51 protein-coding genes (2 of these 51 only partly in view) are annotated in these 57,076 nt (G+C 70.9%); 19 read left to right on the forward strand and 32 right to left on the reverse strand.

From position 1 onward, the window contains the following. Positions 1-648: the 3' portion of an adenosine deaminase gene (locus LCN96_RS47920; RefSeq protein WP_225269052.1), read on the forward strand. 282 nt of this gene lie to the left of the window's left edge; 648 of the gene's 930 nt are visible here — the last part of the coding sequence; its start codon lies off the left edge, out of view; it ends in the stop codon at positions 646-648. Between the two features lie 51 nt (positions 649-699). Here LCN96_RS47920 and LCN96_RS47925 read toward each other — a convergent pair whose 3' ends face one another. Beyond that, positions 700-939, reverse strand: coding sequence for a hypothetical protein (locus LCN96_RS47925; RefSeq protein ID WP_148436893.1), 240 nt, complete (start codon positions 937-939; stop codon positions 700-702). Positions 940-1,201: 262 nt separating this feature from the next. Here LCN96_RS47925 and LCN96_RS47930 point away from each other — a divergent pair, with 262 nt between their 5' ends. Beyond that, positions 1,202-2,416, forward strand: a complete 1,215-nt coding sequence (locus tag LCN96_RS47930) for an acyltransferase family protein (protein ID WP_225269053.1) — start codon at positions 1,202-1,204, stop codon at positions 2,414-2,416. Here the strand turns inward: LCN96_RS47930 and map are convergent. The 7 genes from map to LCN96_RS47965 all read right to left on the reverse strand — a co-directional run bounded on the left by map (position 2,397) and on the right by LCN96_RS47965 (position 11,332). Continuing rightward, complete coding sequence (gene map, locus LCN96_RS47935; protein WP_225269054.1) at positions 2,397-3,164, reverse strand: type I methionyl aminopeptidase; 768 nt, start codon at positions 3,162-3,164, stop codon at positions 2,397-2,399. The genes LCN96_RS47930 and map overlap by 20 nt on opposite strands. Positions 3,165-3,440: 276 nt before the next feature. Continuing rightward, complete coding sequence (locus LCN96_RS47940) at positions 3,441-4,016, reverse strand: PadR family transcriptional regulator (RefSeq protein ID WP_225269055.1); 576 nt, start codon at positions 4,014-4,016, stop codon at positions 3,441-3,443. A gap of 72 nt (positions 4,017-4,088) precedes the next feature. Beyond that, positions 4,089-5,072 carry a ketol-acid reductoisomerase gene (gene ilvC, locus LCN96_RS47945; RefSeq protein WP_225276219.1) on the reverse strand — a complete coding sequence of 328 codons (984 nt, stop codon included), beginning with the start codon at positions 5,070-5,072 and terminating at the stop codon, positions 4,089-4,091. Positions 5,073-5,095: 23 nt separating this feature from the next. After that, positions 5,096-5,620 carry an acetolactate synthase small subunit gene (ilvN, locus tag LCN96_RS47950; protein WP_225269056.1) on the reverse strand — a complete coding sequence of 175 codons (525 nt, stop codon included), beginning with the start codon at positions 5,618-5,620 and terminating at the stop codon, positions 5,096-5,098. Further along, a complete protein-coding gene (locus LCN96_RS47955) occupies positions 5,613-7,352 on the reverse strand; it encodes an acetolactate synthase large subunit (RefSeq protein ID WP_225269057.1) in 1,740 nt (579 codons plus the stop codon). The genes ilvN and LCN96_RS47955 overlap by 8 nt, the downstream gene beginning before the upstream one ends. Before the next feature lie 204 nt (positions 7,353-7,556). After that, positions 7,557-10,187, reverse strand: coding sequence for a putative bifunctional diguanylate cyclase/phosphodiesterase (locus tag LCN96_RS47960; protein WP_225269058.1), 2,631 nt, complete (start codon positions 10,185-10,187; stop codon positions 7,557-7,559). 236 nt (positions 10,188-10,423) lie between these two features. Then, entirely contained in the window at positions 10,424-11,332 is a 909-nt protein-coding gene (locus tag LCN96_RS47965) for a 2-hydroxyacid dehydrogenase (RefSeq protein WP_225269059.1), read from the reverse strand. A gap of 38 nt (positions 11,333-11,370) precedes the next feature. Here LCN96_RS47965 and LCN96_RS47970 point away from each other — a divergent pair, with 38 nt between their 5' ends. Further along, entirely contained in the window at positions 11,371-12,438 is a 1,068-nt protein-coding gene (locus tag LCN96_RS47970; protein WP_225269060.1) for a PQQ-dependent sugar dehydrogenase, read from the forward strand. Between the two features lie 66 nt (positions 12,439-12,504). On the opposite strand, the gene LCN96_RS47975 is transcribed toward LCN96_RS47970, so the two are convergent. The 3 genes from LCN96_RS47975 to LCN96_RS47985 all read right to left on the reverse strand — a co-directional run bounded on the left by LCN96_RS47975 (position 12,505) and on the right by LCN96_RS47985 (position 16,819). Continuing rightward, the gene (locus LCN96_RS47975) at positions 12,505-14,499 is read right to left on the reverse strand and encodes a VanW family protein (protein ID WP_225269061.1); all 1,995 of its coding nucleotides are present in this window, start codon (positions 14,497-14,499) and stop codon (positions 12,505-12,507) included. Positions 14,500-14,591: 92 nt separating this feature from the next. Next, positions 14,592-15,248, reverse strand: a complete 657-nt coding sequence (locus LCN96_RS47980; RefSeq protein ID WP_225269062.1) for a response regulator — start codon at positions 15,246-15,248, stop codon at positions 14,592-14,594. Next, complete coding sequence (locus LCN96_RS47985; RefSeq protein ID WP_225269063.1) at positions 15,245-16,819, reverse strand: ATP-binding protein; 1,575 nt, start codon at positions 16,817-16,819, stop codon at positions 15,245-15,247. The genes LCN96_RS47980 and LCN96_RS47985 overlap by 4 nt, the downstream gene beginning before the upstream one ends. A gap of 136 nt (positions 16,820-16,955) precedes the next feature. On the opposite strand from LCN96_RS47985, the gene LCN96_RS47990 reads away from it, so the two are divergent. Genes LCN96_RS47990 through LCN96_RS48000 form a run of 3 tightly spaced genes read left to right on the forward strand, consistent with a single transcriptional unit; the run spans position 16,956 to position 19,920 of the window. Beyond that, positions 16,956-17,924: a Bug family tripartite tricarboxylate transporter substrate binding protein gene (locus tag LCN96_RS47990; RefSeq protein ID WP_225269064.1), complete on the forward strand. Its 969-nt coding sequence runs from the start codon at positions 16,956-16,958 to the stop codon at positions 17,922-17,924. Continuing rightward, positions 17,924-18,406, forward strand: a complete 483-nt coding sequence (locus LCN96_RS47995) for a tripartite tricarboxylate transporter TctB family protein (RefSeq protein WP_225269065.1) — start codon at positions 17,924-17,926, stop codon at positions 18,404-18,406. Before LCN96_RS47990 ends, LCN96_RS47995 begins: the two co-directional genes overlap by 1 nt. After that, a complete protein-coding gene (locus LCN96_RS48000; protein ID WP_225269066.1) occupies positions 18,403-19,920 on the forward strand; it encodes a tripartite tricarboxylate transporter permease in 1,518 nt (505 codons plus the stop codon). The genes LCN96_RS47995 and LCN96_RS48000 overlap by 4 nt, the downstream gene beginning before the upstream one ends. Positions 19,921-20,005: 85 nt before the next feature. On the opposite strand, the gene gatB is transcribed toward LCN96_RS48000, so the two are convergent. From gatB to LCN96_RS48045, 9 genes are all read right to left on the reverse strand, one after another. After that, positions 20,006-21,493 carry an Asp-tRNA(Asn)/Glu-tRNA(Gln) amidotransferase subunit GatB gene (gene gatB / locus LCN96_RS48005; RefSeq protein WP_225269067.1) on the reverse strand — a complete coding sequence of 496 codons (1,488 nt, stop codon included), beginning with the start codon at positions 21,491-21,493 and terminating at the stop codon, positions 20,006-20,008. Positions 21,494-21,506: 13 nt separating this feature from the next. Then, a complete protein-coding gene (locus LCN96_RS48010; RefSeq protein ID WP_225269068.1) occupies positions 21,507-22,157 on the reverse strand; it encodes a DUF4276 family protein in 651 nt (216 codons plus the stop codon). Further along, positions 22,154-23,560 carry an AAA family ATPase gene (locus LCN96_RS48015; protein WP_225269069.1) on the reverse strand — a complete coding sequence of 469 codons (1,407 nt, stop codon included), beginning with the start codon at positions 23,558-23,560 and terminating at the stop codon, positions 22,154-22,156. Before LCN96_RS48015 ends, LCN96_RS48010 begins: the two co-directional genes overlap by 4 nt. 13 nt (positions 23,561-23,573) lie before the next feature. Continuing rightward, positions 23,574-25,064 (reverse strand): Asp-tRNA(Asn)/Glu-tRNA(Gln) amidotransferase subunit GatA, encoded by a 1,491-nt coding sequence (gene gatA, locus LCN96_RS48020; protein WP_225269070.1) that lies wholly within the window; start codon positions 25,062-25,064, stop codon positions 23,574-23,576. Then, a complete protein-coding gene (gene gatC / locus LCN96_RS48025; protein ID WP_043618492.1) occupies positions 25,061-25,360 on the reverse strand; it encodes an Asp-tRNA(Asn)/Glu-tRNA(Gln) amidotransferase subunit GatC in 300 nt (99 codons plus the stop codon). Before gatC ends, gatA begins: the two co-directional genes overlap by 4 nt. Positions 25,361-25,458: 98 nt before the next feature. Next, positions 25,459-26,526: an AAA family ATPase gene (locus tag LCN96_RS48030; protein ID WP_225269071.1), complete on the reverse strand. Its 1,068-nt coding sequence runs from the start codon at positions 26,524-26,526 to the stop codon at positions 25,459-25,461. 81 nt (positions 26,527-26,607) lie between these two features. Beyond that, positions 26,608-28,674 carry a putative bifunctional diguanylate cyclase/phosphodiesterase gene (locus LCN96_RS48035; RefSeq protein WP_225269072.1) on the reverse strand — a complete coding sequence of 689 codons (2,067 nt, stop codon included), beginning with the start codon at positions 28,672-28,674 and terminating at the stop codon, positions 26,608-26,610. Between the two features lie 253 nt (positions 28,675-28,927). After that, complete coding sequence (gene ligA / locus LCN96_RS48040) at positions 28,928-31,105, reverse strand: NAD-dependent DNA ligase LigA (RefSeq protein ID WP_225269073.1); 2,178 nt, start codon at positions 31,103-31,105, stop codon at positions 28,928-28,930. A gap of 64 nt (positions 31,106-31,169) precedes the next feature. Continuing rightward, on the reverse strand, positions 31,170-32,150 hold the full coding sequence (locus tag LCN96_RS48045) for a methionine synthase (protein ID WP_225269074.1): 981 nt from the start codon (positions 32,148-32,150) through the stop codon (positions 31,170-31,172). 24 nt (positions 32,151-32,174) lie between these two features. On the opposite strand from LCN96_RS48045, the gene LCN96_RS48050 reads away from it, so the two are divergent. Then, positions 32,175-32,807, forward strand: coding sequence for an MBL fold metallo-hydrolase (locus tag LCN96_RS48050; RefSeq protein ID WP_225269075.1), 633 nt, complete (start codon positions 32,175-32,177; stop codon positions 32,805-32,807). Positions 32,808-32,862: 55 nt separating this feature from the next. Here LCN96_RS48050 and mnmA read toward each other — a convergent pair whose 3' ends face one another. Beyond that, a complete protein-coding gene (gene mnmA / locus LCN96_RS48055) occupies positions 32,863-33,921 on the reverse strand; it encodes a tRNA 2-thiouridine(34) synthase MnmA (protein WP_225269076.1) in 1,059 nt (352 codons plus the stop codon). A 66-nt stretch (positions 33,922-33,987) separates the two neighbouring features. On the opposite strand from mnmA, the gene LCN96_RS48060 reads away from it, so the two are divergent. Beyond that, positions 33,988-35,040, forward strand: a complete 1,053-nt coding sequence (locus tag LCN96_RS48060) for a DUF695 domain-containing protein (RefSeq protein ID WP_225269077.1) — start codon at positions 33,988-33,990, stop codon at positions 35,038-35,040. A 61-nt stretch (positions 35,041-35,101) separates the two neighbouring features. On the opposite strand, the gene LCN96_RS48065 is transcribed toward LCN96_RS48060, so the two are convergent. After that, on the reverse strand, positions 35,102-36,265 hold the full coding sequence (locus LCN96_RS48065; RefSeq protein ID WP_225269078.1) for a cysteine desulfurase family protein: 1,164 nt from the start codon (positions 36,263-36,265) through the stop codon (positions 35,102-35,104). Between the two features lie 53 nt (positions 36,266-36,318). Between LCN96_RS48065 and LCN96_RS48070 the strand changes: the two genes are divergently transcribed. From LCN96_RS48070 to LCN96_RS48100, 7 genes are all read left to right on the forward strand, one after another. Next, positions 36,319-36,834, forward strand: coding sequence for a TetR/AcrR family transcriptional regulator (locus tag LCN96_RS48070; protein ID WP_225269079.1), 516 nt, complete (start codon positions 36,319-36,321; stop codon positions 36,832-36,834). Positions 36,835-37,086: 252 nt separating this feature from the next. Then, positions 37,087-38,274 (forward strand): MFS transporter, encoded by a 1,188-nt coding sequence (locus LCN96_RS48075; RefSeq protein ID WP_225269080.1) that lies wholly within the window; start codon positions 37,087-37,089, stop codon positions 38,272-38,274. Beyond that, entirely contained in the window at positions 38,271-38,651 is a 381-nt protein-coding gene (locus LCN96_RS48080) for an HIT family protein (RefSeq protein ID WP_225276220.1), read from the forward strand. Before LCN96_RS48075 ends, LCN96_RS48080 begins: the two co-directional genes overlap by 4 nt. A gap of 120 nt (positions 38,652-38,771) precedes the next feature. Continuing rightward, complete coding sequence (locus tag LCN96_RS48085; protein ID WP_225269081.1) at positions 38,772-39,671, forward strand: ABC transporter ATP-binding protein; 900 nt, start codon at positions 38,772-38,774, stop codon at positions 39,669-39,671. Then, positions 39,668-40,432 carry a hypothetical protein gene (locus tag LCN96_RS48090; protein WP_225269082.1) on the forward strand — a complete coding sequence of 255 codons (765 nt, stop codon included), beginning with the start codon at positions 39,668-39,670 and terminating at the stop codon, positions 40,430-40,432. Before LCN96_RS48085 ends, LCN96_RS48090 begins: the two co-directional genes overlap by 4 nt. A gap of 28 nt (positions 40,433-40,460) precedes the next feature. Beyond that, positions 40,461-41,162 (forward strand): response regulator transcription factor, encoded by a 702-nt coding sequence (locus tag LCN96_RS48095; protein ID WP_225269083.1) that lies wholly within the window; start codon positions 40,461-40,463, stop codon positions 41,160-41,162. After that, positions 41,159-42,583: a sensor histidine kinase gene (locus LCN96_RS48100; RefSeq protein ID WP_225269084.1), complete on the forward strand. Its 1,425-nt coding sequence runs from the start codon at positions 41,159-41,161 to the stop codon at positions 42,581-42,583. The genes LCN96_RS48095 and LCN96_RS48100 overlap by 4 nt, the downstream gene beginning before the upstream one ends. A 26-nt stretch (positions 42,584-42,609) precedes the next feature. On the opposite strand, the gene LCN96_RS48105 is transcribed toward LCN96_RS48100, so the two are convergent. Together LCN96_RS48105 and LCN96_RS48110 are read right to left on the reverse strand one after the other, a co-directional pair. Beyond that, positions 42,610-43,227, reverse strand: coding sequence for a dihydrofolate reductase family protein (locus LCN96_RS48105; protein ID WP_225269085.1), 618 nt, complete (start codon positions 43,225-43,227; stop codon positions 42,610-42,612). Positions 43,228-43,307: 80 nt separating this feature from the next. Continuing rightward, positions 43,308-44,117, reverse strand: coding sequence for an SDR family oxidoreductase (locus LCN96_RS48110; RefSeq protein ID WP_225269086.1), 810 nt, complete (start codon positions 44,115-44,117; stop codon positions 43,308-43,310). Between the two features lie 131 nt (positions 44,118-44,248). Between LCN96_RS48110 and LCN96_RS48115 the strand changes: the two genes are divergently transcribed. Next, entirely contained in the window at positions 44,249-45,091 is an 843-nt protein-coding gene (locus tag LCN96_RS48115; RefSeq protein WP_225269087.1) for a helix-turn-helix transcriptional regulator, read from the forward strand. A gap of 18 nt (positions 45,092-45,109) precedes the next feature. On the opposite strand, the gene LCN96_RS48120 is transcribed toward LCN96_RS48115, so the two are convergent. The 3 genes from LCN96_RS48120 to LCN96_RS48130 all read right to left on the reverse strand — a co-directional run bounded on the left by LCN96_RS48120 (position 45,110) and on the right by LCN96_RS48130 (position 47,582). Then, on the reverse strand, positions 45,110-46,210 hold the full coding sequence (locus tag LCN96_RS48120; RefSeq protein ID WP_225269088.1) for a hypothetical protein: 1,101 nt from the start codon (positions 46,208-46,210) through the stop codon (positions 45,110-45,112). Positions 46,211-46,328: 118 nt separating this feature from the next. After that, positions 46,329-46,718, reverse strand: coding sequence for a hypothetical protein (locus tag LCN96_RS48125; RefSeq protein WP_225269089.1), 390 nt, complete (start codon positions 46,716-46,718; stop codon positions 46,329-46,331). 81 nt (positions 46,719-46,799) lie between these two features. Then, entirely contained in the window at positions 46,800-47,582 is a 783-nt protein-coding gene (locus LCN96_RS48130; protein WP_225269090.1) for a helix-turn-helix domain-containing protein, read from the reverse strand. Between the two features lie 86 nt (positions 47,583-47,668). Between LCN96_RS48130 and LCN96_RS48135 the strand changes: the two genes are divergently transcribed. The 3 genes from LCN96_RS48135 (at position 47,669) to LCN96_RS48145 (ending at position 50,217) form a co-directional block, all read left to right on the forward strand. After that, on the forward strand, positions 47,669-48,097 hold the full coding sequence (locus LCN96_RS48135) for a hypothetical protein (protein WP_225269091.1): 429 nt from the start codon (positions 47,669-47,671) through the stop codon (positions 48,095-48,097). Positions 48,098-48,250: 153 nt separating this feature from the next. Next, entirely contained in the window at positions 48,251-49,603 is a 1,353-nt protein-coding gene (locus LCN96_RS48140) for an AAA family ATPase (protein ID WP_225269092.1), read from the forward strand. Beyond that, the gene (locus tag LCN96_RS48145) at positions 49,600-50,217 is read left to right on the forward strand and encodes an RloB family protein (RefSeq protein ID WP_225269093.1); all 618 of its coding nucleotides are present in this window, start codon (positions 49,600-49,602) and stop codon (positions 50,215-50,217) included. The genes LCN96_RS48140 and LCN96_RS48145 overlap by 4 nt, the downstream gene beginning before the upstream one ends. 184 nt (positions 50,218-50,401) lie before the next feature. Here the strand turns inward: LCN96_RS48145 and LCN96_RS48150 are convergent, their stop codons facing one another. The 5 genes from LCN96_RS48150 to LCN96_RS48170 form a co-directional block, all read right to left on the reverse strand. Next, on the reverse strand, positions 50,402-51,355 hold the full coding sequence (locus LCN96_RS48150; RefSeq protein WP_225269094.1) for an electron transfer flavoprotein subunit alpha/FixB family protein: 954 nt from the start codon (positions 51,353-51,355) through the stop codon (positions 50,402-50,404). 20 nt (positions 51,356-51,375) lie between these two features. Further along, entirely contained in the window at positions 51,376-52,155 is a 780-nt protein-coding gene (locus tag LCN96_RS48155) for an electron transfer flavoprotein subunit beta/FixA family protein (RefSeq protein WP_225269095.1), read from the reverse strand. Positions 52,156-52,386: 231 nt separating this feature from the next. Beyond that, the gene (locus LCN96_RS48160; RefSeq protein WP_225269096.1) at positions 52,387-53,607 is read right to left on the reverse strand and encodes a serine/threonine-protein kinase; all 1,221 of its coding nucleotides are present in this window, start codon (positions 53,605-53,607) and stop codon (positions 52,387-52,389) included. Between the two features lie 35 nt (positions 53,608-53,642). Further along, on the reverse strand, positions 53,643-55,436 hold the full coding sequence (locus tag LCN96_RS48165; RefSeq protein WP_225269097.1) for a serine/threonine-protein kinase: 1,794 nt from the start codon (positions 55,434-55,436) through the stop codon (positions 53,643-53,645). Between the two features lie 16 nt (positions 55,437-55,452). Then, positions 55,453-57,076, reverse strand: the 3' portion of a protein-coding gene (locus LCN96_RS48170) for a serine/threonine protein kinase (protein ID WP_225269098.1). The gene runs 332 nt beyond the window's last position; only the last 1,624 of its 1,956 coding nucleotides appear in the window; its start codon lies off the right edge, out of view; it ends in the stop codon at positions 55,453-55,455.

Genomic DNA, 57,076 nt, shown 5'->3' on the forward strand with positions numbered 1-57,076 from the left:
GCGCATCTGAGCAGGGGCGTGCCGCTGCAGGTGGTGTTCGACGGGCTGTCGGCGGCGCTGAAGGAGAGCGAGCTGTCGGCCGCGCTGATCCTGTGCTTCCTCCGGGACCGGGGCGCCGAGGAGGCCGAGCAGGTGCTGCGGGCGGCGCTGCCGTACCGGGACCGGTTCATCGGGGTGGGGCTGGACTCGGCGGAGGTGGGGTATCCGCCGTCGCTGTTCCGCCGCGTCTTCGAGATGGCCGCCGCCGAGGGGCTGCACCGGGTGGCGCACGCCGGCGAGGAGGGCGGGCCCGACTACGTGTGGGAGGCGCTGGACATCCTGCGCGTCGAGCGGGTGGACCACGGCATCAGGGCGATGGAGGACCCGCAGCTCGTGGCCCGGCTGCGGGCCGAGCGCATCCCGCTGACCGTGTGCCCGCTGTCGAACGTGCGGCTGCGCGCGGTGCCGTCCCTGCGTGACCACATCCTGCCCGCGATGCTGGACGAGGGCCTGGTCGTGACCGTCAACTCCGACGACCCCGCCTACTTCGGCGGCTACGTGGACGACAACTACGAGGCGCTGCGGCGGGAACTGGGGATGACCGGCGAGCAGCTCGACCGGATCGCCCGCAACTCCTTCGAGGCGTCCTTCGCCTACGACCTGCCCTGAACGCGCGGATGGGGCCCGCCGTCACCGGGCGGGCCCCATCGAGGCGTCTCGTCAGCCGCTCAGGACACTGCTGAGCAGCTCGTTGAGGAGGTCCAGGTCGAGGATGTCGTTGTCCTCACCGAAGTTGTTCCACTCCCCGAAGTCCCACTTGGTCTCGTCGTCCTTGCCGTGGTTGGGGCCGGGAAGGATGTGCGATTCGGCGGTGACACTGGGTGCCGCGGCGAGAGCGGTGCCACCGAACATGACCATCCCGCCGACGAGCCCGGCGAGGACGAGTCCGTTTCTGTACATTGTGTTTCTCCCTGATACCTCTCGACTACTCTCCGTAGCTATCGGTGGGAAATCTCCCCCTCGCCCCAGTTAGACAAACCCCGACATTTTCGCTGTTGACCTGCAAAAATGCCGCGTCTAGCCAAACAGTGACGGAGATCGTGCTACTTGACGCACAGGTGTGCGTGAATGCACCACAACCGACCTTTTCCTGGACGACCCATGACTATGGCGCCCAGCCTGCCCCGAGTACACACTGGGGCGTGTCACGGGGAGGCAGATCATGACCGCACAGGCAGGGCCGTCACTGGCGACGGCGTCCGGGCGACGCCCCGAGCTGGACGCGATGCGCGCCCTCGTGGTCGTCGGGCTGGTGTTCTTCCACGCGTCGCTGGTCTTCGACTCGCGCGACGACTTCTACGTCAAGAACGCGGAGACGACCGACATCACGTTCATCATCGCGGGGCTCTGCGTGATCTGGGCGATGCCGCTGCTGTTCCTCATCGCCGGGCTGGGCTCCTGGCACTCGATGCGGCGCAGGGGCCCCGGCGGGTTCGCCGGGGAACGGCTGCTGCGGCTCGGCGTGCCGCTGGTCTTCGCCCTGGTGGTCCTGCTGCCGCTGCCCCAGTGGCTGCGGGCGCGGGGGGAGGGCTACACCGGGTCCTACGGGGAGTTCTGGCCGCGCTTCTTCTCGGTGCGGCTCGACCTGGCCGACTTCCCGTTCATCCTCGAAGGCGAGCACTTCGAGACCGGGCACCTGTGGTTCGTCGTGCTGCTGCTGACGTTCTCGCTGCTGCTGGCGCCGCTGGTGCGCTGGGTGCCGCGCGGCTGGGCCGGGCGCGCCCGCGCGCGGCTGGTCGCCGTCTCGCGGCCCAGGGGCGCGTTACTGCTGCTCGGGCTGCCCGTCGCGGCGGTCTGCGCGGTGATCGGGCTGGCCGAGGAGTTCGGCGGCTGGGACCGCTGGGCGTACCTCGTGTTCTTCCTGTACGGCTTCCTGCTCGTGACCGATCGCGACTTCCGCACGGCCATGCGGCGCGACCGGGTGCCCGCAGCGGTGGCGGCCGTGGCGCTGCTGGCGGTGGGCATGCCCGGCTTCATCCTGGTCGGCCAGGACCCGGGCACCGACCCGTTCAGGGACCTGACCCCGCTCGCGGTCGGGGTCCGGACGCTGTACGGCCTGGCCGGCTGGTGCGCGCTGGTGGCGATCCTCGGCGCCCTCGACCGCCCGCGCACCGGGCCGCCGTCACCCGGGCGGCGCCGCGGCTGGTACGCCTACCTCGCGCCCGCCGTGCTGCCGCTCTACATCCTGCACCAGCCGATCGTCGTGGCCGTGGCCTACTTCGTGGTCGGCTGGCGGGCGCCCATCCTGGCGGAGTACCTGGTCATCGTGGCGATCTCACTCGCGCTGACCGTGCTGGCCTACGACCTGCTGGTGCGGCGGACCAGGGTGACCAGGTTCCTGTTCGGGATGCGGGAGCCTACGGCAGGGTCAGGATGACCGGGCCGTCCTCGGTGATGGCCACCGTGTGCTCGACGTGCACGCTCCTGCTGCCGTCGCCCGTGCACACCGACCACCCGTCGGAGGACATGTAGTAGCGGTCGCCGCCGCCGGCCATCAGGCTGGGCTCGATCGCGATCACCAGCCCGGGCCGCAGCCGCAGCCCCCGCCCGGCGCGGGCCTCGTTGGGCACGAACGGCTCCTCGTGCATGGCCCGGCCGATGCCGTGGCCGCCGAAGTCGTTCTGCATGCCGTAACCGGCGCCGCGCCCGACGGTGGACATCGCGTGCCCGATGTCGCCCATCCGGCCGCCGGGCCTGGCCGCCTCGATGCCCGCCGCGAGCGTCTCCTCGGCGACCCTGATCAGTTTGAGGTCCTCCGCGCGCTGCTCGCCGACGGCGAAGCTGACCGTCCCGTCGGCGTGCCACCCGTCGATGTACGCGGCGCAGTCGACGCTGATCAGATCACCGTCCTTCAGCCGGTACGGCGACGGCAGCCCGTGCAGCATGACACCGTTGACGGAGGTGCAGATCACGCCCGGATACGGCATGGCCCCGAACGACGGGTGATACCCGAGGAACGACGCCTTCGCCCTGGCCTCCGCGATGACGGTCCTGGCCACCTCGTCCAGCTCCTTGAGCGAGACCCCCACCGCCGCCTGCTCCCGCACGGCGGCATGGACGGCGGCGACGACCTTGCCGGACTCCCGCATCGCGGCGATCTCACCGGCCGACTTGTACTCGATCACAGCCCCTCCTTGCCGATAACTATACCGGTATTATTATCACGCTTCTCGGGGCGATATGGAGAGCCTCTACCCGGGCCGGCCCACCCCTCTCCTTCCCGGGCGGACGGACCGGTCTCATACCGTGATCACAGCCTTGCCCTTCGTGTGCCCCCGCTCCACGCGCGCGATGGCCGCCGGCACCTCGATGACGTCAGGCGAGCCGTTAGCGGATGGCATTCATCGCAGCTCCTCTTACGCCCGAAAGAAGACGCTGACACGTGAAAGCCATCCCTCTCGTCACTCTTCGGCGAGCACCCCCGCGAAGGGATCTCCGCCCTCACCCGCGAAGCTGTGCGCGCCGCCCTCGATGCGCTCGATGAGCCCCAGCGTCCACGCCTCGCCCGCCTCGGCCGAGTGCACCCACAGGCGGGTGATCTCGCCGATGTGCCCCTCGGGGGCGGGGTAGGCGGTCACGGACCCGCGCCAGGCGCGCAGGTGCTCGACGCGCTGCCGCAGCAGGGCCAGCGCCTCCTCACGGGGCAGATCCGCCATGAAGCCGAGCCCGGCCGACAGCAGGTCCAGCCGGTCGTGCGTGGTGAGCGCGCCGCGCAGCAGCGAGAAGTACTCGGCCACGCCCTTGTCGGTGAGCTCGTACTCCGTGCGCGGCGGCCCGCCGACCGTGCTCGGCGCGATGTCGTAGGCGTGCAGGAAACCCTGCTTGGCCAGCTGCTTCAACGCGTGGTAGATCGACCCTGGCTTGGTGTTCGACCACTCGTCCGCGCCCCAGAACTGCAGGTCGTTGCGTACCTGATAACCGTGGGCGCGCCCGTGCCGCCGTACCGCGCCCAGGACCAGCAATCGAATCGCCGACACTCTATTCAACCTTGACTAGATGGGAAGAGGAACGGCGGGCGGGGAGCAGGCCCCGCCCGCCGCGTTCGATGCTCAGGCCTTGAGCCAGCTCATCATCGGGCGGAGCTTGGCGCCGGTCTTCTCGATCGGGTTCTCGGCCAGCTCGTCACGGTAGCGCTGGAACTCCTTCTGCCCGCTGTCGAACTCCTCGACGAGCTGACGGGCGAAGGTGCCGTCCTGCACCTCGGCCAGGATGCGGCGCATCTCCTGGCGCGACTCCTCGTTGATCACGCGCGGGCCGCGCGTGTAACCGCCGTACTCGGCCGTGTCGGAGACCGACCAGTACATCTTCGAGATGCCGCCCTCGTACATGAGGTCGACGATCAGCTTCATCTCGTGCAGGCACTCGAAGTAGGCCACCTCGGGCTGGTAGCCGGCCTCGATCAGCGTCTCGAAGCCCGCCTTGATCAGCTCGGAGACACCGCCGCACAGCACGGCCTGCTCACCGAACAGGTCGGTCTCCGTCTCCTCCTTGAACGTGGTGCGCAGCGCGCCGGCGCGGGTGCCGCCGATGCCCTTGGCGTAGGACAGCGCGAGGTCGAGCGCCTTGCCCGAGGCGTCCTTCTCCACGGCCACCAGACACGGCACGCCGCGCCCGGCCTCGAACTGACGGCGCACGAGGTGGCCGGGGCCCTTGGGGGCCACCATGCACACGTCCACACCCTCCGGGGCCTCGATGAGGCCGTAGCGGATGTTCAGGCCGTGGCCGAAGAACAGCGCGTCGCCCTCCACCAGGTTCGGGGCCACGGCCTCGGCGTACAGGTGGCGCTGGATGTGGTCCGGCGCCAGGATCATCGTGAGGTTGGCCTCCTCGACCGCCTCGGCCGGGGTGACCACGCGCAGGCCGTCGTTCTCGGCCTTCTCGCGGCTCTTGGAGCCCTCGGGCAGGCCGACGCGCACGTCCACGCCGGAGTCACGCAGGGAGAGCGCGTGGGCGTGGCCCTGGCTGCCGTACCCCAGCACGGCCACGTGGCGTCCCTGAATGATCGACAGGTCGGCCTGGTCGTCGTAGTAGATCTCGGTCACTTGCTCAAAACCTTTCAGGCGGTACGGTCCAGTGCCCTGAGGGACCGGTCGGTGATGGAGCGGGCACCGCGGCCGATGGCCACCATGCCCGATTGGACGAGTTCCTTGATCCCGAACGGCTCGAGGACCTTGACGAAGGCCTCCAGCTTGTCGGGAGTGCCGGTGACCTCGATGGTCACGGCGTCGGCCGCCACGTCGACGCAGCGGGCGCGGAAGAGGTTGACGAGCTCCAGCACGTGGGAGCGGCTCTCGGCGTCGGCCTTGACCTTGATCAGCATCAGCTCGCGCTGCACCGACTGGGTCGGGTCGAGCTCGACGATCTTGAGCACGTTCACCAGCTTGTTGAGCTGCTTGGTGACCTGCTCCAGCGGCAGCTCCTCGACGCTCACCACGATCGTCATGCGGGAGATGTCGTCGTGCTCGGTGGGCCCGACGGCCAGGGAGTCGATGTTGAACCCCCTGCGGCTGAACAGTGCCGACACGCGCGCGAGGACACCCGGCTTGTTCTCGACAAGCACGGACAGCGTGTGTCTACTCATCGTCGTTCTCCCACTTCGGAGCCATGTCACGGGCGATCTGGATGGTGTCGTTGCTGGTGCCCGCCGGGACCATGGGCCAGACCATGGCGTCCTGGTGGACGACGAAGTCGACGACGACGGGCACGTCGTTGATCTCCATGGCCTTCTTGATCACGGCGTCCACGTCCTCGGGACGCTCGCACCGCAGGCCCACACAACCATAGGCCTCCGCGAGCTTGACGAAGTCGGGGATGCGGCGGGGGGCCTGCAGGTCGGTGTTGGAGTAGCGCTGGTCGTAGAAGAGTGTCTGCCACTGGCGGACCATGCCGAGGTTACCGTTGTTGATGACCGCGATCTTGATCGGCACGCCCTCAAGGGCACAGGTGGCCAGCTCCTGGTTGGTCATCTGGAAGCAGCCGTCGCCGTCGATGGCCCACACGGTGGCGTCCGGGCAGCCCATCTTGGCGCCCATCGCGGCCGGCACGGCGAAGCCCATCGTGCCCGCGCCGCCGGAGTTGATGAACGTGCCCGGGTTCTCGTAGTCGATGAACTGCGAGGCCCACATCTGGTGCTGGCCCACCCCGGCCACGTAGTAGGCGTCGGGCCCGGCGATGGCGCTCAGCCGCTCCATGACGTACTGGGGGGCCAGCGAGCCGTCGTCGTACGTCTCGTACCCCAGCGGGTAGGTCTGCTTGTAACCGTTGAGGATCGTCCACCACTCGTCGTAGTCGCCCTTCTGGCCGGAGGCCTGGACGGCGGCGATGAGGTCGGTGAGAACCTCCTTGCAGTCGCCCACGATCGGCACGTCGGCGTGGCGGTTCTTGGAGATCTCGGCCGGGTCGATGTCGGCGTGCACGACCTTCGCGTACGGGGCGAAGGACGGCAGGTGGCCGGTCACCCGGTCGTCGAAGCGCACGCCCAGGCCGATGATCAGGTCGGACTTCTGCAGCGCGCCCACGGCGGAGACGCTGCCGTGCATGCCGGGCATGCCCATGTGCTGCGGGTGGCTGTCGGGGAACGTGCCGCGGGCCATCAGGGTGGTGATGACCGGGATGTTCGTCAGCTCGGCGAGCTGCAGCAGCTCCGCCGAGGCGCGGGCCTTGTGGACGCCGCCGCCGACGTACAGGACCGGCCGCTTGGACTCCGCGATCAGCTTGGCGGCCTCGCGGATCTGCTTGGAGTGCGGCCTGGTGACCGGGCGGTAGCCCGGCAACTGCATGGTGGGCGGCCAGCTGAACGTGGTCTCCGCCTGCAGCGCGTCCTTCGAGATGTCCACCAGGACCGGCCCTGGACGGCCGGTGGCGGCGATGTGGAAGGCCTCCGCGATCGTACGGGCGATGTCGCCGGCATCGGTGACCAGGAAGTTGTGCTTCGTGATCGGCATGGTGATGCCGGAGATGTCGGCCTCCTGGAAGGCGTCCGTGCCGATCATCGGGGAGGCCACCTGACCGGTGATCGCCACGATCGGCACCGAGTCCATGAAGGCGTCGGCAATCGGGGTCACCAGGTTGGTGGCGCCGGGGCCGCTCGTCGCCATGCACACCCCGACCTTGCCCGTGGCCTGCGCGTAGCCCTCGGCCGCGTGACCGGCGCCCTGCTCGTGCCGTACGAGCACGTGCCGGACCTTGGTCGAGTCGTAGAGAGGATCGTAGGCCGGCAGAATGGCACCGCCCGGGATCCCGAACACTGTGTCGACTCCAACGTGCTCCAGCGCCCTGACCAGGGCCTGTGCACCTGTCATCCGTTCGGTCATCGGCTCGTTCCTTGCGTGGCTACTCGCTTAAGGACATAAAAAATGCCCCTTCCCACCAGGCGGCGGGTCTGGGGCGGCGCGCAGGTCGTCGTGCTTCGCTATCGGCCTGCGCGCCGGCGAAGTACTACGAGAATCTCACTGCGAAGCATGGCCTACACCATAGCCGCTCCGAACGCCATCGCGCCAACTTCGTGGACACAAGTCTCAAACCGTGAGACTCGTGCGCATCAGCGAGTCGACCCCGCGCGCCGCCATCGGCCGCGCCACCAGGAAGCCCTGCCCCCTGGTGCAGCCCATCTGCTTCAGCAGTTCGAGCTGCTCAGGACGCTCGATCCCCTCGGCCACCACGATAAGCCCGAGGTCGTGCCCGAGACGCACGATCGTGCGCGTGAGCAGGGTCAGCGTGTCGTCCTTGCCGAGCCCCGAGACGAAGGACGGATCAATCTTGATCATGTCGACGGGCAGCTGCCTGAGGAAGGCCAGCGAGGCGTAGCCGGTGCCGAAGTCGTCGATCGCCAGCCGCACGCCGAGGGCCCGCAGCTCCGACAGCCGCTTGATCGTCTCCTCGGCGTCCTCGACGAGCATCTCCTCGATCACTTCGAGGGTGAGCACGGAGGCGGGCAGCCCGCTCTCGGTCAGCGCCTCCTCGACGGTCTCGACGAACCTGGGCGCCATGATCTGGCGTGCCGACAGGTTCACCGACAGCCCGATGTCCCACGACGAGGCCCGCCAGGCGGCCACCTCGCGGCACGCCTCGCGCAGGATCCACTCGCTCAGCGGCACGATCAGCCCGGTGTCCTCGGCCGCGCCGAGGAACTGCTCCGGCGGCACGAACACCGACCCGCGCCACCACCGCACCAGCGCCTCCACCGCGGTCACCCGCGAGGTGGCCAGGTCCACCACCGGCTGGTACTCGATCGCGAACTGCTGCTCGATCAACGCCCGCTGCAGGTCGGCGGCCAGCTCCAGGCGGCGCATGACGTCGGCGTGCATCTGCGCGGCGAACACCTCCACGCGCCGCCCGCCCAGCTCCTTGGAGCGCGCCATGGCCACGTCGGCGTTGCGGATGAGGTCGCCCGCCGGCAGGTCGTCCTCGGCGAAGGCGACGCCCACGCTCGCGGTCAGCGCCACGTCGCGGTCGGCGACCCGGAACGGCTCCTGCGAGACCGCGCGGACCAGCCGCTCGGCCATGTCGACCGCGACCTGCGCGTCACCGCCGGTCTCCACCAGCACCGCGAACTCGTCGCCGCCCCACCGGGCCAGCGTGTCGTCGGAGCGCACGGCGCCGCGCAGCCTGCGGGCCGCCTGGCCGAGCAGGTAGTCGCCGCTGGCGTGGCCGACCGAGTCGTTGACCGAGGTGAACCCGTCGAGGTCGAGGAAGATCACCGCGACGTTGGCCGTGCCGGGGCCTGCCGTGCGCCCCGACAGCACCTCGCGGGTGCGCTCCTCGAAGTAGGCGCGGTTGGGCAGGCCGGTGACGCCGTCGTGGAAGGTCAGGTGGGCGACCTGGTTGCGCAGCGCCTCCTCGTCGCTGACGTCGCGGGTCGTCACGAGCAGCAGGTCTTCGCCGCCGGCGTGGCGGGTGGCCACGGACTCGGTGGGGCGCCAGGTGCCGTCGGCCGCGCGCACCCGGCAGGCGATCAGGCAGGCGCCGGGCGCGGCGTTGTCCTCGTCGAGGTTCATCGCGCGCATGGCGACCTGGATGCCCGGCACGTCCTCGGGGTGGATGTAGTCGAAGATCGACCCGCCGACCAGCTCGTCGGGGCCGTAGCCGTAGGTGACCTCGACGCCCGCGCCGATCTCGCGTACGACACCCTCGTAGTCGCAGGTGAACACCACGTCGCCGGTGCTCTCCGCCAGCTCCCTGAGCTGGCGGTCGCTCAGCTTGACCAGGCCGCGCAGGCGCACGTTGGTCGCCGAGACCACGAACAGGCGCACCAGCAGGAGCAGCACCACCGAGACCGCGACCACCACGACGCCGGTGACCGGCGGCCCGGTGCGCCCGCCCGCCTGGTGCACGAGCAGCGTGCCCGCGGCCACGGCCACCAGCGCCAGCGGCACGAGCGCGACCGCGTGGCCGAGCGCGGGCCGCCGCGCCTGCCCGGCCTGCGGCCCCCAGGGGAGGACCGCCAGCAGCAGGAACGCGACGGGCGCGAGCATGACGCCCCACAGCTGCGGGTCGGCGTCCATGAGCCGGGCCACCGCCGCCGACATCCCGGCCACGGTCATCGTGGCCAGCACGCCCACGCCGGCCAGGCCCAGCAGCCAGGACGACGACCTGCTGGTCAGCACCGAGGGCACCACGGCGAACGTCACCAGCAGCCCCACCAGCGGCGGCAGCATGACCAGCGTGAACGCCGCCGCGTCGGCGGTCTCGGCGTACACGTGCCGCAGCGCCACCATCCAGCCGATCAGGAAGAGCGAGGCCGTGCACAGGTAGGCATCGGTGAGATGCCGTAAAGCGACCCTGGCCGGGAACTTGCGGTCGGCGGCGACCAGCGCGCCGCTCGCCATGACCACCGTGCCGAGCAGCATGAACAGGTCCGCGAAGCTGTTGAACAAGCTCTCGGTGAACGGCCGCAGCGCCACCCCGGCCGCCCAGATGACGGCGCCGCCGCCCATCCAGCGGGCACCCATGGCCGTCGGGCGGTGCTTGGCTGCCTGCCGCACCGAGGCGATCAGCAAGGAGGCGGCGGCGACCAGCGCCGCGAACGCTCCGGCGACCGCTCCGGTGACCAAGGCCGGGCTCTCCGTCAGGAGGACGGCGGCGAAGGCCACCGCGCCGGCCGCCGCGGCGGCGGCCGGCGGCACCCGGGGATCACGCCAGCGGATCACAGTCGTTGCCCATCCCGTCTAGAACTCTGCACCGATGATCGCCGAAGCCCGGTCGATCACTTCGCCAGTGTGTGCTGTCGTGGGTGCGCGGGTGGTGACAACGCCGATGTCGTCACCGATCTGATAACCAGACAGACCAATTGCCGCCAAGAGCTCCTTGACAGTGAGTCAGGAACTCCCTGCAAACGTAACCGTACGCACCGAAGGTCACGGACCAGCCACGTTCCGGGATCCTCTCAGTACGAGTCGGTGATGACATTCACCAACGGCTCGCCTGCCAGGTATCTCTCCACCTGAGCGCGTACGAGCCGGAGCGTGCGCCGCACCGAGGCGGGGGTGCTGCCGGCCACGTGCGGGGTGATCAGCACGCCCGGCGCGCTCCACAGAGCGTGACCTTCGGGCAGCGGCTCCGGCGCGGTCACGTCCAGCGCGGCGCGCAGCCGGCCGGTCTTGAGCTCGGCGACCAGCGCGTCGGTGTCGACGACCCCGCCCCTGGCGGCGTTCACCAGCACCGCGCCGTCCTTCATCCGGGCCAGGAACGCGGCGTCCACCATCCCGGCCGTGGCGGCGGTGGCGGGCACGAGCAGCACCACCACGTCGGCCTCCGGCAGCAGCGCGGGCAGCTCGTCCATGCCGTGCACGCCGTCGCGGGCGCTCCTCGCCACGCGGACGATCTCCACCTCGAACCCGTCGAGGCGCCGCTCCAGCGCCGCGCCGATGGAGCCGTAGCCGACGATCAGCACGGTGGAGTCGGCCAGCACTCCGGTGTGGTGGTAGGTCCACTCACCCCTGCGCTGCGCGTCCACGAAGCCGGGGAAGTCCCTGAGCACCGCGATCATGGCCCCGACCGCCCATTCGGCCGTCCCCGCCTCGTGCACGCCGCGCGCGTTGCACAGCACCGCGCCCTCCGGCAGGTGCGGCCGGTACGGCTCCACCCCGGCCGTCACGGTCTGCAGCAGCCGCAGCGAGCGCATCCTGGCCAGGGTCCCCGGCACGTCGGGGACGGTCACCAGAGGAGGGATCCACACCTCCACCTCTTCCACCCCTTCCGGCATCGGGGACGTGCCGTCATAGACGGCACATTCGACGCCGGGAAGCTCGGACAGTTCGTCGGCCACCAAGTCGGACGGAACCCAGGTCTTCATGCCGAGAACCTTACGACTACGGGGGAAGTATGGAACACATGAGGAAGCTCTGGACGATCATGCTACTGACCGCACTCACGGCATGCTCCGGGCTCACGGCCTGCTCGAACCGCGGCGGAGAGGTCCTCCCCACGGCGGCCGTGTCGGCGGGGGCCGCCCCGAGTGCTCCCGAGGACGTGGTGACCGGTCTGGCCGTGCCGTGGGGCATCGCGTTCCTGCCCGGCGGGGACGCCGTCGTCACCGAACGCGACACCGCCCGGGTGCTGCGGATCACCCGTACCGGCCAGGTGAGCGAGCTGGCCAAGATCGAGGACGCCCGGCCCGACGGCGAGGGCGGCCTCATGGGCGTCGCGGTCAAGGGGGACCAGGTCTTCCTCTACTACACCGCCGAGCTGGACAACCGCATCGTCCGCTACCGCCTCACCGGCGGCGGCCTCACCGACCAGCAGCTCCTCGTCCAGGGCATCCCGAAGGGCGGCATCCACAACGGCGGCAGGCTCGCCTTCGGCCCCGACCAGTTCCTGTACGCCACCACCGGCGAGACCGGCGACCGCGACCTGGCCCAGCAGCGCGACTCCCTGGGCGGCAAGATCCTGCGCATGACCGTGGACGGCGCCCCCGCCCCCGGCAACCCGTTCGGGACGCTGGTCTACAGCTACGGCCACCGCAACGTCCAGGGGCTGGCCTGGGACGGCTCGGGGCGCCTGTACGCCTCGGAGTTCGGCGCGAACAGCTACGACGAGGTGAACCGGATCGAGCCGGGCGCCAACTACGGCTGGCCCGAGGTCGAGGGCCGCGGCACCGACCAGCGCTACGTCAACCCGATCCTCACCTGGACCACGGAGGAGGCCTCGCCGTCGGGGATGGCCTACGCGAACGGGTCGCTGTGGGTGGGCGCCCTGCGCGGCGCGCGCCTGTGGCAGATCCCGCTGGGCGAGGACGGCTCCGCCGGCGCCCCGGTGGCCCACTTCACCGAGCGGTACGGCCGGCTGCGCGCGGTCGCGGCCACCACGGACGGCACGCTGTGGGTCGGCACCAGCAACAAGGACGGCCGCGGCTCCCCCAGGGACGGCGACGACCGCATCATGGCCGTGACCCGGTCCTGACCTCCGCCCGCGCGGGCGGCGTCACGGCGCCGCCCGCCTGCTTGCACCTCAGCGCGTCACGGCGCCTCAGCGGGTCACGGCGGTGCAGGTGATCTGAGTCTGCGGCCGGTACTTGGTGGTCAGCTTCTTGTCCTTCTTGACCACCTTGCCGTCCTTGTGGAACACCCGGGTCACGTCGATCGTGAACCCCTGCTCCCCCACGGTCGGCAGGCAGTCGGCCGCCGCGCTGCTCTCCCGCCGGAACGGCGTGAAGTCCCGCCGCTCCGACTCCACGGCCTCGACCCGGTCGTAGCGCTTGGTGCTCCACAGCGACACCGTCACCGAGGTGTCGGTGAAGGCCGTCTTGACCAGCACCCCGAACTCGGACTCGTTGCGCCACTTCAGGTCCAGGTCCGGATACAGCAGCGCCACGTCCCGCCCGGCCGGGTAGCGCGGCGCGTAGTAGTCCATCGGCTGGTGCTCCACGTCGTCGAAGCCGCCGAAGAACGCCGCGTTGTACATGGTGGTGGCGAACTGCGAGCCGCCGCCGCCGACGATGTTCACCATCCGTCCGCCGACGATCTGGCCGGCCTCGACGTACCCGTCCTCGACCGTCGGCTCCCCCACCACGTCGTTCAGTGAGAACGTCTGCCCAGGCCTGACCAGGTGGCCGTCGACCTCCTGCGCCATCCGCTGGATGTTCCTGCCCCGGGGCTGGCAGCAGTCGAACGTGGTGGTGAACTCGCCCACCAGCTCCTTGATCCCGAGCCCCTGGATCTGCGTGGTGTCCACGGCGGGGGTGACGGTGCCGAGCCGGACCGCGATCGTGCGCTCCCCGCCCTCGGCGAACACCTTCTCCGCGTCCCTGGCCAGCAGCTTGTCGTTGACGCCCCGGCCCGCGCGGGCGGGCACCAGGACGGGCTTGCCGTCCACGATCTGGTACGCGGCGTCCCGCGGCTGCTGCGCCGCGTCCACCAGGTTGCTCTCGACGGAGGCCAGCACCTGCTCGGCGTCGAACTCGGGCACCAGCCCGCCGTCACCGTCGGCGATGAAGGCGAGGTTCGCGGCGATCACGGCCGGCGGCACCTGCACCTGCTTGTCGTCGAGCGTCAGCGTCAGCGGCGCGGCCACGGCGGCCTTGGCCTTGGCCACCGCCGCGGTGACGGCCTCGGGGGTGGTGGCGGGCTTGGCCGGCCTGAGCGTGAGGACGACGGTGCCGCCGCCGTTCAGGAAGGCCTCGCTGACCCTGCGGACGGCGTCGTCGCGGTCGAGCAGCACGCCGTCCTCGGGCCTGCGGGCCCTGGGCTGCAGCCCCGTGAACGTCACCCGGCCCTCGACGGCGGGCTTGTCGATGCTCTCCGCCAGCCCCTCGACGGTCCTGGTGAGCTGGGAGGAGTCGACGGTGATCCTGGGCTGGAGCTCGGTCGTGCCGACCAGCCCCCGCCACACCTCCTCCGGGCTGGGGAACCCGCTGGGCGCCTGCCCGATGGTGGCGACCACGTCGAGCTCCAGGCCGGCCTCGTCGGGCTGGATGGTGTCCTTCTTGCCGCCGATGTCGGCCACGACGGGCTTGGCGAGCTTGGCGCCCAGCTCGGTGCGGAGCTTGTCGGCCGCCTGCGTCACGGTCAGGCCGCCGATGTCCACCCCGGCCACGCGCGTGCCGCGCAGGACGGAGCCGGACATGAGCACGGCGGGCACCACGTACGCCAGCGCGGCCAGCACCAGCACCAGCACGATGAGGCCCGGCAGCAGCCGGCGGCGCCTGGGCGGCTCCGGCTCGAACGGCGAGGGCCGTTCCGGCATGCCGAACGCGGTGGACTGGGCCTGCTGCTTGTCGGCGGCCATGGGCCAGGGCTGCGCGGGCGGCGCCACCGGTGGCAGGGCGCCCTTGCCCGGCTGACCGCCCGGGGCGCTCGGGCCTTGGTCCGGCCGGGGCTCCTGTCTCTCCGGCGGTCCGAAGATGTCCCGGGAGACCCCCGGGGGCAGTCCTTCGATCCGCGGCTTCCTGGAGACGGCCGACGTGGGTAAGGGCACCGAGGCGAACGGGTCGGTCGGTGATTCGATCGGTCCGGCGTTACGCACGCCTCAATCTCCTCCCGGTCCGCAGCCAAGTCTCAGGCAACAGTAAGGCACGCGGATCCGCATATGTCACGGGAAATGGCTACGGAAGTGTGTCAACCTAGCCACCGGTAGCGATGTTCAGGGCGGCCGGCCGTGCCGTAACGCGGCCGAAACTCGGCCTGCCCCGCCGCGCACAGGTGTTCCAGGTAACGGCGGGCGCTGACCCGCGACAGGCCGGTGAGCTCGGCAGCCTCGGCGGCTGACAGGTCGCGGCCCGCGTCCCGCAGCGTATCGGCGACCAGCGCGCAGGTGGCCGCCGACAACCCTTTCGGCATGGGGCCCGCGCTCTTGGGCGTGCCGAAGAGCCGGTCCACGTCGTCCTGGCGGGCCTCGGGGCCGATGGCGGTCAGGCGGTGGCGGGTGTCGGCGTACTGCTGGAGGCGCTCGGCCAGGGCGGCGGCGGTGAACGGCTTGATGAGGTAGTTGACGGCGCCGCCGCGCATGGCCTCCCTGACGGTGGGCACGTCGCGGGCGGCGCTGATCATGAGGACGTCCACGTCGCTCAGCGCCTTGAGCACCTCCAGGCCCGACATGTCGGGCAGGTAGATGTCGAGCAGCACGAGATCGGGCCGCAGCTCGGCCGCCGCCGCGAGCGCGTCGGCGCCGCTGTGCGCGACCGAGACGACGCTGAAGCCCGGCATCCGGCTCACGTAGCCGCTGTGGATGCGGGCGACCATGAAGTCGTCGTCGACGACCAGCACGTTGATCATGAGCCTGTCCTCGCCGGCAGCAGCGCGGTGAAGACCGCTCCGCCCGCGTTGCGCACGCGTACCCAACCACCTCTGCGCAGGCACGCCTGCCGGGTCAGCGCCAGGCCCAGCCCGCGCGGCCCCGCCTCGGCGGCCTTCGTCGTGAAGCCCTCCCTGAAGACCTCCTCCACCAGGTCGGGCGCGATGCCGGGGCCGGAGTCGCCGACCCGCACGCGCAGCCCGCTCGCGTCGGCCTGCACCGAGACCTCGATCGTGCCCTGCGCGCCGTCAAGCGCGTCGATGGCGTTGGCCACCAGGTTGCCGACCACCAGCACCGCGTCGCGGGGGTCGCCGAGCAGGCCCTCCGGCACCGAGGAGTCCTCGGCCAGCACCAGCTCCGCCCCGCGCTCGGCCGCCTCCGCCGACTTGGCCAGCAGCAGGGCGGCCAGCGTGGGATCCTGGATGCGCTCGCGCAGGCCGGTGGCGTAGGCGCCGTGGGTGGTGCGGGTGATGAAGCCGATGGCGGCCTCGTGCTCGCCCAGCTCCAGCAGGCCGACCACGGTGTGCATGCGGTTGGCGAACTCGTGGGCCTGGGCCCGCAGCGCGTCGGTGGCGCTGCTGGCGTCGTCCAGCTCGCGGGCCAGGCGGATCAGCTCGGTGCGGTCGCGCAGGGTGACCACCCAGCCGCGGTGACGCCCGCGCACCCAGACGGGGGTGCGGTTGAGCACGAGCACCCGGTCGCCGTGCAGCACGATGCGGTCCTCGCCGGGGTCGGCGCCGCCGAGCACGTCGCGCATGCGCTCGGAGACCGGCATCCGCGTCAGGTCCTCGCCGACGTCCCCGAGCAGCTCGCGGGCGGCGTCGTTGACCAGCGTCACCCTGCCTGCCAGGTCGAGCGCGAGCACCCCCTCCTTGACTCCGTGCAGCACGCCCTCGCGCTGCTCCAGCAGCGCCGCGATCTCGCGCGGCTCCAGGCCGAACGTCTGCCTGCGCACCCTCGCGGTGATCAGCGCGGCCAGCGCGAGCCCGGCCAGCAGCACGGCCAGCGCCGTCCAGAGCAACGGCGGCAGGGCCTGGAAGACCTGGCTGATGACCGTGGTCTCCAGCACGCCGACCGAGACGAGGCCGATGACCGTGCCGTACTCGTCGCGGATGGGCGCCTTGCCCCTGACCGTGGTGCCGATGGTGCCGGTCTCGGTGCCGACCCAGCTACGGCCCGTACGCAGGACCGGGCTGCCGTCGGTGGACAACCGCTTGCCGATCAGCGAGGCGTTGGGATGGGCGTACCGCTCCTGCTCGACGTTGGCGATCACCACGTAGTCGGCGCCGGTCTCGTGCTGCACGCTCATGGCCAGCGGCTGCAGCACCGACTCCGGGCTCTCCAGCGCGAACGCCCTCCTGACCTCGGGCAGCCCCGCCACCGACTGGGCGATCGCCAGCGCCCGCTGCTGGTGCAGCTCGTCGAGCTGGTCACGCGTGTGCTCGGCCCACACGCCACCGGTGCCCCCGACGGCGAGCAGCACGATCACCATCTGGAGCACGAACAGCTGGGTGCCCAGGGAGGCGTCCCGAACCCGTCTCACCCGGCCCATGGAAACACTCCCAGGTCACGTCCGGGTCGCGACCAATACGACCACTATGACGCCAAGCGCGCAAAGGCTCGACGCGACGCGGCGGGGACTTCACCATGCCAGTTCCATAACAGTGAAAATCCCCCCTGGAGTGATCATGCGCTTGCGCGTACTCGCCGCTCTCGCGGCACTCTCCCTCGGCGCCCTGACGGCGTGCGGCCAGTCGGGCGGCACCGCCGCCGCCGGGCCGCTGCGGATCATGGCCCCCGCCGCCCCCGGCGGCGGCTGGGACCAGACGTCCCGGACGGCGGAGCAGGCGTTCAAGGCGGCCGACCCGCAGCGCAAGGTCGAGGTGTACAACGTGCCCGGCGCCGGCGGCACGATCGGCCTGGCGCAGCTCGCCGGCGAGAAGGGCAACGGCAACCTGCTGATGACCATGGGCCTGGTCATGGTGGGCGCCATCGAGCAGAACAAGTCGAAGGTCACGCTCGCCGAGACCACGCCCATCGCCAAGCTGACCGAGGAGTACGAGCTGGTCGTGGTGCCGGCGGCGTCCCCGTTCACGTCGCTGGCCGACCTGGTGGCGGCCTGGAAGGCCGACCCGGCGAAGGTGTCGATCTCGGGCGGCTCCGCGGGCGGCACCGACCACATCGTGGCCGGGCTGATGGCCAAGGCCGCCGGCGTGGACCCCAAGCAGGTCAACTACATCGCCCACTCGGGCGGCGGCGAGGCGCTGAACGAGCTGCTCGGCAACAAGGTCAGCGCGGGCATCTCGGGCGTGGCCGAGTTCGCCGAGCACGTCAAGTCCGGCAAGCTGCGCGCCCTGGGCGTGACCTCCGCCGAGCGGGTGCCCGGCCTGGACGCCCCCACCCTCAAGGAGGGCGGGCTGGACGTCGAGCTGGCCAACTGGCGCGGCTTCGTCGCCCCCGGCGGGCTGTCCGAGGCCGACAAGAAGACCCTGACGGACGCGGTCACCAAGATGCACGGCGCGCAGCCGTGGAAGGACGCGGTGGCCAAGAACGGCTGGATCGACTCCTTCCAGACCGGCCAGCAGTTCGCCGACTTCCTGGCCGCCGAGCAGACCCGGGTCAAGGCCATCATCGCCGAGATGGGGCTCGTCTCCTGATGCTCAGGTCCCGGTGGCGGCCCGAGCTCGGGCTGGCGGTCGTGGTGCTGGTGCTGGGCGTGCTCGTCGTGGTCGGCACGCTGGACGTGTCGGCCGCGGCCTCCCAGCTCGGCATCGGGCCGCGCTTCTTCCCCATGCTGGTGGGCGGCGCCATGGTGATCGTCGGCCTGTTCTACGTGGCCGACGTGCTGCGCGGCGGGCACGGCGACCCCGAGGAGAGCGAGGACGTGGACGCCAGCGCGCCCACCGACTGGCGCAGCCTGGCCCTGGTCAGCGGCATCTTCCTGGCCTTCGCCGCGCTCCTCGACCTGCTCGGCTGGATCGTCGGCGCCAGCCTGCTGTTCTTCGGCCTGTCGGTGGCGCTGGGCGCCGAGCACAAGCTGCGCGCCGCCGTCATCGCCGTGGTGCTGGGCGTGACGACGTACCTGCTGTTCGTCAACGGCCTGGGCGTCAACCTGCCGAACGGGGTGTTCGCGCCGTGACCTCACTCCAGCTCCTGCTCGACGGCTTCGCCGCCGCGCTCACCCCGGTCAACCTGCTGTACGCGCTCGTCGGCGTCACGCTCGGCACCCTCGTCGGCGTGCTGCCCGGCATCGGGCCCGCGATGACCGTGGCGCTGCTGCTGCCGATCACCTTCACGGTGCCGCCCGCCAGCGCGTTCATCATGTTCGCCGGCATCTACTACGGCGGCATGTACGGCGGCTCCACCACCTCCATCCTGCTCAACACGCCGGGCGAGTCCGCGTCGATGATCACGGCGCTGGAGGGCAACAAGATGGCCAGGCGCGGGCGGGCCGCCCAGGCGCTGGCCACGGCCGCCATCGGCTCGTTCGTGGCCGGCACCATCGCCACGGCGTTGCTGGTCGTGGCGGCGCCCGCGGTGGTCAGCTTCGCGATCGCATTCGGCCCCGAGGACTACTTCGCCCTGGCGATCCTCGCCTTCACCGCCGTGTCGTCGGTGTTGTCCCGCTCGATCGTGCGCGGCCTGGCCTCGCTCGGCCTCGGCCTGGTGATCGGCCTGATCGGCATCGACCAGCAGACCGGCCAGGCCCGGCTCACGCTGGGCATCCCGCAGCTCCTCGACGGCATCGACGTGGTGATCGTCGCGGTCGGCCTCTTCGCCCTGGGCGAGGCCCTGTACGTGGCCTCCCGCCTGCGGCACGCGCCACCCGAGGTGGTGCCGGTGGGCCGGGCGTGGATGGGCCGCTCCGACTGGCGCCGCTCCTGGCTGCCGTGGCTGCGCGGCACCGCCCTGGGCTTCCCGTTCGGCGCGCTGCCGGGCGGCGGGGCAGAGATCCCCACGTTCCTGTCGTACGCGGCGGAGAAGCGGCTGGCCCGCGGGGTCGCCCGCGAGGAGTACGGCCAGGGCGCCATCGAGGGCGTCGCGGGCCCCGAGGCGGCCAACAACGCCTCCGCGGCCGGCACCCTGGTCCCGCTGCTCACGCTGGGCCTGCCCACCTCGGCCACGGCCGCGATCCTGCTGGCCGCCTTCCAGCAGTACGGCCTCCAGCCGGGCCCGCAGCTCTTCGACCACAACCCGGCGCTGGTGTGGGGCATGATCGCGTCGCTGTTCATCGGCAACGCGATGCTGCTGGTGCTGAACCTGCCCATGGCCCCGCTCTGGGCCCGAGTCCTGCGCGTCCCCCGGCCCTACCTCTACGCCGGGATCGTGCTCTTCGCCGCCCTCGGCGTCTACGCGCTGAACGGCACCGTGGTGGACCTGTTCGTGCTGTACGTGCTCGGCCTGCTCGGCTACGCCATGCGGCGCTTCGGCCTGCCCGTCGCGCCCGCCGTGATCGGCATGATCCTCGGCCCGATGGCGGAGATCCAGCTGCGCCGGGCGCTGGCCATCGGCGCGGGCGACGTGAGCGTGCTCGTCCGCAGCCCGATCGCGGCCGTGCTGCTGGTGCTGTCGGCCCTGGCGCTGCTGACGCCGCTGTTCAGAAAGCTCCTGGCCCGGCGCGGCTTGGCTCCCGCGCCCCGCAACGAGGAGTAGCGGGGGCCCGGGCCGGGAACCTCTCCTCGTGGTTCTTGGAGCGGCCCCGCCGATCTGTCCGGATCGACGGGGCCGGCCGGTCTCGCTACTCGGAGACGCCCAGCTTCTCCAGGATCAGCTGCCGGGCGCGGGCCGCGTCGGCCTTGCCCTTGCTGGCCCGCATGACGCCGCCGACGAGCGCGCCCGCCGCGGCGATCTTCCCGGACCGCACCTTCTCGGCCGCGTCGGCGTTGTCGGCCAGCACCTGGTCGATGATCGCCGACAGCTCGCCCTCGTCGTTGACGATCTTCAGGCCGCGCCGCTCGACCACCTCGTCCGGCGTGCCCTCACCGGCCAGCACGCCTTCGAGCACCTCGCGCGCCAGCTTGTCGTTGAGCGCGCCCGAGGCCACCAGCTCGGTCACCCGGGCGATCTGCTCGGGCGTGATCGGCAGGTCGGCCAGCGGCGTGCCCGTCTCGTTGGACTTGCGCGCCAGCTCGCCCATCCACCACTTGCGCGCGTCGGCCGCCGGCGCCCCGGCCGCGACCGTGGCCTCGACCAGGTCGATGGCGTCGGCGTTGTGCATGGCCTGCATGTCGAGGTCGGACAGGCCCCACTCGGCCTGCAACCGCTTGCGCTTGACCGACGGCAGCTCGGGCAGGGCCGCCTTCAGCTCGGCCACCCACGCCGTATCGGGCGCGATCGGCACGAGGTCGGGCTCGGGGAAGTAGCGGTAGTCCTGCGCCTCCTCCTTGGACCGGCCGGAGGTGGACCTGCCGGTGTCCTCGTGGAAGTGGCGGGTCTCCTGCACGACCCTGCCGCCCTCGGCCAGGACCGCCGCCTGCCGCTCGATCTCACTGCGCACGGCCCGCTCGACGCTGCGCAGCGAGTTGACGTTCTTGGTCTCCGTACGGGTGCCCCACTCGGAGGAGCCGCGCGGCATCAGCGAGACGTTGACGTCACACCGCAGCGAGCCCTCCTCCATGCGCACGTCGGAGACTCCCAGCGAGCGCATGATCTCGCGCAGCTCCGTGACGTACGCCCTGGCCACCTCGGGCGCGAGCCGGTCGGTGCCCGGGATGGGCTTGGTCACGATCTCGACCAGCGGGATGCCCGCGCGGTTGTAGTCGACGATCGAGTAGTCGGCCCCGTGGATGCGCCCGGTCGAGCCGCCCACGTGGGTGGACTTGCCGGTGTCCTCCTCCAGGTGCACCCGCTCGATCTCGATCCGCACGGTCTCGCCGTCGACCTCGACGTCGATGTAGCCGTCGAAGCACAGCGGCTCGTCGTACTGCGAGATCTGGTAGTTCTTCGGCATGTCCGGATAGAAGTAGTTCTTCCTGGCCATGCGGCACCACTCGGCGATCGAGCAGTTGAGCGCCAGGCCGATGCGGATCGTCGACTCGATGGCCTGGGCGTTGGCCACCGGCAGTGCGCCGGGGAAGGCCAGGCAGGTCGGGCAGACCTGCGTGTTGGGCGGGGCGCCGAAGGTCGTCTTGCAACCGCAGAACATCTTCGACTTGGTGCCCAGCTCGACATGCGTCTCGAGGCCGAGCACCGGCTCGAACCGCTCGAGCGCTTCGTCGTACGGCATGATTCCTGCTGTGTCAATCACGGATCAACCTCAGTTCTTTCAAAGCCTCGCACGTCTCGGCCTGCCAGAGACGGTATGAGGGCACGCCTTTCAGGTGGTCCAGGTTCATCAGCTCGGCGATGCGAGTCAGGTAATCGCCGGCTTCCCTGCCCGCTCGTCGCCGACGCCTGCCGCTCGCCACGATGTCCTTCAATGTCCGTTTGGGGTTCGAGAGAGCCTCCACGCGCGAGAGCCGGTCGCCTTCGAAGACGTCTTTCGGGTCCCACGACGATCCCGCGACACGACGCAGGACATCCAGGTCACCCAGCGCCCAGCTTTCCATCTCGCGAACGGGTACCACTCGCACCACCGGTCGTTCCAGCCCGCGCTTCTCCCACAGCTCTCGCAACGGTGTCCAGTATTTGCGCTCTTCACGGCCAGGCGCCGCCGAACCGTCATAGTGGTAGAAGAGCAACGTCATGCCGGCCACCGCCGTCTGTGCCGCCCTGCACACTGCGTCGTGCCGGGACTCCTCGTCCTGCACGGACACACGCAGCACTTGAACCGGCGCGACGCCGAGACCATGCCGAAAGCAGATGTCGTTCAGCGCCCGCTCGAGCAGCACGGGCAGAAAGTCGTAGTCGGAATTCCCCTCGGCAGTCAGGAAGGCGTTGACCTCGATCACGAGACCTCTTCCAGAAGCTGCCGCGCCTCTGCCTCGGAGATGGCGGCGAATGCCCGCCGCTCAGACTCCGAGACGACCAGCCCTACCTCATCCAGCGGCGGCGTGCCGTCCGGCAAGGTCGGGGCCAGGTGCCGGGCACGGGACACGCGGCTTCCGACGCCGCACTCGTCGGCTTCCGGAACCGTGACCCAGTCCATCACCAGCAGATCTTCGCGGTCCAAGGCCACCAGCATCAGCGGTGAGTGGCTGCTCATGATGAGCTGAGCTAGAGGCTCTTCCTCCTCAACGACCCGGGCCGGATCCGTGACGAGCTTGCGAAGATGCTTGACGAGCTCCCGCAACCGCTGGGGGTAGATGCCGTTCTCCGGCTCCTCGAAGCAGATGAGACCGCGATAAGCCGGGTCGTACAGCGCCGCCAGCAGAGCCAGAACCCTCAAGGTGCCGTCCGAGGCGACGCGGGCGCTCACTCTTCCCTCGTCCCGCGTGCGGAGATAGATCTCCCACTGCTCCTTGGCGAGGTTCTCCTCCACCTCGATATCGGCGAAACCGCGTACGACACGCGCCATGTCAGCGGCGATCTCGTCCAGTGAGCTACCGAACTCGTCCGCGGTCGTCTGCTCGATCCGGCGTAGCACCTTGGCGAGGTTCGCGCCACTCGGATCGAGTTGCTCGCCGCGCTGGTGGCGGGAACTGGGCATCCGCAGTGCTGCCGGATCAAGCTGGAGGAAACGCCAGGACGCGATCTCCTTCCGCAACGCGTACAGAAGCGGAAACTCGCCTGCCGACGTAATGCTGGAGAGGACAGTTGCCTCGGCGGCATGCGCCGCGAGCTCTCTCTTACGCCCCTGGCGGCCTTCTTGCGCGATCCGGAAGACCGGGCGGCCCGCATCGTCCACGGTCGTCTCCAGAAGAGGCGAGTGCCGCTTGTAGCGTAGAAAGGCGGAGCGGAACTCCTTTCCGGCGTTCTGCTCCCGCACCCACGAATCATCGGCCGAACGGATGGGCCGTGCTTCTTCCCTGGCCACGTACGGCCTTACGAACCCGTCCTCGCTCTGGCGCTGCACGATCTCCAGTTCGTAGCGGATCCGAGTGTGTGAGACCTCAAGCTCCGCTCCGAACTGATCGACCACTTTCGCATCCAGGAGGACTTCGACCGCGAAGACCATGCGGTCCACTACCTGGCCGTCACCGCGCCGCCTGAACAACTCACCGAGATCCCCTCTCGCCGCGGCGAACGCGTCGTAGAGGCTCGGAGTACCGACGAGCCTGCGGAGCAACTGAATGCCGTCGAAGAGGTTCGACTTACCGCTGGCGTTCGGACCGATCACCACGAGAAATGGCGGCACGTCCAGCTTGAAGCTCGCGAACGACTTGAAGCCGTCGATCTCGATCCGTGTGAGCATGCCGCCATTCCCCCTACAGCTCCGGAGCCTTGGACAGCAGGCTGCCGCCCCAGCGGCTCTCCAGGGCCTGCTCCACGGCCGCGCCGACGCGGTAACAGCGGTCGTCGGCCAGGACCGGGGCCATGATCTGCAGGCCCACCGGCAGGCCGTCCTCGTCGGCCAGACCGCACGGCACCGACATGGCCGCGTTGCCCGCGAGGTTCGACGGGATCGTGCACAGGTCGGCGAGGTACATCGCCATCGGGTCGTCGGCGCGCTCGCCGATCGGGAACGCCGTGGTGGGCGTGGTCGGCGACACCAGCACGTCCACCTGCTGGTAGGCGGCCTCGAACTCGCGGGCGATGACCGTGCGCACCTTCTGGGCCTGGCCGTAGTAGGCGTCGTAGTAGCCGCTCGACAGCGCGTACGTGCCCAGCATGATGCGCCGCTTGACCTCGGGCCCGAACCCGGCGGCCCTGGTCAGCGCCATGACCTCCTCGGCGCTGCGGGTGCCGTCGTCGCCGACGCGCAGGCCGTAGCGCATCGCGTCGAAGCGCGCCAGGTTGGACGAGCACTCCGACGGCGCGATGAGGTAGTAGGCGGGCAGCGCGGTCGTGAACGACGGGCAGGAGACCTCGACGACCTTGGCCCCGAGCGACTCCAGGAGCTGCACGGCCTCGTGGTAGCGGGCCAGGACGCCCGCCTGGTAGCCCTCGCCGGCGAACTCCTTGACGACGCCGATCCGCATGCCGGCGATGTCGGGGTTCTGCGCGGCCTCGACGACCGACGGCACGGGCGCGTCGATCGAGGTGGAGTCCATCGGGTCGTAGCCGGAGAACGCCTCGTGCAGCAGCGCCGCGTCGAGCACGTTGCGGGCGAACGGGCCCGGCGTGTCGAGCGAGCTGGCGAAGGCGATCAGGCCGTAACGCGACGAACCACCGTAGGTCGGCTTCATGCCGACGATGCCGGTGACGGCGGCGGGCTGCCGGATCGAGCCGCCGGTGTCGGTGCCCGTGGACAGCGGCGCCTCGTACGCGGCCACCGCGGCGCTGGAGCCGCCCGACGAGCCGCCGGGGATCTTCGTCAGGTCCCACGGGTTGTGGGTGGGGTGGTAGGCGGAGTTCTCCGTCGAGGAGCCCATGGCGAACTCGTCGAGGTTCGTCTTGCCCAGGATGACCAGCCCGGCCTCACGCAGGCGGGTCGTGACGGTCGCGTCGTACGGCGGCCGCCAGCCCTCCAGGATCTTGGAGGCGGCCGTCGTCGGCATGTCGCGGGTGGTGAAGATGTCCTTGTGCGCGATCGGCACGCCGGCCAGCGGCCCCAGCTTCTCGCCGGCCCGCAGCCGGGCGTCTACGGCCCGCGCCTGATCGAGCGTGACCTCCCGATCGACGTGCAGGAACGCCTGCACCTTGGGCTCCACCTCGGCCATCCGGTCGAGATGCGCCTCGGCGACCTCCACGGCCGACACCTCGCCTGCGGCGATCATCGAGCCCAGCTCGGCGGCGGTCTTACGGATCAAGCTCATGCCTCCTCCCCGAGGATGCGCGGCACCCGGAAGCGGTCGTCCTCGACGGCGGGGGCGCCGGCGAGCGCCTGGTCGGGCGTCAGGGACTGTCGCACCTCGTCGGCACGGAAGACATTGGTCAGCGGAAGCGCGTGCGACGAAGGCGGCACGTCCTCGGCGGCGACCTCGGCCACCTTCGCGACCGACTCGATGATGGCATCGAGCTGGGTGGCGTAGTGATCGAGCTCGTCGTCGGTGAGCGCCAGCCTGGACAACCGGGCCAGGTGTGCGACCTCGTCGCGGGTTATGGCGGACATGAGTCGTTGAACCCGTTTCGTGGATGGAGTCTTTGGACACTGCCATCCTAGGGGGCTTGACGTGGCAGCCCTGAACGATTATCCCCGTCGAGACGTCCTCACCCGTAGAGCTGCGCGAGCCCCACCGCGCGCACATCTCCCTCACGCGCCAGTGAACCGTCGAAGCCCACGCCGCTGTAGCAGGTCAGCACTGTGTCGCTGACGTCGTGGATCAATGGCTCGCAGACGCGGAAGACGGAGCGTGAAGGCCGGAAGACGTCGGGCTCCCTCCGCAGGAGGTGACAGTCCTCCAGCACGTTGAGGTAGTGCCCGATATCGGTGACCTTGCGTCCGACGTGAGAGGCGATCGCGCCTCTCGTGCAGTTGCCGGTGGCCACCGCCGCCAGCACCGACTGGTACATCGCCGTGTCCCGTGCCTCAACCTGCTCCCCAAGAAGATAACGCGCTTCCCTGAAGAGGGTCTTGTTGGGATTGAGCACCGTGCGCCGCACCCAGTCATCGAAATCGCCAAGACCCTCGCAGACGTCGCCCTCCACGAAAGGCAGGTAGGCGGGAGTACCGCCCACGATCGCGTGGGTCATCGCCGCGAGCCGCCGATCGGTCGTACCCCAGTAGTCGGCGGCGAGCCGGAAGTCGAAGGGACGCAGCACCATCTCCAGCACCGCCCGTCCGCGCAGGGGAGCGTTACCCGCGAGAAGTCGGCCCATGACGGACATCACCGACCCGCACAACAGGAGGGAGACGGGCGCGTTGGTGGACACCGCGCGGTCGATCTCCCGCTGGATGATCGAGGGAAGGGCCGGTGAGACCTTGCTCAAGTAGGGGAACTCGTCGATCACGACCAGTTCTCGCCGCTCGGCGAAGATGGCGAACAGTTGCTTGATCGCCGCATCCCAGCTGTCGAAGCTGAACGGCGCCGAGGTCCCGAGGTGCTCGGCGAGAGCTGCCGAGAACAGGGTCAACGAATCCCTCTCGGTCGCCTGCGTCGCGCTGAAGTAGAAGGCACCTGACTGCTGAGCTAGCGAGACGAGCAGGAAGGTCTTGCCTTGGCGACGTCTCCCGCTGACGACGCCCAACTTGGGGCGGGTGCCGGTGCGCTCGGCGAACTTGGCCAGATACTGCCACTCGTCGTCCCGGGCGAAGATCTCTGGAGGCTTTGGCTGCACGGGGGCTCCGGCCACAGAAGTTGATTTCTGAGAATCGTACTTCTAAGAAACCAACCTCTGTACACGCCCGGTGACGGATCGTCAGGCCGAGCTGCTGACCTCCGGCTGGTACCCGTACTCCACCTCGGCCCCCACCCGATCCCGCAGCCACACCCCCGTCTCCTCGGCCGGCATCGGATGGCAGAACAGCCAGCCCTGCCCCACGTCGCACCCCATCTCCACCAGCCGCATCGCCACGTCGTCCGACTCGACGCCCTCGGCGACCGACCGCAGCCCGAGCGAGCGGACCAGGTCCACGATGGAGCGCACGATGCGGTAGTCGTCCTCCGACTCGGCGATCCGGCGCACGAACGAGGCGTCGATCTTGACCTCCGAGACCGCGAGCCGCTGGAGCCGGATCAGCGAGGAGTAGCCGGTGCCGAAGTCGTCGAGCGCCAGCGGGACGCCGAGCGTGGCCAGCGCCTTGATGGTCTCCTGCGTGTAGGCCTGGTCGCCGGTCAGGATGCGCTCGGTGACCTCCAGCTGGATGGCGGTGGGCGGCAGGCCGTACCTGGCCAGGCCCACCTCCAGCTGCTCGGGCAGCGCCGAGGCGAGCAGGTCGCGGGCGGAGATGTTCACCGAGATCTGCACCCGCAGCCCCGTGTGCCACCAGGCCGCCGCCTGCTCCAGCGCCTCCTCGATCACGTACGCGGTGAGCTGCCGCATCAGGTACGACTGCTCGGCCAGCGGCACGAAGTCCGACGGCGCGATCGGCCCGTGCACCGGATGCCGCCAGCGCAGCAGCGCCTCGACGCCCTGGATGTCGCCGCCCCCCAGCCCCACCTTGGGCTGGTAGTGCAGGCGCAGCTCGCGGTTGTCGATGGCCCGGCGCAGGTCGCCGAGCAGCGTGAGGCGCTCGGGCGAGTTGCGGTCCTTGTCGGGCTGGTAGAGCTCGACGCCGGTGCGGCCCTCCTTGGCCAGGTACATGGCCACGTCGGCGCGTTGCAGCAGCAGCTCGAAGTCGGGCGCGTGGTCGGGGAAGAGCGCGATGCCCACGGACGCGTCGAGGTCGAAGGTCATGCCCTCCAGGCGGACGGGCTCGGTCAGCGCGGCACGCAGCCGGGCCGCCACCTCCCTGGCCGCGTGCGCGTCCCTGATCGAGGGCAGCAGCACCGCGAACTCGTCGCCGCCCAGCCTGGCCACGACGTCGCCGGGCCGTACGGAATGGGTGAGCCGGTGCGCGATCAGCTGCAGCAGCCGGTCGCCCACCGGGTGCCCCAGCGTGTCGTTGACCTCCTTGAACCGGTCGAGGTCCAGCAGGAACAGCCCGACCCGCTCGTCCTGGCGCGCCTCGGCCAGCGCCTCCTCGGTGCTGACGATGAGCATCTTGCGGTTGGGCAGGCCGGTCAGCTCGTCGTGCAGGGCCTGGTGGTCGCGGCGCATGGACAGCGTGGCGGTGAAGTAGACGGCGGCCAGGGGCGCGACGAAGAGCGGCACGAGGCCCGGCGAGTGGCTCATGACCACCACGACCAGGGGCGCCAGGCCCAGCAGGCCGGTGTAGACGAGGCTCTGCGGGCCCACGGTGGCCTTCAGCACGCGCACGAGCGAGCGCCGCTCGTGCAGCGCGACCGCGCCGCTGACGAGGGTGGCCCTGGTCGCGAAGTACGCGATGCCGGCCAGCGCGATCGCCAGCAGGTCGCCCCCTCCGGGCACCCACGGCACGGCAGGGCTCGGCACGATGCCGAACGTGCTCAGCACCACGGCCGCGGCGGTCAGCGCGAGCGTGGACTGGGCGATGTTGAACATGACCCGGTGCCACGACTTGCGCGTCACCACGCCGTTCATCACCACGGCGACGGCCTGCATCAGCACCGCCACGGGCAGCCCGAGGTGGAGCAGCACGGCGAAGGTGAACATGGTGGACGGATAGGTGCCGCCCACGGCCGCGGCGGACGACACCATGACGGGCCGGAGCTCCCCCAGGATCGCCAGCACCGCGAGCACCCAGAACAGCGGCGTGCGGGCCAGCCCCGCCACCCCGGCGGAGTCGAGCCTGAGCATGGCCACCACCAGGGCGGTGAAGCCGATCACGGTGATGCCCGCGAGGTATCCCCACAAGGGCGTGCCGACGCGTGGTCCGGTGTCGCGGGTGTCGGTTGGGTCAGTCATCGGTAACAGAACCCCCATTAGGTCACTATGGGAGGGTACGACCTTCACCCCACTTCGCGAAACCAAGCGCGTACGTTCCGTCACTTCTCCTTTCCGACATATACCCAAAAAGCACCCTCAGTAGCAAACCGAGCACACAACGACGAAGAGGTCCGCCCGCATCCACGGACGAACCCCTTAAGTCGGAGCTCCAGGCGTCGAGGGCGCCGGCGGCCCGTCGGCGCGCGCATCCTCCGCCGCGATCCCCGAAGCGTTAGCCCTCCGGCGTGACCGCCACCCCGGCCGCCGCCTCCGGCCCCTCGTGGAGCAGCACCTCGAACCCGGCCCCGTTGAGAATCGGCACCCCGAGGCTGACCGCCTTGTCATACTTCGACCCGGCGTTCTCCCCCGCCACCAGGAACGACGTCTTCTTCGACACCGACCCGGACACCTTCCCGCCCCTGCTGGTCAGCGCCTCGGCGGCGGTGTCACGCGTGTAGCCCTCCAGCGTGCCCGTGACCACGAACGTCAGCCCCTGCAGGGTCTGCGGCCCCTTCTCCGGCGCCGGCTCGTCCTCCATGCGGACCCCGGCCGCCCGCCACCGCTCGATGATCTCCCGGTGCCAGTCGACCTCGAACCACTCCTTGATCGTGGCCGCCACCCTGGGCCCGATGCCCTCGACCGCGGCCAGCTCCTCCTCGGAGGCGTTCATGATGGCGTCGATCGAGCGCATCGCGTCGGCCAGCGCGCGGGCGGTGGGCGGGCCGATGTGCCGGATCGACAGCGCCACCAGCACCTGCGCGAGCGAGCACTGCTTGGCCCGCTCCAGCTCCTCCATCAGGCGCAGCGCGTTCTGGCTGGGCTCGCCGCCGAGGTTGGAGAAGAACGTGACGACCTTCTCCTCGCCCGTCTTGGGGTCGATCTTGGGCAGCCCGGTGTCCTGGTCGCGGACCACCGACTTGATCGGGATGAGCCGCTCCAGCGTCAGGTCGAACAGGTCGGCCTCGGTGCGCACCACCGGCTGCTGCGGCGGCAGCGGCTGGGTCAGCGCGGTGGCCGCGACGTAGCCGAGCCCGTCGATGTCGAGCGCGCGCCGGCCCGCCGCGAAGAAGATGCGCTCGCGGATCTGCGCCGGGCAGCCGCGCGCGTTCGGGCAGCGCAGGTCGGCGTCGCCCTCCTTCTCGTACGCCAGCTCCGTGCCGCACTCCGGGCAGTGCGTGGGCATCACGAACTCCCGCTCGGACCCGTCGCGCAGCGCCGTGACGGGCCCGACGATCTCGGGGATGACGTCGCCCGCCTTGCGCAGCACCACCGTGTCGCCGATGAGCACGCCCTTCTTCACCACGATCGCGGCGTTGTGCAGCGTGGCCCGCTCGACGGTCGAGCCGGACACCACGACCGGCTCCATCACCCCGAACGGCGTGACCCGCCCGGTGCGCCCGACCCCCACCTGGATGTCGCGCAGCTTGGTGTTGACCTCCTCCGGCGGGTACTTGTACGCGATCGCCCAGCGCGGCGCCCGCGAGGTCGAGCCCAGCTCCCGCTGCGTGCGGAAGTCGTCGACCTTCACCACGACTCCGTCGATCTCGTAGGCCGGGTCGTGCCGGTGCGCGTGGTAGTGCTCGATGAACTCGTTGATCTCGTCGAGCCCCGACACCACCTTGACCAGGTCGCTGACCGGCAGCCCGAACTCCCGCAGCCGGTCGTAGCAGTGGGACTGCGCCCGCGGCTCGGCCGTGCCCTCCCAGACGCCGATGCCGTGCACCAGCATGCGCAGCGGACGCTGGGCGGTGATGCGCGGGTCCTTCTGCCGCAGCGTGCCCGCCGCGGAGTTGCGCGGGTTGGCGAACGGGGGCTTGCCCTGCTCCACGAGCTGCTCGTTGAGCTTCTTGAAGTCTTCGACCGGGATGTAGACCTCGCCGCGGATCTCGACCAGGCTCGGGATGTCGTCGCCCTTGAGCCGGTGCGGGATGCCCTTGATCGTGCGCACGTTGGCCGTCACGTCGTCGCCCGTGCGCCCGTCGCCGCGGGTCGCGCCGCGCTCCAGCTTGCCGTCGCGGTAGACCAGCGCGACCGCCAAGCCGTCGATCTTCAGCTCGCACAGGTAGGGGCCGGGGTCGCCCTCGGCCAGCCGCTCGGCCCGCGCCTGCCAGGCCGCCACGCCCTCGGCGTCGAAGACGTTGTCGAGGCTCTCCATCCGGTTGAGGTGCTGCACCTTGGCGAAATCGCCCGACACCGGCGCGCCCACCTTCTGGGTGGGCGAATCGGGCGTCTGCAGCGTCGGGTGCGCCTCCTCCAGCGCGAGCAGCTCCTTGAACCACCCGTCGAACTGCGCGTCGCTGACCGTCGGCTGGTCGAGCACGTAGTAACGCCAGCGGGCGTCCTCGACCAGCTCGCTGAGCTCGGCATGCCGCTGCAGCGCATCGACCGGCACACCCTCGACCTCACTCACGTGAGCCCCCTTCCGTACGACGACCTGTGCAAACGCTATCGCCGAGCACCGACAAAGCCACGGCTCAACCCTCTCGTGGATCGTCCCTGAGCACCTGCGCCGCCTTGTGGCAGGACGCCAGCGCCGCCCGCGCGTACGCCGGGGAGGCCCCCGCCAGCCCGCAGGCCGGGGTCAGCACGACCTGCGAGGCCAGCCGGTCCGGCGCGAACCCCAGCCGCCGCCACAGCTCCAGCGCCGGCTTGGCCACCACCTTCGGGTCGGGCAGCCGCGTGTCCCTGCCCGGCACGACCCCCATGAACAGCGTCATCCCGGCCTCGAACAGCTCGCCGAGCTCGTCGTCCTGCCTGCGCCGCATCAGCGCCGCATCGACCGAGACGCCCCGCACCTGCGCCCTGCGCAGCAGCGCGTACGGCACGCCGGGCGCGCAGCAGTGCACCACGGGAGCGTCGAACGAGCGCAGCGACTCCTCCACCCGCCACTCCTCCACGGCGGCCAGCCGCCCGAACCCCGACGCGGTCGGCACGGTGCCCGCCAGCACGCCGGGCAGCCCCGGCTCGTCGAGCTGCAGCACGATCTCGCTCACTCCGGGCAGCCGTCGCCGCACCTCGGCGCAGTGCTCGGCCACCCCCTGGGCCAGCGAGGCGGTCAGGTCGCGCACGGCGCCCGCGTCGGAGAGCATCTTGTCCCCGAACTTGAGCTCGATCGACCCCGCCAGCGTCCACGGCCCGCAGACCTGCAGCTTCAGCGGCCCCGTGTAGTCGTGGCCGAGCTCCTCCAGCCCGTCGAGGTCGCGCCGCAGATGGTCGACGGCCCGCTGGTGGTCGCGCCCCGGCCGGTCGCTCAGCCGCCAGCCGGAGGGCTGCACCTCGACGGGGAGATCGACGAGCAGCGCCGCCGACCGCCCCACCATGTCGGCGCCGACGCCTCTGGCGGGCAGCTCAGGCAGGTACGGCAGCCCCGGCACCTCGCCGAACACGACCCTGATCGCCTCTAGATGATCCTCACCCGGATGCGAACCGACTCCGGTGGCTTCCCACGTAGACATGGGCACAAGCGTAGGCTCTGCCGAATGAAGCTCACGAAGTTCGGCCACGCCTGCGTCCGCGTGGAGAAGAACGGCAAGGTCCTGGTCATCGACCCGGGCACGTTCACGGATGGCGCGGTGCTCGACGGCGCCGACACGGTGCTCATCACCCACGAGCACGCCGACCACGTGGACGTGGACAAGCTGAAGGCCGCCTCACCCGACCTGGAGATCTGGACCTGTGAGGGCGTCGCGGCCGATCTGACCGAGGTGCCGGCCAAGGTGCAGGTGGTCCGGCACGGCGACGACTTCGAGACGGCCGGGTTCCAGGTGAAGGTCTTCGGCGAGTGGCACGCCGCGAACCACCCCGACATGCCCGTCGTCCAGAACGTCGGCTTCCTGCTCGACGACGAGCTGTACTACCCGGGCGACTCGCTCTTCGTGCCCCGGGCCGAGGTGGGCACGCTGCTGGTGCCGACCGGTGCGCCGTGGCTGAAGTTGTCGGAGATGGTGGAGTTCCTGCGCGAGATCAGGCCCGCGCGGGCGTACTCCACGCACGACGCCCTCTACAGCGAGATCGGCCTCGGCCTGGTGGACCGGTGGCTGGCCATCGAGGCCGAGCACGCCGGCACCGACATCCGCCGCATCCCGGTCGGCGAGTCGACCACGCTCAGCTGACCGCCCGCGGCACCAGCGCCGCCGCCGGCACCAGCACCGCCGCCGGCGGCGGCGTTCAGGCCGCGGCGACGATGGTCGCGGAGCCGATCACCGTCGCGCCCGAGTAGAGCACCGCGGCCTGGCCTGCCGCGACGCCCGTGGCGGGCCGGTCGAGCTCGATCGTCAGCCCGCCCGCGTGCTCGTCGAACCGGCACGGGTAGACCTCGCCGTGCGCCCTGAGCTGCACGGTCAGGTCGTCGCGGGCGGGCGGGCCGTTCCAGACCGGGGCGCCGCAGGTGATCGTGGTGACCTGCAGCGCCGAGCGCGGGCCGACCGTCACCGTGTTGGACACCGGCTCGATGGACAGCACGTAACGCGGCCTGCCGTCGGGCGCCGGCCGGTCGATGCGCAGCCCCTTGCGCTGCCCCACCGTGAACCCGTGCGCCCCCTGGTGGCTGCCCACCACCTCGCCGCTCTGGTCGACGATGGGCCCCTCGGCCGAGCCGAGCCGCTCGGCCAGGAAGCCGCGCGTGTCGCCGTCGGCGATGAAGCAGATGTCGTGGCTGTCGGGCTTGTCGGCGACGGTCAGGCCGCGCCTGGCGGCCTCCTCGCGCACCTCGGCCTTGGTCGAGTCGCCGAGCGGGAAGATCGCGTGGCCGAGCTGCTCGCGGGTGAGCACGCCGAGCACGTACGACTGGTCCTTGCCCTGGTCGACGCTCCTCGACAGCACCCCGTCGACCAGCTTGGCGTGGTGGCCGGTGGCCACGGCGTCGAAGCCCAGGGCCAGCGCCCGGTCCAGCACCGCCGCGAACTTGATCTTCTCGTTGCAGCGCAGGCAGGGGTTGGGCGTGCGGCCCGCGGCGTACTCGGACACGAAGTCCTCGATCACGTCACGCTGGAAACGCTCCGCCATGTCCCAGATGTAGAAGGGGATGCCGATCACGTCGGCCGCGCGGCGCGCGTCGCGTGAGTCCTCGACCGTGCAGCAGCCCCTGGCTCCCGTGCGGTGGGATTGGGGGTTGGCCGACAGCGCAAGGTGGACACCAGTGACGTCGTGACCGGCCTCGGCGATGCGAGCGGCGGCCACGGCCGAGTCGACGCCGCCCGACATGGCGGCAAGCACACGCAGTCCCATGACCGTTCCAGCGTACTGTCCGCTCGGGAGTGCGCGACCATGCCCTCCGTCTGGGAGTATTCGACCATGCGACTGTTCGGGCGCAAGGACGCAGACGAAGGGGCCGGCGGGCCCGCCGAGGCCATCGCCGGATTCTGGACGTGGTGGCAGGAGGCCAGGCCGCGGCTCGACGCCCTGCTGGGGGCGGGCGACGCCGAAGGGGTGGAGGAGCTGCTCACCCCGGCGGTCGCCGCGATCGACCCGGGCCTGGTCTACGAGGTGGCCCCCGGCAAGGAGGCCGCGCACGCCCTGGTGGTGACCGCGGCCGGCGACGCCGAGCTGCGCTCGCTCGCGCACCGCTGGGCCAAGGCCGCGCCGCCGTCCGACCTGCTGTGGGAGTTCCACCCGTCGCGCCAGGCCAACCCGCAGGCGACGGAGCTCCGGCTCGACGTGGGCGAGCACGTGTTCGAGCTCGACAAGCTCATGCTCGGCCTGCGCGTGCCGCGCAACCAGCCCAGGGTGGACGTGGCCGCCTACCATCCGATCTTCGGCGACCTCGACGACGACACCCGGATGGAGACCACGCTGCTGGCCCTCGACTGGCTCCTCGGCGAGGACGACGTGGCCAGGTGGGTGGGCGAGATCACGGCGGTCACGTTCGAGCCGATCGACTCGGTGGCGGCGGTGCACCTGCCCGCCGTGGTCGCCGACGTGGCCTCCGGCTACGCCGAGGAGGAGTGGGTGCTGCTGGAGGGCCAGACCGGCACCGGCGCGCCGCTGGTCGCCACCGCCCGCCATCCGCTGCGTCCGGTGGACCACCCGCTCTTCGACCAGCACATCGCGATCACGCTCCCGTACGCCCACCGCGACGAGAACGGCCTGCCGGTCGGCGACTCGCTGACCGCGCTGCGCGACTTCGAGGAGCGCCTGGCGGCGCGGCTGCTCAAGCTGCGCGACGACGCCGTGCTGGCCGCGCACCTCAGCGCCGAGGGGCATCGGGTGATCCATGTGTACGCCGATCCGACGGGCGACGCGGCGATCCACGCCAAGGAGCTGATCGTGGGGTGGGAGGAGGGCGAGCCCCGGGTGGACGTGGCCGCCGACCCGGCCTGGACCGCGGTGGCGCCGTTCCTGACCTGACCCCGCCCGCCTGACCCACGTCCACGCCCGCGCCCGGGCGGGCACGGTGGCTCGTCGCGGGCTAGCCGAGGCCGGCGCGGCGGGCGCGTTCGACCGCGGCCGGCAGCACCTCGATCAGCCGGTCCACGTCGTCGCGCGTCGAGGTGTGCCCGAGCGTGAAGCGCAGCGAGCCGCGCGCCGCCGCCGCGTCGGCGCCCATGGCCAGCAGCACGTGGGACGGCTGCGCGACCCCGGCGGAGCAGGCCGATCCGGTCGAGCACTCCACCCCCTTGGCGTCGAGCAGCATGAGCAGCGCGTCGCCCTCGCAGCCGGGGAAGGAGAAGTGCGCGTTGCCGGGCAGCCGGTGGGCGGGGTCGCCGTTGAGCACCACGTCCGGCACCGCGTCGCGTACGCGCTGGATGAGCTCGTCGCGCAACGCCACCAGCCGCCGCTCCAGCGCCTCCTGCTCACGCACGGCGCTGCTGACGGCGGCGGCGAGCCCGGCGATGGCGGGCGCGTCGAGCGTGCCGGAGCGCACGTCGCGCTCCTGCCCGCCGCCGTGCTGCACGGAGACCGGCGTCAGCCCTCTGGCCAGCAGCAGCGCGCCGACCCCCATCGGCCCGCCGATCTTGTGGCCGGTCAGCGTGAGCGCGTCGGCGCCCGAGCCGGAGAACGACACGGGCAGCTGCCCGACCGCCTGAACGGCGTCGGTGTGGAACGGGATGCCGTGGTCGTGCGCGATGGCGGCCAGCACGTGCACCGGCTGGACGGTGCCGACCTCGTTGTTGGCCCACATGACGCTGATCATGGCCACGCCGCCGGGGTCGCGCTCGATGGCGGCACGCAGCGTCTCCGGGTGCAGCCGCCCGTGCTCGTCGACCTCCAGCAGCTCCACCTCGGCGCCCTGGCTGTCGGCCAGCCAGTGGGCGGGGTCGAGCGCGGCGTGGTGCTCCACCGAGCTGATCAGCACCCGCCTGCGCGGGCGGCGCGCCCAGTAGAGGCCCTTGATCGCCAGATTGTCGGCCTCGGTGCCGCCGGAGGTGAAGACGACCTCGCTGGGCCGGGCGCCGAGCGCGCCGGCGATCGTCTCGCGTGACTCCTCGACCACCCTGCGCACCTGACGACCGGCCGCGTGCAGCGAGGAAGCATTTCCGACGTGTTTGAGTTGAGCCGTCATGGCCTCGATCGCTTCGGGCAGCATGGGGGTGGTCGCCGCATGATCAAGATAGGCCGACGGTCTGGTCACGTGCTCAGGGTATCTCGTTTGCGACTGTACCGTCCGGACGGTACAGTAGAGGCATGCGAAGGGACGAGCTGTTGGACGCGGCAGAGGATCTGCTCTGCGACCAGGGCTCGGCCGCGCTCACCCTGGCGGCCGTGGCCGACCGGGCGGGCGTGAGCAAGGGCGGCCTGCTCTATCACTACGGCTCCAAAGAGGCTCTGATCAAGGGCATGGTGGAGCGGTTGATCGAAGACTTCGACGCACTGATGGCCGCCCAGTCCGGCGAGACGTACACCGAGCGTTACCTGGGCGCCACCCTGGCCGCCGTCCGTTCCGGCCGGCTGCGACGATGGGCGGTCGTCACGGGCGCGTCGGGCAACCTCTTCCTGCTCGCACCGCTGCGCGAGGCCATGACCCGGTGGCACGGCGAGGGGTTGAGCGAGGAGCCCGACCCGGTGGCCTCGCAGATCGTCCGCCTGGCGTGTGAGGGCCTGTGGGACGTGGCCAGCCACGACCCCGAGCTGCACACCGAGGCCGACCTCCAGGTCCTGGAGCAGCGTCTCAAGGCGCTACTCAAACCCTCGCCCGCCTGAGCGGCCCCCTCGTCCCCGCCCGGCCTTCGCGGCCGGCCGAACGCACGTCGCGACCCTTCCCAGGGTGCCGCGCGGCGCCCAACCCTCACCGGCCCAGGCACGACACCGTGCCTTGACACGCCCCTGCGGCGGCCGGCCCATCCCCATCGATCATGGCGTCGAAGCACTTCCGGCCGTGAAGACGCTTCGCTCAAGGCGACTCAGCCTGCCCGATATATCCCCGAAAAATACGACTTTCAGTGAGGTGGCCTTATGACCCGCGAGTTGAGGAGTGCCCGTTACGGGGCGGTCCTCACCTTTGTCCTTGCCGGCCTGATGGTGGGCACGATGACCGTGCGCATCCCCGCCCTGACCGACAAACTCGGCCTGTCCGAGGCCATGGTCGGGACGATCCTGCTGGTATGGGGCCTGGGCGCTCTGGTGACGATGCAGTCCATGCGGCGCGTCATGGCGCGCGTGGGCAGCCGGACGCTCCTGCGGGCAGGCGGTCCCCTGACGGCACTCGGCCTCCTCGGCGTGGCCCTGGCGCCCGACCTCCCCCTGCTCCTGGTGGCCGTGGCGCTCTTCGGCATGGCCTTCGGCACCGTGGACGTCGCCATGAACGCCCAGGGCTCCGCCGTCGAGCAGGCGTACGGGCGCCCGCTGATGAACGGCATGCACGCCGGCTGGTGCGTGGGCGCCATCTCGGCGGGCGGGCTGGGCAGCCTGGCGATCGCCGTCGGCCTGCCGTTCACCGCGAACGTGGCGCTGATCGCCCTCGTGTCGCTGCCGGCCCTGCTCCTGCTGGGCCGCACGTACCTGGCGGAGCCCCCGGCGGCGGAGACCGCGCAGGAGGGGCGCCGGCGCATGCCGCCGATCGTCTACCTGCTCGGCACCATCATGTTCTTCGCGTTCATGGTCGAGGGCACCGTCGCCGACTGGAACGGCCTCTACCTGCGCGACGAGCTCGGCGCCCCCGAGGCCGTGGCGGCGCTCGGCTACCCGGTCTTCGAGGTGGGCATGCTGATCGCCCGGCTCACGGGTGACCGGCTGCGGCTGCGGTTCGGGGTGCGCGGGATGCTGACCGTGTCCGGGGTGGCCACGGCCGGGTTCTTCGCCGTCGTGCTGATGGCGCCGGCGGCGGTGGTGGCGGTGTCGGCGATGTTCTTCGTCGGGCTCGGCGTGGCGACGATCTCGCCGCTCACGCTGTCCCTGGCCGGGACCGCGACCGACGCTCCCGGGCCTGCGATCGCCCAGGCCGGCGCCATGGGGTACGCGGGGCTGCTGCTCGGGCCGGTGGTGATCGGCTTCCTGTCGGACGCGACCTCGCTCCGTACGGCGCTGGGCATCGGCGTGGTGCTCGGCGTGCTCATCGCGGTGGCGGGGCGGCTGCTGCCGCGCCGCGAGCCGGCCGAGCTGGGCGCCCTGCCCGCCCGCGAGCCCGTGAAGGCCGCCGCCTGACATCATCGGACGAGGAGCACCTGGCGTTCCTGGCGCGCTACCCCACCCTCCCCGGCTACGTCCTGGTCAGCCCGAAGCGGCACGTCGAGCACGTCGTACGCGACCTCGACGAGCGGGCCTTCCACGCGATCATGGGCGTGGTCAGGAGGGTGGCGCCGGCCGTGGAGTCGGTGGTGCCGTCGGAGCGTACGTACGTGCTCTCGCTCGGCAGCCGGCAGGGCAACGCGCACCTGCACTGGCACGTCGCCCCGCTCCCACCCGGCACCCCGTACGAACAGCAGCAGTTCCACGCGCTGATGTCGGAGAACGGCGTGCTGCGCTGGGACCGGGAGCGGGCCGAGGAGCTGGCCGCCCGCCTCAGGGCGGCGCTCTCCTGAGACCTTTCTGTGGATCCCGCGCGGGCCCCGTCACGCCCCCCACGTGACGGCCCCCGCGCTCACAGAGAACTCACAGAACCTCTCAGAACGCTTCCAACCCCCCACCCCACGCTGGACACCATGATCCAGCTCAGCGGACTGACCAAACGCTACGGCGAGCAGCTCGTCGTGGACGATCTCACCTTCACGGTACGACCAGGCCTCGTCACCGGCTTCCTCGGCCCGAACGGCGCCGGCAAGAGCACGACCATGCGCATGGTCCTCGGCCTCGACCTGCCCACCGCCGGCACGGCCACCATCGACGGCCGCCCCCACCACGAGCTGGCGCACCCGCTGCGCGTGATCGGCTCGATGCTGGAGGCGCAGGCCGTGCACCCGCGCCGGACCGCGTACAAGCACCTGCTCTACCTGGCCCAGACCAACGACCTGCCCGCCTCCCGCGTGGAGGAGGTGCTCGGCCTGGTCGGGCTGTCGGACGCGGCGGGACGGCGGGCGGGCGCGTTCTCGCTGGGCATGAGCCAGCGGCTGGGCATCGCCGCCGCCCTGCTCGGCGACCCGCCGGTGCTGATGCTGGACGAGCCGGTCAACGGGCTGGACCCGGAGGGCGTTCGGTGGATCCGCACGCTGATCAGGGCGCTGGCCGCCGAGGGCCGCACCGTGCTGGTCTCCAGCCATCTCATGAGCGAGATGGCGGTGACCGCCGACCGGCTGGTGGTGATCGGCAAGGGGCGGCTCATCGCCGAGGGCGAGCTGGGCGAGTTCACCGAGACGGGGGCGGCGGTGGTCGTCCGCACGCCCGGCGCGGCGGCGTTCGCCAGGCGGCTGGAGCTGGCCGGCGCCCGCGTGCAGGCGGGGGAGGACGGCGAGCTGCTCGTCACCGGGCTGGGCATGCCGGACGTGGGGCGGCTGGCCTGCGCCGAGAGCGTGCCCCTGGAGGAGCTGACCACGCGGCGGGTGTCACTGGAGGAGGCGTTCATGGACCTGACCAGCGACGCCGTCGAGTACGGAGCGGCCCGATGATCGAGACGGGGCCGCTCAGGGCGGAGTGGACGAAGTTCGCCAGCATCAGGGCCACCATGGTGTTGTCGCTGGTGACCGTGGCCGTGTCAGGGGCGTTCGGGTGGCTGTTCGGCAACGCGGCGGCCACCGAGTACGCCGAGCTCACGGCGCGGGAGCGGCTCGACTTCCAGCCGCTGGACATGGGGATGCGCGGGGTGTTCATCGCCCAGCTCCTGCTCGCGGCGCTCGGCGTGCTCATCGTCTCCTCGGAGTACGGCTCGGGCACCATGCGGGCCAGCCTGTCGGCCGTGGGCAGGCGTGGCCGGCTGCTGGCCGCCAAGGCCGGGCTGACCGTGCTGACCGCCCTGCCGGTGAGCGTGGCCGCGCTCTGGCTGATGTACACGATCAGCCAGGTCACGCTGGCCGCGAACGGCGTGCCGTACCTGATGCCCGGCGACCCGGCCGCGTTGCGGATGCTGCTGCTCGGGCCGGTCGTGCTGACGTTGCTGGCGGTGTTCGGGCTGGCGCTGGGTTTCCTGCTGCGCTCCACGGCCTCCGCCGTGAACGCCGGCACCGCGTTCCTGCTGGTGCCCGTCCTGGCCACGCCCTCGCCCGCACCGGTGCGCGACTTCATCCAGAGCTTCTGGCCCAACACGACCGCCTTCAGGGCGCTCTCGGGGACGTCCGAGCTGCCGCCGTTGGTGGCGTTCGGGCTGTTCGTCGCTTTCGTCGCGGTCCTAATGATCGCGGCCTTCGTGCACTTCAAGCAGCGGGACGCCTGATTACGCTGGACCACGGGAGGTGCCGCACATGGGCGAACGGCTGCTGGTGGTCGACGACGAACCCACGGTCAAGGAGCTGCTGTCGGCGACGCTGCGCTTCGCGGGCTTCACCGTGACCTCCGCCGACAGCGGCACTCAGGCCCTGGAGGCGGCCCGGCTCGACCCGCCCGACCTGGTGCTGCTCGACGTCATGCTGCCGGACCTGGACGGCTTCGAGGTCCTGCGCCGCCTGCGCGGGCTGCCCAGGGCCGGCGGGCGGCCAGGGCCGGTGCCGGTGCTGTTCCTGACGGCCCGCGACGCCACCGCCGACAAGGTCAACGGGCTCAGGCTCGGCGGCGACGACTACGTGACCAAGCCGTTCGACCTGGAGGAGCTGCTGGCCAGGATCCGGGCGATCCTGCGGCGCACGGGCGCGGTCCCCGACGACCACACGCTCGTGGTGGGGGATCTGGAGGTCGATCCCGACGCCCACCAGGTGACCAGGGCGGGGCGGCCGGTGCGGCTGTCCCCCACCGAGTTCAGGCTGCTGCACCACCTGGTGCTGAACGCCGGCCGGGTGGTGCCGAAGTCGCAGATCCTGGAGCACGTGTGGCGCTACGACTTCGCCGGCGACACGAGCATCGTGGACACGTACGTCAGCTACCTGCGCCGCAAGCTGGACACCACCGAGCCCAAGCTGATCCAGACCGTGCACGGGGTCGGCTACCTGCTGCGCAGGCCGCGGCCATGAGGCTGTCGCTGCGGGCCCGGCTCCTGTCGATCACGGTGGCCCTGCTGGTCGTCGGCCTGGTGGTGATCAGCTCCGTCGTCGTACGACAACTGGAGCACCAGCTCCTGGCCCGGGTGGACGCCCAGCTCGCCCCCATGAGCAGGGCGCTGGCCACGGTGCCGCCCGACCTGCTGGACCGGCTGCAGACCCAGGTGGGCCAGGGGCCGCTGGCGGCGGACTCGCTCGACCTGATCACCAGGGGGTACGCGGGTTACCTGTCCGCCGGCGGCGTCGTGCTGCGGTCGTTCGGCGACCGTGCGGGCCCGCACCTGCCCCGCCTCGACGCCGCCGCGGTGACGGCCCGCGGCGGCGAGCCGTTCACCGTGGCGGGCGACGACGGCCAGGAGTGGCGGGCCGTGGTGCTGCCCGCGCGCGGCACCACCCGTCACTCCGGGGTGGTCGCCGCGGTGTCGCTGGAGGCCGTGCACGCGACCGTCGGCCGGGTGCGCGCGGCCTGCCTGGTGGCCGGCTCGATCCTGCTGGCCGTGCTGGCGCTGGCGGGCGGCATCGCGATCAGGGCAGGGCTGGCGCCGCTGCGCCGCGTGGAGGAGACCGCCGCGGCCATCGCGGGCGGCGACCTCAGCAGACGCGTGCCCGAGCCCGCCACCTCCGGCACCGAGGTGGGGCGGCTGGCCCGTTCGCTCAACACGATGCTCGCCCAGATCGAGCAGGGCGTGGCGGTGAAGGTGGAGTCGGAGGCCAGGATGCGCAGATTCGTCGCCGACGTCAGCCACGAGCTGCGCACACCGCTGTTCGGGATCAAGGGCTTCTCCGAGCTGTACCGCATGGGCGGCACCGAGGCCGGGCCCGCCATGGCCCGCATCGAGAGCGAATCGGGCCGGCTGGCCGAGCTGGTGGACGACCTGCTGCTGCTCGCCGGCCTCGACGAGAGCGACGGCCCCGGGCTCGACCTGACCCCGATGGACCTGCGTACGCTGGCCGCCGACGCCCGCCACGACTTCACCGCCCTCGACCCCACCAGGGCGATCGCCTTCACCGGCCCGTCCGGCGGCCCGGCGGCCAGCGCGCCCGTGCTGGGCGACGAGGCCCGGCTGCGGCAGGTGGTCAGCAACCTCGTCGGCAACGCCGTCACCCACACCCCCGCCGGCACGCCGGTCAGGATCGGCGTGGGCACGGACGGCGGCGAGGCGGTGCTGGTGATCGCGGACGAGGGGCCCGGGCTCGGGCCCGAGGAGGCGGCGCGGGTGTTCGACCGCTTCTACCGCGCCGACGGCTCCCGCGCCCGCGCCACGGGCGGGGCCGGGCTCGGGCTGGCCATCGTCCGGTCGATCGTGGCGGCGCACGGGGGACGGGTGGAGCTGCGGTCGGCGCCGGGCGCGGGCGCGGCCTTCGAGATCAGACTGCCCGCCGCCGCACCCTAGCGCGTGCTGGGTGCAGTCGCCGTACGTCAGCCCTGCTGGGTGAAGTCGCCGTACGTGGGCTTGCCCGCAGGCCGGTAGACGCTGAGCACGCAGCCGCTCCCGGTCGTCCTGGACTCCACCAGCCGCAACGCCGACGGGGTGCGCCCCGGCTCGAACAGCCGCCGCCCGCTGCCCAGCACGACCGGGTACGTCCACAACCGCAGCTCGTCGATCAACCCGTGGTCCAGCAGGGCCCCGGCGAGGGCGCCGCTGCCGTGGATCTGCAGCTCCCGGCCAGGACGCGCCCTCAGCTCGGCGACCTCCTTCACCACGTCGGACCTGATGATCGTCGTGTTGTGCCACGCCGCCTCGTCCAGCGTCGTCGAGACGACGTACTTGGGCAGGGCGTTGAGGCTGTTGGCGACCACGTCGTCCGTGCCGGCGACGGTCGGCCAGTAGGCCGCGAAGATCTCGTACGTCCTGCGGCCCAGCAGGAACGCGTCGGCCTCGGCGAACCACCGCTCGGTGTGGATCCCCAGCTCCTCGTCGGCGTAGGGGAACTGCCAGCCGCCGTGCTCGAAGCCGCCGCTCGGGTCCTCGGTGGGAGTGCCTGGCCCCTGCATGACGCCGTCGAGGGTCAGGAACGTCGCCAAGGTGATCTTCATGATCGTGCTCCCATCGGTGTCGCCGGGCTCCGTACCGAAGAAGACCCGTCCGGCGGCCGGAACTCATCGCGCGCCCGGCGTCAGCTCGCCTGGCCGGTGGGCATGATGGTGACCTGCTGGAGGTTCGCCCGGGGCGGCAGGCTCGCCAGGAACCCGATCGTCCGCGCGACGTCCTCGGGCGTGAGCCACTCCATCTCCTGCCTGGAGCCCTCCAGCCAGCTCCGCGCGCCCTCGTCGGTGACGTGGCTCTGCAGCTCGGTGCCGACGATGCCCGGCTCGACCGCCGAGACCCGCACGTTCTTGGGCCCCAGCTCGGCCCGCAGGTGCCGCGACAGGTGCGTGACGAACGCCTTGGTGCCGGAGTAGACGGCGAAGTTCGGGAAGATGTTCTGCGCCGCGATGGAGGAGGTGTTGATCAGGTCGGCCACCCCGCGCTCACCGGCGGCCTTGACGAGCTGCGGGACGAACGCGCCGATCACGTTCATCAGGCCCGTGACGTTGAGGTCGATCTGGCGCTGCCACTGGTCGGCGGCCAGCTCCTCGATCGGGGCGGGCAGCATGACGCCCGCGTTGTTGAACAGCAGGTCGGCGCCGCCCAGCTCGGCCGCCACCCGCTCGGCCGCGGCCCGCACCGCCGCCGCGTCCGTGACGTCGGCCGCCAGCGCCAGGGCCCGGCCTCCGGCCCGCTCGACGCGGGCGACCAGGTCGTCCAGCCGCTCGGCGCGCCGCGCCAGCACGGCCACCCGCGCGCCCAGCCCGGCCAGGTGCTCGGCCGTGGCCTCGCCGATCCCGCTGGAGGCACCGGTGACGACAGCGACGCGGCCGGTGAGAGAGGTGCTCATCATGTACGCCTTCCGGATCTCGCGCGGCCCTGCGCCGCGCTCCTCCATCAGCACACCAGCCGCGGCACCACTCGCGGGGTGCCCGAGCATGCCCTGACCAGGCAGGTAATGGCGAGACAGGTACTGGCAGGGCCACCCCGGCGGCTTCCCTCGCGCGCCAGGCGGGTCACACTGGGGACATGGACCGCAGCCGCGACCTCGCCGACTTCCTGCGCTCACGCCGTGCCCGGCTCACCCCCGACCGTACGGGGCTGCCCGCCGACGGCCGTCCCCGCCGCGTACCCGGCCTGCGCCGCGACGAGGTGGCCCGGCTGGCCGGGGTCAGCACGGAGTACTACACGCGGCTGGAGCAGGGCCGCGCCGGCAACCCCTCGCCCGAGGTCACCGAGGCGCTCGCCCGCGCGCTCCAGCTCGACCCCGCCGAGCGCGAGCACCTCACCGACCTGCTGGCCCGCCCCGCCCGCCACGCCCCGATCGCCCCGCAACGCGTCAGGCCGGGGCTGTACCTGATGCTGCAGGCCCTCGACCACGTGCCCGCCTTCATCCTCGGCCGGCGCACCGACGTCCTGGCCTCCAACCGCCTGGCCCGCGAGGTGCTCACCGACTTCGAGTCCCTGCCCGCGCCCCACCGCAACCTGGCCCGCTATTACCTGCTCGACCCGGAGGCGCGCACCCGCACCGGCGACTGGGAGCGCATCGCCGCGGAGACCGTCGCCGTGCTCCGCCTCGAAGCCGGCCGCTACCCACACGACCGCCGCCTCTCCGACCTCGTCGGCGAGCTGACCCTGCGCTCACCCGAGTTCAGCACCTGGTGGCACGACCACCGCGTGCTGCGCCGCACCCATGGCAGCAAGACCTACCACCATCCGCTGGTCGGGGAGCTGCACTTCGCCTACGAGTCCCTCCAGCCTCCCGGCGACCCCGACCAGACGTTGTGCGTCTACAACGTCGAGCCCGGCTCCCCCACTGCCGAGGCCCTGCGCCTGCTGGCCGGCTGGACGGCGCCGGCCGCCTCGTCCTAGGACGCGCGGCAACCCGTTCTAGGAAAGGGATTGCTGGAAGAGGAAGACGATGAGCGAGGCCAGGATTCCGGCGACGTACTGCAGGATGCTGGCGGTCTTGATGGGCAGCGCGCGCAACGACGAATAATAGGAATACGCCTTGAGCTGCTCCTCGGAGTTGTTGAAGCGCACCCATGAATCGCGGGGATGCGTGTCGGACTCCAGCAGCGGCAGCAGGATGTCGTCCAAGTGCCGGCGCACCATCCTGGCGAGAGTGACGTACGGCTGCACGCCGACGTACAGGGCGATGCCGGCGCCCACCACAGGGAAGCTGATGATGAAAAGGCTCAACGCCATCCCGGGATTCTGTCTGGCCAGGATGATGCCGGTCAGCTCCGTCCCGATGAGCCCCACCCCCATCGCGGCCGCGACCAGGGCGTAGCAGCGGCACAGATGGACCATCGCCGGCGTACGCGCCGGGTCGATCCACGAGAAGCGCAACCCGCTGAAATATCGAATGCGCAGCGGCAGGTCAGCGAAGGTGACCAGCCAGTACAACGCGTTGCCGCCGAGCAATCCCGACCAGCCGGCATGCACGTACAGAGCCACCGTCGAGTCCATGCTGCTCGCCGACTGCAACGACGTGAACAACACCAGGGCGCAGGCGATGGCGACTCCACCCAGCGAGCTCAGCGACTGCCAGCCGAATCTCATGCGCCTGCGCAGCCAGCCGATCAGCTCATCGCGTTGCGGAGAATCGCCGAGCAGCTGTCCGAGCGGAATCACGAGCCGTTTCGCGTACGACCACGAACTCCACGCGAAGGCGAGCATGAGCAGAGCCGTAAGGGTCACGGACCCGGTCCACATCAGCTCCTGTCCCCCGCGCAGGGCCTGGCTCGGCGCCACGACAAGAAGCAGCAGGTCGACCACGTACGGCCAGGTCGCCACGAGCAGGACGGAGATCGCGGCCGCCAGCCGATTCGTTTTCGCGGCCCGAGCCGCCAGGCACCGGGAAAGCCAGACGATGAAGACTCTGCGATATCCCGACTCCAGCACGTCGAAGAGCTGGTCCGTGTACGAAGAATCGTGCCCGCCTGTCCGGTCGGCGATGATCGGCCGCTCAAGAGGCTCGCTCGACATGTCCCTCCTCGAACGCGGGATGATTGCGAGAGGGGCGGCCTTCCGGGCCAGTATCCATCAGAGCCGAACTCCGGGATAGGGCCATCGGTCCCCCTTCCGGCTTCGCGAGCCCGCGGCATCAGCCGCCGATCGGGGCGCAGATCACGTACACGTCGATCGGCGTCGGCTCCTCCTTGTCGTTCATGAACAGGAAGCTCCACGCGTTGTTCACCTCGTCCGGCTTCCCGCTCGTGTTGCTGGGCGCGTTGACCTCGGCGATCACCGGGCGCTCCCGGTCGTGCTCGCCGAGATGGGCGTAGCCGCCGCCGACGGCTTGCTGCCCCTTCGGGCACACCACGTTCGTGGAGAGGTAGCCGGCCGGGATCGACCTGCGCTCCTTGACGTAGCTGACGTGGTCGCCGCCGCTCCACGGGAGCCCGTCCGCCAGCGCCACCCCGCCCGCGACGAGTGCCCCACCCGCCAGCGCGCCCGCCGCGACCAGCCCGATCGCCCTGCCGAACCGTCCCATGACTCCACTCTCCCCGTGCCGGTGCTCGGTCACGGTAGACCGTCATGGTTGACGATCACTTGCACGGCTCGCCCGAGCAGGTCATGCCCGCTGCTGGAGGATCTTCGCCGTGGCCTCGTCAGCGGGCAGGAACGCCTCCAGCCGCAGCTCGGACAGCGTGACATCGACGGCCGTCGCGAACGACGTCAGCGTGGTGATGAGCCGCAGCTCCCCTTCCGGCACCCGCAACCGCAGCGGCACGGCGAACCCGAGGTACCCGGCCTGCGGATCCGGCTCGGGCAGGTAACCGTCCAGCTCGGCGAGGAACTCGTCCAGCGCCGGGTCAGGGCTGCGCAACGCCTGCTCGCGCAGGCTGCCGGTGATGTGCCGCCCCCACTCGGCGAGGTTCCCGACCCGGCCGGCCAGCCCCTCCGGATGCAGGGCCAGCCGCAGCACGTTGACCGGCGGCTCCAGCAGCGCGGGTGCGACGCCCTCCCGCAGCACCCTGAACGCCGCGTTGGCGGCGACCAGCTCACCGTACGGCCGCACCACGATCGCCGGGTACGGCAGGTGCCCGTCGAGGATACGCTCCAGCGCCTCGCGCACCGGGCTCAGCTCGGGCGCGTCCAGGCCCGACTCGGTGTAGACGGGCGCGTAGCCGGCGGCGAGCAGCAGCCCGTTGCGCTCCCGCAACGACAGGTCCAGCGATTCGGCCAGCCGCACCACCATGGCGCGCCCGGGCCGGGAGCGGCCCTGTTCGAGGAAGCTCAGATGGCGCTGCGTCGTGTCGGCCCTGATCGCCAGGTCGAGCTGGCTGAAGCGGCGCCGCGTCCGCCAGCGCCGCAGCTCGCGGGCGAACCGATCGGGCTTCGTCGACACCGTCATGCCCCCATTCAAGCGGCACGCCTGCGGCTGCGCGATTCCCTGCGGGGAATCGCGGGACCGCAGCCCGCCGCCGCACACTGCTGGGCATGAACTTCGATGTCAAGCAGCTGACCGACCGTTACATCGCCCAGTGGAACGAGCCCGACCCGGCGACCCGCGCCACTCTGATCCGCGACCTGTGGGCGAGCGACGCCGTCCACGTCATCACCAACCCGCCGGAGGCCGTTCGCGACGCCGCCGCGGCGCTCGCGCTTCCCGCACCGGCGCTGGAGGCGCGGGGGCATGCCGCGCTGGAGGCCAGGGTGGGGCGGGCCTACGAGATGTTCGTGGAGGCGGGCGAGTACGTGTTCGAGGCGGCTGGGGAGGCTGTTCTGCTCCTGCCGCATGTGGTGGGGGTCCGGTGGTCGATGGTGTCGACTCGTACGGGGGAGGTCGCGGGGGGTGGGCTGGATGTTCTGGCTGTGGGCGAGGATGGCCGGGTTCGTAGCGATCATCAGTTCGTCGGGGGGTCCTGATGCCGCAACGGGCCGGGCAGCGCCCCAGTTTTGTCTTGAGCAACACGCCGACATCCTCGGCCGGCTGAACACGAAGGGGCTTTTGTATTTCCAAAACGCGACGCCGAGCAACTACGATTGCAAAAACGCAGGTTTCCCGTAATAATCGCAGCCATGATGGACGAAGAAGCTGGTCAGCTCTCGATGCTTCTGGGTTTCCGAGCAGAAAATACCTACTCGTTCTATGACGAGTTGGACTTCTCGCTGGAAGCGACCGCCCAGGCCGAGAAGGGTGTACCAAGGAACGTCCACTGGCACCACAAGGGCGGCAGGCCACTTCGGGTGTTGCCCGCGGCAGGCGTGTTCGGCGCCAACGCGTCGGGCAAGACCAACCTGCTCAAGGCCCTGAGCGATCTCAGGGAACACGTCCTGTTCTCGTTCCGGTCCGGGCATCCATCCGGCGGCGTACGCCGCCCCAGCTTCCGCCTCGATCCTGCGGCAACGGAGAAACCGACCCGCTACGAGATCGACATCGTTCTGAACGGCGTCCGACACGAATACGGGGTCGTGATGAACGATCAGCACATTCTGCATGAATGGGCCTATCGCTATCCGCACGGCCGGGCCGCTCTGCTCTTCGAACGTAAGCACGGACAGCAGGTCGACCTGCCTGTCGGCAAGCGTTCGCTGGGCAGAGCGATCGAGCAGATAGCCAGGCCGAACGCCCTGTTCCTGTCGGCCGCCGCCGCGGGCAACCATCCGGACCTGCTGCCGCTCTATGAATGGTTCGGGCAGAACCTGATGCTGGCAGAAGCATCGAGCAGGCAGGCTCGCTGGGCCTTCACCACACAGCTGCTCCGCGAGGACGCCAGCCGCGAGCAGGTCCTGGCACTCCTGCGTGCCGCCGATCTCGGCATCGCGGACGTCAAGATCCGGCCTCTGGACCCCAAGGTCATGGAGCGGGTTCGCCGAGCCGCCCTCATCCTGGCAGGCCGCGAGGAGGACGCCGAAGGGTTCCCGGACATCGACGTCACGGAGCTGGGTTTAGTGCTGAGTCACCAAGGCGCCAAGGACGACGTCGAATTCAACGTGTCAGAGGAATCTCTCGGCACCCTCGTCTGGCTCGGACTCGTGGGGCCCGTCTTCGACGCCCTCCGGTCAGGCAGCGTGCTGCTGGTCGACGAACTGGAATCAAGTCTTCATCCCATACTCGCGGCACGGGTGATCGGGCTGTTCCAGGACACGGAAGCCAATCCGAAGGGCGCACAGCTCGTTTTCAGCTCCCATGCACCGACGTTGCTGGGCAACGCGTCACAACCACGCCCGCTGGGACGTGACCAGATCTGGTTCACCGAGAAGCTCACCGATGGGCGGAGCCGCCTCTATCCGCTGTCGGATCTGTCGCCACGGCAGGAGGAGGCGATCGGGAAGCGATATCTCACCGGCCGATACGGAGCGACGCCCATCGTGAGCCATGAGGAGTTCGTCGAGGTGGCGCGTCTCATCGCCGCCGGGGGGCACCAGTGACCCGGAAACCTCGTGGCCGTGCCCAGAAGTCGTCGGCGCAGATCTCCGAGAGACGGACGCTCCACGTCTACACCGAGGGGACCAAGACCGAGGTCATCTATCTCCAGCATTGGCACCGCCTCTACAGAGACAGAGCCATCGTCACCATCGACGGCTTTCACGGGCCGCCTTCTCGCCTCGTACGTGCCGCCGTCGACCGTAAACGGGATGATCAGCGGGAGGAGAAGCGCGGTCGCGGTCAGGCGTTCAGTGAGTACTGGTGCATGTTCGATGTGGACGAGTTTCCGAATCTTCCGGAGACATATCAGCTGGCCGCCCAGCACGACATCAAGATCGCCGTATCGAATCCTTGCGTTGAGCTGTGGTTCTTACTTCATTTTCAAGATCAGACGGCCTCACTCGAAGGGACTGCGGCCCAAGGTCTCGCCACAAGACATCTTTCATGTGGGAAGTCGTTGACGCCCCGTGCACTGGAGCAGCTGGTCGAGCATTATGGCGTGGCCATGGAGCGCGCCGAGAAGCTGGACAGCAAGCACGAGGGAGATGGGTCTCCTGCGCGTTCCAATCCGAGCTCGAGTGTCTGGCGGCTGATCGAGCGCATCCGGAGTCAGTGAGTACGCTGCATCGCGTGCAGCGTGATCGTAGGGCTGGCGTTCGCCTGATGGCAGGGCCGAACGCCTGGTGTGCGGGTTGATCATGCCCGTCGCGACGCGCCCGTCCTGGAGGCCCGAGCTTGCAGAGCGGGAGTCCGGGGGTACGCCCCCCGGACTCCCGCATGGGGCAGGCCGAGCCTTTCCCCTACTTGCGCTTGCTGACTTCCTCAGTGAGCTGCGGCACCACCTGGTGCAGGTCGCCCACCACCCCGTAATCGGCCAGCTCGAAGATCGGAGCCTCAGGATCCTTGTTGATGGCCACGATCGTCTTGGCCGTCTGCATGCCGGCCCGGTGCTGGATCGCGCCCGAGATCCCCGCCGCGATGTACAGCTGCGGCGACACCGTCTTGCCCGTCTGACCGACCTGGAACTGGTGCGGGTACCAGCCCGCGTCCGTGGCGGCGCGGGAGGCGCCCACGGCGGCGCCGAGGGCGTCGGCGAGGCCCTCGATGATCGAGAAGTTCTCGGCGGAGCCGACGCCGCGGCCGCCGGAGACGACGATGGCGGCCTCCGTCAGCTCGGGGCGGGCGCCCTTCTCCTGCTTGACGCGCTCGACCACGCGCGCGGTCTTGGCGGCGTCGGAGAGGGTGACCGAGACCTCCTCCTCCGTCCCGGCGCCCGCGGCGGCGACGGGGGCGGTGGAGTTGGGGCGGACGGCGACGATGGGCGTGCCCTTGCGCACCCGGGAGTGCACGTTGACGCCGCCGCCGAAGATGGACTGGTCGGCGACGAAGCCCTCGCTCAGGCCGACGGCGTCGGTGATGACGCCGGAGTCGGTCTTGATGGCCAGACGGCCCGCGATCTCCTTGCCCTCGGCCGTGGCGGCCACCAGCACCGCCGCGGGCGACGTGCCGGCGACGAGCTGGGCGAGCAGCTCGGCCTTGGGTGCGACCACGTAGTCGACGATGTCGTCGGCGCCGGCGACGTAGATCTTCTCGGCGCCGTACTCGGCGAGGCGGGCCTTGGCCTCGGGCGTGATGCCCGGGCCCGCCCAGACGGCGGCGGGCGTGCCGAGGGAGCGGGCCAGGGTCAGCAGCTCCAGCGTGACCTTCTTGACCTCGCCTTCGGCGTGCTCGACGAGAACGAGAATTTCCGACATTTCTGTTTCTTCCCCCGCTCTCAGATGAACTTCTTGGACGCCAGGAAGTCGGCCGCCTTCTCGCCGCCGTCACCTTCGTCCTTGACGATCGTGCCGGCCGCGCGCGGCGGGGCCGCGGCGAAGTCGACCACCTCGGACCAGGCGGCGGCCAGGCCGACCTGCGCCGCGTCGATGGAGGCGTCGCCGATGGCGAGCGTCTCGACGGGCTTCTTCTTGGCCGCCATGATGCCCTTGAACGAGGGGTAGCGGGGCTCGTTGATCTTCTCGACCACGGAGATGACGGCCGGCAGCGGAGCCTCGACCCGGTCGTAGCCGTAGTCGGTCAGCCGCTGGATGGCGATGGCGCCCTTGTCGACCTCGACCTTGTTGGCCAGCGTGAGCTGGGACGCGCCCAGCCGCTCGGCCAGCATGGCGGCCAGCACCCCGGTGCGCGCGTCGGTCGACTCGGAGCCCAGGATGACCAGGTCGAACCCGATCTTCTTGAGCACCTGGGCCATCGCGTACGAGGTGGACAGCGCGTCTGAGCCGTGCAGCGCGTCGTCGCTGAGGTGGACGGCCTTGTCGGCGCCCATGGCCAGCGCCTTGCGGATGGTGTCGGTCGCCTTGCCGGGGCCCATGGTCAGGACGGTCACCTCACCGCCGTGGGCCTCCTTCAGCTTCAGCGCCTCTTCGACCGCGTACTCGTCAAGCTCGTTGACCACGCCGTCGGCGGCGTCGCGGTCGAGCGTGTTGTCATCGGACCGCAGCTTGCGCTCGGTCGCCGTGTCGGGGACCTGCTTCACGCAGACGACGATGTTCATGGCCGGTGGCCGACCTCCCGTAGTTCGCGTGCGCCCCCGCCTCGCTGCGGTGGGCGCCGAATGCATCTGTCCAGACTGCCAGGTGCCCGCCGGGCATCCGACAGAGGGTCTGCCGTGGTTTTCGCCGTTATGTTACCCGTGGGTAGCTTACGCGCAAACCCACAAGCAGTGCCTACCACCCCCACCATACCGAACTTTATTCGGTTGTCGCTCGTGCGGGCAGGTTGTCGCTCACGCGGACAGCAGGAACACCACGCCCACCACCAACGCGGTCCCCGCGAACAGCGCCAGCGTGAACGGGCTGAACGTGGCCGCCAGCCCGAAGCACAGGCCGACCGCGCCCACCACGCTGACCACGTCGGCCACCATGCGCCTGCGCTTGAACAGGCTGCGGGAGAACAGCGCCACCCCGGCGTCGGACACGACCCCCAGCGCGTACGCCGCCAGCAGGAAGAGCGACACCTCGGGCAGCGGCTCACGGGCGGCCGCCGCCAGCAACGACACGAACAATCCCGAGCCGATCAGCCAGCGCCTGCGCACCTTCTCCCGATGCCTGGCCCTGGACTCCTCCACCGAACGCCGGTAACGCTCCTTGCCGGGCTGCCACTCCCTGGTGCTCAGGTCGTCGTCGGCGGCGTGCCGGGCGGGAGCGGGGACGGGGGCGGGGCGCGGCGGCACGTACGGCACCGGCGCCACCCCCAGCCGGGCGCAGATCTGCGCGGCCGTGGGCCGGGCGGCGGGATCGGTGGCCAGGCACTCGCGTAACAACGGCTCCAGCCACTCGGGCACCCCCTCCAGGTCGGGCGGATGGTGCACGACCCGGTAGGCGACGGCGGAGGCCGGGCCCTGCCCGTACGGCTGCCGCCCGGTGGCCGCGTACGCCAGCGTCGCGCCGAACGCGAACACGTCGGCCTCCATCCCGACGGCCCGCCCTTCGAGCACCTCGGGGGCCAGGTAGCCGGGCGTGCCCACCACCGCGCCCGAGGCGGTGACGGACAGCGAGTCGAGCGCGCTGGCGATGCCGAAGTCGATCACGACGGGCTCGCCCTCGGTCATCATCACGTTGGCGGGCTTGAGATCGCGGTGCACGACCCCGGCCTCGTGCATGGCCACCAGCGCCTCGGCCAGCCCGGAGGCCAGCCGCCGCAGGTCCGCCACGGGCAGCGGGACGGAGCTGAGCGGGCGGCCCTGCACGTAGCGGGTGACGAGGTAGGGCCGAGAGCCCCGCAGCGAGGCGTCGAGCACCTCCGCGATGTGCGGCCCGCCGACCATGCGCATGGTCTCCACCTCGCGCGCCAGCCGCGCCAGCGCCACGCTGTCGGCGGCCACGTGCGGGTGCAGCACCTTGACCGCGACCGTACGCCCCTCAGCGTCGAGCGCCAGATGAACCTCGCCGAACCCGCCGGCCCCCAGCCGGGAGAGAAGCTCGTACGGGCCGAGGCGCTCGCTCATACCTCATCTCTCCCCCGACGGGACCGCGGGGACACTCAGGCCCAGGGATTCAGCCACCCCAGCCCCAGACCGTTCAGCAGATCGCCGATCAGCCCTGTGATCAGGCCGATCGTGCTCTGCCTGGCGTCGCTCGCCAAATCGTTGATCACCGACTCCGGCGCCCGCCACGGGGCCCACGAGGTGTCCTGCCCCAGCGCGAACATGACCGCGAACAGCGCCGCCGTGCCCACCAGCACGATCGCCACCAGGGCGGCGCCCGGGCTGCGCAGCACGCCGGTGAGCGTCCGCGTGACGGCCTTGCGCGGCGCGCCGCCTCCCGGCAGCACGAACAGGCCGGCGGCGAAGGCGCCCGCCGCGTACGCCGCGGCCTCGTTCACGCCCATCTGCCCGGCCCAGTACAGCGCGCCCCAGACGCAGACGCCGAACAGCAGCGCCAGCGGCACGTGCACCGCGGTCACCAGAGCCGACTTGACCAGCGCCCACGGCGTGCCGACCAGGGCGAGCAGCGGGTCGGCCGCGCTGCTGCCGCGCACCTGGCGGCGCTTGACCAGGTCGCCGAAGAGGTACTCGCCCAGCCGCAGCACGAGCGCCAGCGCGACGGCCACCGCGCCCGCCATGACGGGCATCATGACCGTCAGCGCCACCAGCGTGACCAGCAGCAGCAACCCGACGACCTGACTGCCGAACAGGTACCGCTTGCGCTCCGACGGCGGCGTGTACTGCGGCGGCGGGGTGTAGGGCCGCACCTGCGCCGGCGCGGTGGGCCGGGGCACGAGCCGCCGGTCGGGCGGGGGCGGGCCGGCCACGCGCTGGTCGGGATGGGGCGCGGGCCTGGCGGACATCGGCGCGGGCACGTAGGGCGGCGGCCGCTCCTCGCGGCGCCTGGGCCGCTCCTCGTGCCGCGTCGGCGCAGGCGGCGGCGCGGCCTTGCCGTACTCGACCGGCGGCAGCAGGTCGGAGAACGTGTCCATGGTCCGGGTACGCGGCACCACCGGCTTGGTGCCCGTGGGCCCCTCGTTGAACGTGGTCACCGACGGGTCCAGCGCCTTGGCCATCCGCAGCAGCTCGTGCGCGCCCGGCCGGGCCGACGGCTCGACCTGCAGCGCCCTGGTGAGCCAGCCGCGCAGCCACGCGGGCGCCTTGTCGATCTGCGCCCGCCCTTCCATGATGTTGAAGCAGACGGACTCGAACGTGCCCGTGCCGAACGGCGGCGCCCCGGTCGCGGCGAAGAACACCGTCGAGGCCAGCGCGTGCACGTCGGCCGCCTGGGTGATGTCGGAGTCGCGGATGATCTCGGGCGCCAGGTAGCCGGGCGTGCCCACGAACATGCCGGTCTGCGTCAGCCGGGTGGCGTTGACCAGGTGGGCGATGCCGAAGTCGATGACCAGCGGCCGCCCGTCGACCAGCATGACGTTGGACGGCTTGAAGTCGCGGTGGATCACGTCGGCCGCGTGGATGGCCACCAGCGCCTGGCAGAGCCCCTGGGCGAGCTGGATGAGCTGCCGGGCCTCCAGCGGCCCCTCGGCCAGCACGGTGTCCTCCAGCGTGCGGCCGGGGGCGAAGCGGGTCACCACGTACGGCTGGCTGCCGACCAGCTCGGCGTCGATCACCTCCGCGACGAACGGGGAGCGCACCCTGCGCATCGTCTCGACCTCGCGGGTGAGCCGGTCGCGCGCCTTGAGGTCGGCGGCGACGTGGGGATGCAGCACCTTGATGGCGACTTCGCGTCCCTCACCGTCGAGGCCCAGGTGGACGACCCCCATGCCGCCCTCGCCGATCTTCCTGACGAGGCGGTAGGGACCGAGGCGTTCTGGTGCTTGGGTGCTCATCGCCACCTTCCCCGCGTCATCCCCCGGAATTCCCCCCTAGGTTGTCGAGCTGGTCCGCCACTTCCTGGACGTTCAGCGGAGTCCATATGGCCTCCCCCTCAGGCTTGTCCCCGAACGTGCTGTAAGCGAAGATCAGCGAGAGCGCGGCACCCGCCGCGAGGACTCCCGCCATCACCATCGCCGCTGTTCTCGAGGGTACGAGCGATGAGAGCGTTCTGCGCATCTGCTTGCCCGGGCCTTCGACTCCGGGGCCCGCGCAGACCGTCCACAACGCGATCGCCGCGCCCCAGGCCAGCGCGTAGTAGGAGTCCATCCCGGCCACCACCGTCAGCAGCAGCGTCACCGGGAGCCCCAGGATCAGCGCGTAGAGCACCAGCGCCAGCGTGATGCCCGCCGACTTGGCCAGCGCCGCCGGGTAGGCGAACACCCGCACCACGTCGAGCGCCGCCGCGCCCGCCGCCCTGCGGGTGGCGAGCTGCGGCTGGGCCAGGTCGGCCGCGCGCAGCAGGATCGCGACCGGCAGGGCCACGATCGCCACCAGCACGGGCTTGAACACGGCCGCCACGATCATCAGCACCAGCAGCATGGCCCCGGCCACGCCGTACGCCCTGGACCGCTGCAGCGGCTTGCCCGGCTGCACGCCGGGGATGTACGGCTCCCGCTTGGTCAGCCGGTCGGGCTGGGCGGGCGGGAACTGCGGCTGGGCCGGGATGTAGGGAGGCGGCTGCACCGGGACCGGGTTGGGGCGCCCGTAGTCGGGCCCCGCCTGCGGGCCGGACTGGGGCCCCGGCTGAGGGTTCACCCGGCGGTAGTCGGGCGAGTCGGGGCGTACCCGCCTCGTCGGCACGTCGGTCTCGCCGTGCGGGGGCACGGCCGGGCCGTTGCCGGTGGCCGGCGCCGGCTGCGGCGGATAGACCCCCGCCTCGCGCTGGATCTGCCGCAGCTCCTCCGGCGACACCCTGCGGGTCGGCCACGGATCGGGCTGGTTGGGCAGCAGCGAGACGTACTGCTGGTCCTGCGGCTGCGGCGGAGCCGGCTGGTCCTGGTTCTCCAGCAGCCGCTTCGGCGTCACCGGCGGCGTGGAGATCTCATACGACGGCCGCTCCGTCACCTTCGGCGGCACCGCCGGCTCGGCCGGGCGCGGCACGGTGGAGATCTCGTCGGGCGAGGCGCTGTGCGCCGGCTTGGGCAACATCCGGGCGGTCTGCTCGGCCAGCTCGGCGGCCTTGGGCCGCTTGCTGGGGTTGCGCTGGAAGGCCGCCTTGAGCAGCGGCTGCAGCTCGGCCGGGGCCGCGCTGATGTCGGCCTTGCCCGCGGTGATGTTGTAGAAGATCATCTCCAGCGTGCCCTTGCCGAAGGGCGGCTGGCCGGTGCCCGCGTACAGCAGCGTGCCGGCCCAGGCGTGGATGTCGACCTCCGGGCCCGCCTCCTGACCCTCGATGATCTCCGGCGCCAGGTAGCCGGGCGTGCCGATGAACATGCCGGTCTGCGTCAGCCGCGTGGCGTCCACCGCCTGGGCGATGCCGAAGTCGATCAGCACCGGCTCGCCGTCCATGATCAGCACGTTGCCGGGCTTGAGGTCGCGGTGGATCACGCCGACCGAGTGCACCACGGCCAGCGCCGAGGCCACCCCGTGGGCG

The organism is Nonomuraea gerenzanensis (genome assembly GCF_020215645.1).
GTDB classification, from domain to species: domain Bacteria; phylum Actinomycetota; class Actinomycetes; order Streptosporangiales; family Streptosporangiaceae; genus Nonomuraea; species Nonomuraea gerenzanensis.

Coding starts and splice junctions, on each gene's coding strand:
- LCN96_RS47925 (WP_148436893.1), bottom strand. CDS start 939: ATGTACAGAAACGGACTCGTCCTCGCCGGGCTCGTCGGCGGGATGGTC.
- LCN96_RS47930 (WP_225269053.1), top strand. CDS start 1,202: ATGACCGCACAGGCAGGGCCGTCACTGGCGACGGCGTCCGGGCGACGC.
- ilvN (WP_225269056.1), bottom strand. CDS start 5,620: ATGAGTAGACACACGCTGTCCGTGCTTGTCGAGAACAAGCCGGGTGTC.
- LCN96_RS47955 (WP_225269057.1), bottom strand. CDS start 7,352: ATGACCGAACGGATGACAGGTGCACAGGCCCTGGTCAGGGCGCTGGAG.
- LCN96_RS47965 (WP_225269059.1), bottom strand. CDS start 11,332: ATGAAGACCTGGGTTCCGTCCGACTTGGTGGCCGACGAACTGTCCGAG.
- LCN96_RS47970 (WP_225269060.1), top strand. CDS start 11,371: ATGAGGAAGCTCTGGACGATCATGCTACTGACCGCACTCACGGCATGC.
- LCN96_RS47980 (WP_225269062.1), bottom strand. CDS start 15,248: ATGATCAACGTGCTGGTCGTCGACGACGACTTCATGGTCGCCCGCATC.
- LCN96_RS47985 (WP_225269063.1), bottom strand. CDS start 16,819: ATGGGCCGGGTGAGACGGGTTCGGGACGCCTCCCTGGGCACCCAGCTG.
- LCN96_RS47990 (WP_225269064.1), top strand. CDS start 16,956: ATGCGCTTGCGCGTACTCGCCGCTCTCGCGGCACTCTCCCTCGGCGCC.
- LCN96_RS47995 (WP_225269065.1), top strand. CDS start 17,924: ATGCTCAGGTCCCGGTGGCGGCCCGAGCTCGGGCTGGCGGTCGTGGTG.
- gatB (WP_225269067.1), bottom strand. CDS start 21,493: ATGCCGTACGACGAAGCGCTCGAGCGGTTCGAGCCGGTGCTCGGCCTC.
- LCN96_RS48015 (WP_225269069.1), bottom strand. CDS start 23,560: ATGCTCACACGGATCGAGATCGACGGCTTCAAGTCGTTCGCGAGCTTC.
- gatA (WP_225269070.1), bottom strand. CDS start 25,064: ATGAGCTTGATCCGTAAGACCGCCGCCGAGCTGGGCTCGATGATCGCC.
- gatC (WP_043618492.1), bottom strand. CDS start 25,360: ATGTCCGCCATAACCCGCGACGAGGTCGCACACCTGGCCCGGTTGTCC.
- LCN96_RS48035 (WP_225269072.1), bottom strand. CDS start 28,674: ATGACTGACCCAACCGACACCCGCGACACCGGACCACGCGTCGGCACG.
- LCN96_RS48045 (WP_225269074.1), bottom strand. CDS start 32,150: ATGTCTACGTGGGAAGCCACCGGAGTCGGTTCGCATCCGGGTGAGGAT.
- LCN96_RS48050 (WP_225269075.1), top strand. CDS start 32,175: ATGAAGCTCACGAAGTTCGGCCACGCCTGCGTCCGCGTGGAGAAGAAC.
- mnmA (WP_225269076.1), bottom strand. CDS start 33,921: ATGGGACTGCGTGTGCTTGCCGCCATGTCGGGCGGCGTCGACTCGGCC.
- LCN96_RS48060 (WP_225269077.1), top strand. CDS start 33,988: ATGCGACTGTTCGGGCGCAAGGACGCAGACGAAGGGGCCGGCGGGCCC.
- LCN96_RS48070 (WP_225269079.1), top strand. CDS start 36,319: ATGCGAAGGGACGAGCTGTTGGACGCGGCAGAGGATCTGCTCTGCGAC.
- LCN96_RS48075 (WP_225269080.1), top strand. CDS start 37,087: ATGACCCGCGAGTTGAGGAGTGCCCGTTACGGGGCGGTCCTCACCTTT.
- LCN96_RS48085 (WP_225269081.1), top strand. CDS start 38,772: ATGATCCAGCTCAGCGGACTGACCAAACGCTACGGCGAGCAGCTCGTC.
- LCN96_RS48090 (WP_225269082.1), top strand. CDS start 39,668: ATGATCGAGACGGGGCCGCTCAGGGCGGAGTGGACGAAGTTCGCCAGC.
- LCN96_RS48095 (WP_225269083.1), top strand. CDS start 40,461: ATGGGCGAACGGCTGCTGGTGGTCGACGACGAACCCACGGTCAAGGAG.
- LCN96_RS48100 (WP_225269084.1), top strand. CDS start 41,159: ATGAGGCTGTCGCTGCGGGCCCGGCTCCTGTCGATCACGGTGGCCCTG.
- LCN96_RS48105 (WP_225269085.1), bottom strand. CDS start 43,227: ATGAAGATCACCTTGGCGACGTTCCTGACCCTCGACGGCGTCATGCAG.
- LCN96_RS48110 (WP_225269086.1), bottom strand. CDS start 44,117: ATGGAGGAGCGCGGCGCAGGGCCGCGCGAGATCCGGAAGGCGTACATG.
- LCN96_RS48115 (WP_225269087.1), top strand. CDS start 44,249: ATGGACCGCAGCCGCGACCTCGCCGACTTCCTGCGCTCACGCCGTGCC.
- LCN96_RS48120 (WP_225269088.1), bottom strand. CDS start 46,210: ATGTCGAGCGAGCCTCTTGAGCGGCCGATCATCGCCGACCGGACAGGC.
- LCN96_RS48125 (WP_225269089.1), bottom strand. CDS start 46,718: ATGGGACGGTTCGGCAGGGCGATCGGGCTGGTCGCGGCGGGCGCGCTG.
- LCN96_RS48130 (WP_225269090.1), bottom strand. CDS start 47,582: ATGACGGTGTCGACGAAGCCCGATCGGTTCGCCCGCGAGCTGCGGCGC.
- LCN96_RS48135 (WP_225269091.1), top strand. CDS start 47,669: ATGAACTTCGATGTCAAGCAGCTGACCGACCGTTACATCGCCCAGTGG.
- LCN96_RS48140 (WP_225269092.1), top strand. CDS start 48,251: ATGATGGACGAAGAAGCTGGTCAGCTCTCGATGCTTCTGGGTTTCCGA.
- LCN96_RS48150 (WP_225269094.1), bottom strand. CDS start 51,355: ATGTCGGAAATTCTCGTTCTCGTCGAGCACGCCGAAGGCGAGGTCAAG.
- LCN96_RS48155 (WP_225269095.1), bottom strand. CDS start 52,155: ATGAACATCGTCGTCTGCGTGAAGCAGGTCCCCGACACGGCGACCGAG.
- LCN96_RS48160 (WP_225269096.1), bottom strand. CDS start 53,607: ATGAGCGAGCGCCTCGGCCCGTACGAGCTTCTCTCCCGGCTGGGGGCC.
- LCN96_RS48165 (WP_225269097.1), bottom strand. CDS start 55,436: ATGAGCACCCAAGCACCAGAACGCCTCGGTCCCTACCGCCTCGTCAGG.